This is a genomic window from Geminisphaera colitermitum TAV2, from assembly GCF_000171235.2.
GTDB lineage: Bacteria > Verrucomicrobiota > Verrucomicrobiia > Opitutales > Opitutaceae > Geminisphaera > Geminisphaera colitermitum.
Window position 1 is genome coordinate 1 of the sequence record NZ_ABEA03000120.1, and the last position, 54,308, is coordinate 54,308.

Consider the following 54,308-nt stretch of genomic DNA (forward strand, 5'->3'; position numbering starts at 1 on the left):
CATTGTCGCTGTGTGGTTGGGGGGGGGGGGAGGACGTGTGCGAAATTATGGTGTTGGTGTGTTCGCTGGAGCAGTTGTGTCGGCAAATGTTGGTTTGGCTCCGGTCCAGACGACGGTTTTGGCAATGACGGACGTTGTCGGTGTGGTGCGGTTTTTCATCTCCATGTAACTCAGCCAAGGACGGGTCGTGTGTGACTGGCGATGGATGACAGTGTTTTCAAAGGCGGCGTTGACGGTGCCGTTGAGCAGGAGTTGCACGGCGCCGTTGCCCCAGACGCGGACCTTGCGGGCTTCAATGGTGGCGGTGCCGTTGAAGGCGAGTCCGAGGCCGAGGTTGTTGTAAAGGTCGGCGTCGGTCAGGCGCAGTTTGCTTTGTTGTACGTTGAAGAGGCCGTTGTCGTTTTCGTAAAAGCGTCCGCCTCGGATTTCGGCGTCGATGGTTTCGTGCGCGGAAAATCCTTCGTCGAGGTTTTGGGCACCGGTGATGTTTTCAAAGAGGAGGTTCGAGCCGGTGCCGTGGAGGTTGAAGCCGTCGTTGCGCGAGCCGGTGGCGATGAGGTTTTTGTAGGTGTGATGCGAGGCGTTGTTGATGCGCACAGCGAAGGGGCGGGTGGAGATTTCCCAGCCTTCCGGTGAGGTGTCGGGGGCGAAGGTGAGTGTTTTCGCATCAGGGTTCCATGTGATGCCTGCGGTGAATTTGCCTGTGGCGGCGTCTTCGGGGATGCGTTTGCCGTGGTGGCGGAGAACAAAGGGGTATTCTGTAGTTACGGTGGCACTACCTTGTTCGGAGAAGGCAAGGGTATCGAAACCAGTGATTTCGTTGCCGTTGCCTTCGATGGTGACGGGTGCGTCGGGATTTCCATTGGTTTTGATGTAGAGGATTTCCCGATACGGTCCGCTGTCGGGCGCAATCCAGAGTGTGTCGCCGGGACGGAGTTTTGCGGTTGCAGCGGCAAGTGTGCGATAGGTGCCAGGGGGGGGGAGAGGGGAGCTGCGTTGGTCCACAACGACTCGATTGCCGGGTGTTTGCGCAGCGAGGTTTCCGGGTGCGAAGGCAATGGCAGCAAGGAGCGTTAGCAGGGTTGCTGGCAGTGTGGACCGGGTTGATTGGACACAGGATGGCGACATAAGGCGGCGAGTGGTGGTTCGCGTGTTTAGCTGCGTTGACGGCGGCGGATGAGCAGGCTTGTGGCAAGCACGATGGCTCCAAGGAACGCGGCCACGGTGGCGGGTTCGGGAACGGCAGCAGTGCCTTGGATGCTGTAATCAAGGGCGGTGTTGGTGACCACTATCGTAGTGCCATTTGCACTCTCGATGCGTTTTCCGGATTCAGTGGTGTTGACGGCAGAATAGAAGGAGATAGCTCGACTGCCAGCACCTGAATCAAAGCTGAGCAGGAATCCGTAGGTCACGGTGGTGGAGCCGGAGAGAACGATGTTGGCGCTTGAAATATCAAAGGTCAGATAAGTGTTGGCCGTATAGGTGGTGTTGGGGAAAACATCGTGGAAGGTTTTGATGACAGTCGCTGGTTTTTCCGCGGTAGGTGGCAGCGCTTCAAATGCGAAAAGTGTAAGCGTAAAATTTGCGTTTTTGGCACCGACGCCGGTTCCCGATTGGAGTTTGAGTGTGATGGATTCGAGGAGCGTGTCTGTGGAAAGAGCGAAGGTCTGGCCAAGATCTCGTCGGGGGCCCGTCTCTGCGTCAGTCCACTTCCACTGGTAGCCTCCTGTCGTTGTGGGGTGATATGAGGCAACGACGGAACCGGTTGATTGGGCATTGGTCACGGTGACACTGTTGGCAGCAGAGGAGATTGCCACGGAGGTCGCGAATGCGAAAAACGCGATCATGAGGCGGGTAATGGATTGGGTTTGGGTTGTTTTCATAATCTAATGGATGGGCTTGGATTTGGGTTGGATTTGGTGGATTGGAAAAAATGGGAGCGTTTTAGGCGGCGCAGATTTCGGGTTGTGGTTGAGCTTTTTCACTGAGGGTGAACGGAAGGTTTTCGCATACGCCGCCAAGTGCGGCGCGGATTTCAGGGGCGGTGACTTGGTGGAGTTTGCGGTCGGTTTGATGAGCGAGGGCAACGGCAGTGCCAGCGGCTTCGCCGAGGTTCATGCAGGTGGGCATGACACGGAAGCTGCCAGCGGCTTCGTGCGTGGCACTGATGCAGCGTCCGGCAGCAGCAAGGTTGTCGAGTGCGTGTTGGGTGTCGTTGTTGGCGTCGGTGGCTTGTGGCGCGGGGAGGAGGCAGGGCCAGGGGATGCCGTAAACGTGCGGGCCGTCGGTGTTGTTGTGTTGCTCGAATTGGGTGCCGTTGCCGTCGGGCGCATGGACGTCGATGGGATAGGCGCAGAGGACAATGGTGTCGGAGGGAATGTGACGGGCGCGAACGGCATCGGCGGTGAGCGTGGCGCGGCCTACGATGCGGCGGCTTTCGCGCACGCCGATTTGCGGGCCTGTTTGCAGGAGGTGGGCGTTGGCGAAGCCGGGGATGTAGTTGCGAAAGAATGACAGGATTTCGCCCGCTTGACGGCGGCCTTCGATTTCGGCGCGGGTGGTTTCGAGTGGGTTGCAGGCGCTGAGGCCGTTGATGCGGGTGCCGTTGATGGTGACGCGGGTGGGGTCGGAGGGCATCGACCAGAACATGGCGATTTCGGTGCGGGGAATTGTCCATTCGCCAGCGGCGCGGGCGCGGGCGATTTCGGCGGCGAAGTGGTCGCCTTCGACGGCGTAGCGTCCGGCAACGAGGCGGTGTCCGGCGGCGTGCCAGGCGGCGGGGTCAAAGCCGCCGAGTTGCACGACCATGGACATGGGTTGGGTTTTGCCGTCGGTGTGGCGTCCGTGCGTCATGCGTGCTCCGGCAAGGGCGCAGGCGTCGGCGTCGCCGGTGGTGTCGATGAGATAGCGGGCGCGGACGCGAATGGTGGCGCTTTTGCATACAAAGGTTGCTTCCCAGTTGTCCTGCGTGCGTTGGACGGTTGTCAGGAGTGCATGATAGAGGAGCGTTCCGCCTGCGTCGTGTAGTTGGGTTTCCATGACGCGTTTGCAGTTCTCCGGTTCAAAGAAATCGGCTTGCGCATGTGCGTCGTAATAGTGCGCGCCGAGGCGGGACTGGAGTTGCACGAATTCGAGATAGGTGGGGCCCGCGAGGTTGTGGGCGGCGGCGCGGTGGTTTAGGTGGCAACTGAGGCCGGCGGCAGTGCCCATGCCGCCGAGGTAGCCGTGGCGTTCCGCAAGTAGTGTCGGGCAGCCGCCGCGCAGGGCAGCCAGTGCCGCGCCGTATCCAGCGGGGCCTCCGCCGATGACGAGGCAGCTTGTTTCCAATTCGTGGTGTTGCAGGGGCGAACTCACGGTAGGCAACAAGTGGCACAGGGGGCAGGCAGACGAGTCGAAGCAGAGGTTTCGGATGGGTGACGTTCCGCTAATGGAACAGGTGCTCCCTGTGGAACGAGGGAGAGGGAGGGAAAATCTCACGCGGAGGCGCGGGGGCGCGGAGAGGGGGGGGGGGGGGGAGGGGGGGAGGCGCGGTAGCGCCCGTAGCGCAGGCATCTTGCCTGCAAACTAAATTGATTGCGCGAAGCGCGGGGACTTTTGCTGCGTTTGTTTTTGGGAAGCAGCGCTTCGCGCAGTAGATTGGATGGCAGGCAAGATGCCTGCGCTACGGGCGCTTCCGCGCCTCAGGCCTATCGTCCCTTCGTGACCATTCGTACGCACAGCGGAGGCCTCGGACGAAGCGCAGCAGCGCGGAGATGGCATCGCCGGAGGCGATGGCCCGAAGGGCTGCCCTCGGCAGAGGGCACAAAGGCCTCCCTACCGGTTAAGACGACGGATTTATGCGGTGCTAGTAGAGCTGCGGCGCATTGCCGGTGGGGGCTTTGGTCGGAGCGAGGGGGGCGACGGGGGCCGTCTGATCGGACCAGCCGGGGAGCACGTCTTTTTGCGCTTCGAAGAGTTCGTCAATCACGGCTTTGGCCGTGGCGATTGAGTTGATCAGTGGGTCCATCGCCAGCGCGCGCACCAGCAGGTTGCGGTCGCGTTTCACAATCGCCTCAACCGTCAACTCGTGCACGTCGAGGATTTGCATTTGGAGCGCCCGCAGGCCAAGGGGGAAATCTCCCACCGGCAGGGGACGCGGACCGTTGCGATCGAGCTGGCACTCCAGTTCGAGGAAGGCGTCAGCGGGCAGGTTGCCGACGGGGCGTGTGTCGTCTTGGGTGCAGTTGGAGTTGGAGCGGTTGATGAAGTAGTTGCGTCCGTCTTCTGTGACCATCGTGTTGATGATGTCAGTGGCGTGGTCGGGGCCGTTGCCCGAATGAAACTCGTCCATCGGCTTCGCGCCGGAAAGGTAGTCGTCCACCTCGGTCCACATGGCGGCGGTTCTTTCGTCGCGTTCGTCGCAGTCGAAGACGGAGAGCGGTGGAATGGGTTCCTGGATGGCGGCGCGGCCTTGGTAGTAGGGGACGTATTCCTTGGTGTGGCCGGTGCAGGTGGGCACCGCGCCGAAGGTGTCGGCTAGTTGCGCGGTGATGAAGTTGTTGAAGCGGCCTTTGGAATAGCCGGAGTCTTTTTCGCCAACGGACTTCGCGCGGAAGGCTTCGCGGATGTCGGGGAGCACGTCGCGTCCTTTGAGTTCGGCGCGCAGCATCCAAGTGAAGTGGTTGACGCCAGCGATGCGCATGTCGAAGTCGGCGGCCTCTGCTTCGTCACGTCCGAGGAGTTTGAGGTAGCCGAGTTTTTTGTGCGGGAGGTGATGCGAATCGCAGAGGGCAAAGGTTTTTGTTTTGGAGTGGCGCATGAGTCCGATGCCCATGATGGCCGAGGGGTTGATGTAGTTGATCAACCACGCATCGGGGCAGATTTCCTCAACCGCACGGGCGATCTCGAGGATGTGGGGGAACTCGCGCATGGCGCGAAATACGCCGCCCGGTCCGATGGTGTCGCCCGAACACATGCGGATGCCGTATTTGGCGGAAATCTGGCAATCGATGCGGCGGTAGTGGGCGTTGCGCACGGCGAAACTGAGCACCACGTAGTCCGCGCCGGGCAGGGCTTGGCGGAAATCCGCGAAGCCTTCGACCGTGGTGCCGGAGCCGGAGGTGTCGGCAGCGAGGCGCGCGAGCCGCACCATGCGGTCGAGATTGGCGGGATCAGTGTCCACCAGGGAAAGCGTCCCGCCTTTGAGGCCGGGAAGGTGATTCATGGACCAGATGGCCTTGCGTCCGAAGAAGAGGCTGCCTGCTCCGATAATAACGATTTTAGGTTTTATGTTGCTCATCGTTTTCAGGTTGGTCGGGCAGATTTCCTTTTGCCAATAGCAGCGTTGTGGCATTTTTAGCACTGATGTTGCGCAATCGAAATCGCCTGATCGTCTTCCGTTCCGCAGTCCCGGCGGTGCCCAATTTGCCGTTGCGCGTGCGCTCGGCGGGGCGCAACGAGGCGCCGCGCGGTTGGGAAGAGGCGCCGCGTCAAAAGTGGTTTCTCGAATTGTTTTGGGGGCTGGAGGGGCGTGGTGAATTTCGGGTGGACGACGCTTGGACTTCCCTCGAACCGGGTCGGATTTTTATCTATCGGCCCGGCGATACGCACCATTTGCGCGCAGTGTCGGATCGCTGGCGGTATTGCTGGGTGACTTTTGACCATGCGGAATGTGTGCGCTGGTTCGATGCGTTCGGGCTTGGCGGGCGGCTTCACCAAAGCGGAGCGTGTCCCGAGAAGATTTTTTTGGAAATCACCGCGGCGTTGCGCGAATACACGGCCGAGGGCGAGCGGCGGGCCGCTCACTTGGCGCACGCGTTGTTGCTGGCCGCTTCCGCCAAAACGAGTCCACCTGCGCCTGACTCGCTTCCGGCGCGGGCGAGGACGCTCATGGACCGTCTTTTCGCCGATCCCGCCGTGGGCGTGACCGAATTGGCGGAGCGCTTGCGCGTGCATCGCAGCACTTTGTTTCGCTGCTTCGCCGCCAGCCACGGTCTGAAACCTTCGACTTACCTTCACAATCTGCGCGTGCAACGCGGTCTTGTTTTGTTGCGCGAAACGGGTGCGCCCATCCACGAGGTGGCGCTCGCTTCGGGCTTCGCCGATGCGAACTATTTTTCCCGCGCCATCCGCGAGGCCACCGGTTTGAGTCCGCGAGAGTTTCGCAACAGTTGATGGTGCCTCGTGGCTTGCGCCGGAGGCGGCGGGCTGGCTGGATGCGCGTCTGGTCGCCGCATGAAACCCGCCATGAAACAGACTCCGCTGACGCAAGGTATCGCGCTCGTTCGCATGATGGTTCACGCAGGGCATTCGCTCGGGGTGACGCGTATCGCGGAGGAGTTGGGGATGCCGAAATCGTCAGTGCATCGCTTGCTGGCGTCGTTGCAGGATCTGGGGTTTGTGCAACGGATCGAGGCGACGAAGCGTTACACGTTGAGCGCGGATATTTTTGATTTTGTGCACGAGATCGCCTGGCACTTCGGGCGCAATTTGCGGCTCGATGATCAGTTGCGCGCGGCAGCGGTGAAGTTGGGGTGCAGCGTTTACATCAGCATGTTGGGGCGGCGTGATACGTATGTGGTTTGCGCGGCGGGCGAGGAGGGCAACACGACGCGCTTGGGGTCGCATGGTCGCGCTTACGCGTCGTCGGTGGGCAAGGTGTTGGTGGCGCAGTTGCCGGAGTCGGAGTGGGCTCGTTACGCGCCGGGCAATGATGAGGCGCCGGCAACGCGTTATACGAATCGTGATCCGAAAAAATTTCTGGCGCAGCTTCGTGAGGCGCATCGGGCGGGGTTTGCGTGGAATCGGCGCGAATCAAGCAAGGATCATGTTTCGGTGGCGGCGGTGTTGCGTGAGCCGTTCATCGATCCGCCGCGTTTGGCGGTGGCCTTGTTGATGCGTCATGAGGCGTTCGCGTTGCGCGACCAAAAGGAGTTGGAGGTGGAATTGTTGAAATTGGCCGGGGAGTTGGAGCGGGAACTGGGATCGCGTTGAATAGCAGCGGCGGGGGGGGGGGGGGGGACTCAAGGTGATGTCAGATGTGGATCAGGTATGGAGTCAGGTATGGAGTGCGGCGATTCATCGCCGCCTTGACAGGCCGTTTTAACGGCCTGCCCGCCTGCCTCTCGCTGTTTTTGTTTCGCTATGGGGCGGAGGGTGGGAAGGCGGGAGGGCGGGAGGGCGGCGTGATGAATCGCGCCGTCCAAAGCGGTGATGAATCACCGCACTCCAAGCAATGCAGCAAGCAACGCAATGAGGCGACATTGTCGTTGCCGGGAGGGGGTGTTCCGATTGTGCTTTTGGTTCACCAAATATGGCCGTGCTTGCCAAAGGCGTTGATTACTTCGGTGCGGACGGGTTTCCCGTCACGGTGCGGCGTGTGGCGACGCAGGCGGATGGCGGAGAATCGCATCCGCATGATGTCACGGAGATCGAGCACTGGCACGATTTCTGCGAACTGGCGATGGTCACGGGGGGACGCGGGGTGCATGTGCTCGAAGGGGAATCGTTTCACGTTTCGACGGGCGATGTATTCGTTCTTCAAGGACGGCAGGTGCATTGTTTTCGGGAACGGCAGGGTTTGGCGCTCATCAATGTCATGTACGATCCAGAACGTCTGCCGTTGCCGCTTGGGTTGTTGAGACGGCTGCCGGGTTACAGTGCGCTGTTTATGTTGGAGCCGACGTTTCGTAGCACGCATCGTTTTTCGAGTCGCTTGCGGCTTGCGCGTCGTGAGCTTGGGAGTGCGGAGGCGATTGTGGAACGGATTGAGAATGAATCAAAAGCAGCGCAGGAAGGACATGAGGCGGTGTTGCTTTCGTTGTTGGTGGAGCTCATGGTGTTGCTGTCGCGTCACTACGCGCAGAGCGACACGCGGGAGAGTCATGCGCTGCTGCAAGTCGGGCAACTGGTGAGCATGTTGGAGCAGCGGTTTGGCGAGCCTTGGACCTTGGAACAACTGGCGGAGCAGGCGCGGGTTTCGCGGTCCAATTTATTGCGCATGTTCAGGCAGGCAACGGGGCAATCGCCTATCGATTTTCTCATCGGGTTGCGCATCGAGGCAGCGCGGCGTTTGTTGCGGCGGAGTGATCTTGGGATGACGGAGATCGCGTTGGAATGCGGGTTTTCGGACGGCAATTATTTCGCCCGTCAGTTCCGAAAAACCTGCGGTGTCACGCCTAGCATTTATCGGCGGCAGATGAGGTGATGCCGGGGGGGGGGGGGGGGAGGGGAGGGTGTTTTGCTGGTTTTCGATTGTGCTAAGTGGGCGTGGCAAATGGTCCCTTTGTGAATGCATCGAGAACGTTTTTTCTGATATAAGAAAGTGGCGCGGGCGTCTCGCCCGCAATTCCGATGTAGCAGGGGTTGCGGGCGAGACGCCCGCGCCACGCTGAATTGCACAACAGCCGTTACTCACATCTGCATCTCCCAAAAAACATCATGAACACCACCAAACTCACTATCGGCTCTCGCGCCTATTTTCCTGAAATCGGGTCCATCGCTTACGAGGGGCCGGACAGCAGCAATCCGCTCGCGTTTCGTTACTACGACGCCAAGCGCGTTGTCGCGGGGCGTCCGTTGCGCGAACTCATGCGTTTTGCGGTCGCTTACTGGCACAGCTTTTGCGCCAACGGCACCGATCCGTTTGGCGCGGCGACGCGGCCCATGCCCTGGCTTTCTGCGGCGGATCCCGTCGAGCGCGCCCGCGCCAAGATGGATGCGGCTTTTGAATTTATCACCAAACTCGGTGCGCCGTATTATTGTTTCCATGACGTCGATCTGGTGGACGAGGCTCCGACGCTGGCGGAATCCGAAAAACGGATACAGGCCATCGTTGCGTATGCGAAGGAGAAGCAGGCGGCTTCGGGTGTGAAATTGCTTTGGGGCACGGCGAATTTGTTCAGCAATCCGCGTTATATGAATGGCGCGGGCACCAATCCCGAATTTCCGATTCTGGCGCGCGCTGGCGGTCAGCTCAAATCGGCCATCGACGCGACCATCGCGCTCGGCGGTGAGAGCTATGTTTTCTGGGGCGGTCGCGAGGGTTACATGTCGCTTCTCAACACCGACATGAAACGTGAGCGGGAGAATTTTGCGCGCTTCCTCACCATTGCCCGTGACTACGCCCGGGCGCAGGGTTTTCGCGGGAAATTTTTCATCGAGCCCAAACCCTGCGAGCCGAGCAAACATCAGTATGACTACGACGCGGCCACGGTGATCGGCTTCTTGCGTGAGTTCGATCTGTTGGGCGATTTCCAACTCAACATCGAGGTCAATCACGCGACGCTCGCGGGTCACACGTTTCCGCACGAGTTGCAGGTTGCCGCCGATGCCGGGTTGCTCGGCAGCATCGACGCCAACCGGGGCGATGCGCAAAACGGTTGGGACACCGACCAGTTCCCCATCGACCCGGTCGAGCTTACCGAGGCGATGGCAATCATCCTGCAAGTCGGCGGATTCACGCATGGCGGCATCAATTTCGACGCAAAAATCCGCCGCAACTCGACCGACATTGAGGACTTGTTTATCGCGCACATCGCTGGAATGGACGCGTTTGCCCGCGCCGCCATCGCGGCGGAAAAATTGCTCAAGGAGTCGCCGCTCCCGGCGATGAAGAAACAACGTTACGCGACCTTCGACAGCGGTGCTGGGCTCGCTTTTACGCAGGGCAAACTTTCGCTCGCCGACTTGCATCAAATCGCGCACGAGCAGGGCGAAGTCACCCCGCGCAGCGGAAAACAAGAACTCTACGAAAGCATCTTGCTACGTTACATCTGATCGGAATGCAGGCGGGACGCCTGCGCCACTTCAACGTAGCTCAAGCCGTGCGGTCAACGGGACGGTGGAATCGGTGCCGATACCGATGAGGAACTGGCCGGGATCGACACGGAACGTACCGTCCGATCCGTGGTATCCGAAATGTTTCGACGTGAGCGTGAACGTCACTTCACGTGACTCTCCGGAACGCAGTTGAACGCGTTCAAACCCTTTCAACTCGCGGTCGGGCCGGGTGGTTTCAGCGGCGGTATCCTGCACGTAACATTGCACGGTTTCGACGCCTTCACACGGACCTGTGTTGTTTATTCGGATACGGATAACGACGGGTTCGCCAATGCTTGCGGAGGAGGGTATCAGCGTGATTTCGGAATACGTGAACCGCGTGTAGGAGAGGCCGTGACCAAAGGGAAAGAGAGGGTCGGCGGGGAGGTCTTGATATGCGCGATAGTGTGGCATTTGGCGGAGTTTGCCGGGGCGTTTGCGATTGTAGTAAACGGGGATTTGCCCGACGGAACGGGGCATCGTCACGGGGAGTTTTCCGGAAGGGTTGACGTGGCCGAGAAGGACGCGGGCGATGGCGTGGCCGGCTTCGGTGCCGCCGTGCCAGGCGAGAAGCCAGGCGTCGGCGTGCTGGTGCGCGGCGGGCGAGGGCAGCGGACGTCCGCTGCACTGCACGACAACAAGGGTTTTTTCGAGGCGGGCGAGGGTTTCGATGAGTTGTTCCTGACCGGGGGGGAGTTCGAGCGTGCTGATGCAGCGCGCCTCGCCGGTGCGGAGATGGCTTTCGCCGACACAGGCGACAATGACGTCAACATCGACGGCTCCGGCGGTGGCAAGCATTTCGTCGCTGAAGGCAGGGTCGGCGGTGCGAAGATCAAGCGCAATGGGCGCTCCGGAATCAGCGGCGGCGGCGAGCAAGCCTTCATGGATGTTGGTGACATCTTCGGGGCGGCCGTCGAGGCACCATGTGCCGAGGTGTTGGCGGCGGGCGGCGGTATAGGGGCCGACAAGGGCGATGCGTAGTGGTTTTCCGGATTCACCCGGTTTCAAGGGCAGGATGCCGGCGTTGTTGCGGAGGAGGACGATGCTTTGCTCGGCGAGGCGGCGGGCGGTGTCGATGTGGTCGGGACGGCGCAGGACTTTTGGCGCGAGCGCGGGGTCGATATAGGGATTTTCAAAAAGACCGGCGGCAAACTTCATGCGGAGGACGCGGCGGACGGCGTCGTCGAGGCGGGACATGGAAACGAGGCCGTTTTCGATGAGTGCGGGGAGCTGCGTTTCGCAGAGGTGTTCGGAGTCCATTTCCATGTCGATCCCGGCGTTGATGCCCTGGGCGGCAGCGGCGCGGGCGTCGAGGGCGGCTCCGTGTTCGATGAGGTCGGTGACGGCGCCCCAGTCGCTGACGATGACTCCGTTGAAGTTTTGCCCGCGTTTGAGCCAGCCGTCCATGAGCGCGGTGCTGCCGCTGACGGGGGTGCCGCCGAGGTCGTTGAAGGAGGACATGACAGTGGCGACACCGGCTTTGACGGCGGCGGCAAAGGGGGGGAGCACGAAGTTGAGGAGTGTGTTGGTGGTCCACTCGGTGGTTTCGTAATCGCGTCCGCCTTCGGAACCGCCGTATCCGCAAAAATGTTTCGCGCAGGCGAGCATGTGTTCGTTGGTGGCGGTGTCGCCTGGCTCGCGGCCTTGGTAGCCGCGGATGACGGCTTCGCCGCAGCGGGCGATGAGCAAGGGGTCTTCGCCGTAGCCTTCGACGATGCGGCCCCAGCGTGGGTCGCGGGAGAGGTCGATCATGGGGGCAAAGCTCCAGTGAACGCCTTGCGCACGGGCTTCGCGGGCGACGCAGGCGGAGGCGGTTTCGATGAGCGCGGGATCAAAGGTTGCCGCTTGCGCGAGCGGGATGGGAAGGACGGTGGCGTGGCCGTGGATGACGTCGCGCCCGTGGATGAGGGGAATGCCGAGGCGGCTTTCCTCAACAGCGATGCGCTGGAGTTCGTTGAGGATTTCGGGCGTGGCGAGCGGAGTGCCGAGTCCGTTGCCGGCCCAGGCGTTGTTGGAGAGGATGCGGGAGCCCCAGCGTCCGGCGCGAAGGCCGGCCTTGATTTCGGTCTTGCGGCGGCGGTAGTCGCGCATGGGGGTTTGCTGAAGCTGGCCGATTTTTTCGGCAAGCGTCATGCGGGAGAAAAGGTCGGCGATGCGATGTTCGTGCGGGAGGGTGGCGTCGCGATAGGGAGCGTCAGCGGGCGGTTTGGCGGTGGAGGAGGCCGGAGCGTTGTTCATTGGTGGAAGCTGGGCGGGCACGGGCGAGTTCGGTGCGGCCGAGGATGAGGTGGAGTGCTTCCTGCTGGCGGCGGGTGACGAGGGACATGGCGCAGGCGAGTTTTGCGCGGGTCGTTGTCGGGGTTTTGTGGATACGGAGGAGTTCGGCGGCGAGCGTTTCGCCGGTGGTGGAGGAGGAGTCGAGGTCGATCATCCAGTCACCAAGGCCGATGTCGGACCACATTTGCCCTTTGCTGGTTTCGGTCGGGGTGCGGAGATAGAGGGCGGGGGTGCCGGCGGCGATGGCAATGATGGGGGAGTGGCATTCCATGCTGAGGAGGGCGATGGCGTTGCGGTAAATGGCAGCGGCTTCGTCGGGGAGCCACCAGGTGTTTTTCCAAACGGCGAGGGGACGGACGTCGTCGGGGAGTTTGTTGATGATTTCGGTTTTGGAGAGTTCGACTTCAAAGAGCATTTCGGGGCAGACAATGACGGGGAGGCGGGTCTGGCGTATCCAGCGGGTAATGGTGTCGCGGAGTTTTCCGAGGTCGGTGGAGGTGTGTTCGGCATTGTAGGCTTCGCGCCGGAGGTCGTTTTCGGTGGGCGGGCGTTGTTGCATTTTGTAGTAGGGGGCGAAGCGGGTGCGGGGGATGACACAGATGTAGCGGCCGGGTTGAAGGTTTTTCTCACGAAGCCAGGCGGTGGCGCGGGTGGTGTCGTATTGGTTGACGCCAAAGACGGCGTCGGGAGTGAAGTCAAGGAGGGGGGCGCGGATGTTTTCGCGTTTCAGGTAGTCGAGCGTGGTGGTTTCCCGGCAGAGGACAAAGCTGGCGTGGTCGAGGATGTCGCGCTCGGAGGTGTCGAGCGGTTTTCGGTTGGTGATGCGGGCGAAGAGGGATTGGCGGTCAATGGTGATGCCGTAAAAGCCGTAAGGTTTTTGTGGGTTAAGAGCGCGCCAGATGGGAACGTCGCGCGCGGCGACGTGGAGTTCGGGGGCGGAGCTGTAAAGGAGAAGGTCGGCGCGGGTGAAGGCGTCGCGGAGTTCGGGGGTGTCAGGTTGTCCATCGGTGATGCGGCCTTGGACGATGGGGAGGCCGGGGAAGTAATGGCGAATCATGGCCTCGGCGCCGTGTTCGTCGATATTCATGGGCCAGAGGATCAGGTCGGCCTGCGGAGTGAATTTTTGCAGGAGGGTGAGGAGGCCGGGGGTGTGCGCGATGTCGCCGATGTTGACGGTCTGCCAGCCGGAACGAACGAGGACCACAGGGCGGGGAAGGGAGGGGGCGGTGGACGCGATGGGTGTTGGAGCGGCGCTGGCAAAATCGGCAATGGTGAGGATGAGCGGGAGTAGCAGCAGGAACAGAGGGTGAGGTTTCACGGGCGGGTCGTCTTGAAGGTGGGTTCGTCGGTGCGCGCAGCCTGGAGGTGGCGGGGGTCGGTGTCGGATTGCGTGATGGTGTCGGTCCAGCCGTCGCCGTGAAGCGTGATTTGCAGGCCGCCGGGGATTTCCTGAACGGTGATGTCACGCACGGGATTTTGTTTTCCGGAGGTTGCAGCAAAGGCGGGGAGCAGCGCGGTGACGTAACGGATGTTGTTCCCTTCGGATTTGAGAGCGTAGGTTTCCAGGCGACCGCCGGGGAGGTCGTGGTTGGGCGCAGTGGGTGCGCGGGGAGCGAAGGCAAGGCGGGCAGGGTAAAGGGCGCGGATTTCGAGCGAGCCGGTTTTGTTGCCGACATGGAGGCGGTCCGTGGTGGCGGAGGGGGGGGAGGGGGGAGTGATGCGTTTGGGGAGGAGTTGTGCGAGCCATTCAACGATGAGGGGGCGCGAAGCATGGACGTTGTCGAATACGAGGATGTAATCGCCGCGCCGATGGAGGACGCCACGCCGCGCGTAGTCGATGTCCTGATACGCCTGGGTCAGATCAACGCTTGTCCAGCACCAGGCGGGGGTGGTTATGAAGGAGTCGATGGTGCCGCGGGCGGCGGAGTCGGAGCGCTGGTTTTTGCCGTCGATGAGGAGGGTGGAGTGGGCTTCGGTGGTGGTGGAAAAATACGTCCAGCGGCGTCCGGTGGTGCGGTCCCAATAGCCGCCGGTGTTGTCGCGTTTGCCCTGGCCGTAGCGGGGGGCGGTGAGGAGCCATTCGTCACCGAAAGCGAGGGCGAGGGCGCCGGCGTCGAGATGGCCGTGGTTGCGGTTGTTGACGCCGGATTTGATGGAGAGGAGGTAATCGTTTTTCGTCCAGCCGGTGCGGGTGGTGACGATGTCGGAGACGGTGGCGTGGTAGTCGAGGATGACGGGCGGCGTGGCGGGGAGGGTGGGATCGAACCAGAGGGATTGCCAGGCGATGTTGCTGGTGATGCCGTCGTCGGTGCGGCAGGGGAATTGGCGGGCGAGGAACTGGCCTTCGGTGGAGCGGTATTGGCGGGCAAGGGCGTGGAGGATGGCAGGGGCGGGGGCGGTGCCGCCAACGGCTCCCCAGGGGAGGGGGCCGCCAAAGCCGGGGGTGGAGCCGTGGAGTCGATAGGCAATGGCGTTGCGGAGGAAGGGGTGCCGGTAAAGTGTATCAGAACCGGTGATACGGCGTGTGCCTTCGATGTATTGGGTGATGAGGTTGAGGCTGTAGGCCCAATAGGAAAAGCCTTCGGGGGTGCTGCCGTCGGCGTTGTTGGCGGGGATGACGCGATCGAAGTTGATTTGCGCGGCGGCGAGCCAGCGGGCGGCTTCGGGGATTTCGTCGAGGAAGGCGAGGCCGCAGAGGCCGAGCGCGGCGGCGCTGACGTGGTTGTGGTTGTTGTGATAAGAGAGCGCCCAGAAGACGCCGCCGTGGAGGCCGTCGGCGATATCGTTGACGTGATGGCGGATGGTTTTGCGAATAACGGCTTGTTCGGCGTCGGTCCAGATGCCGGGGTGCCAGTCGGTGGCAATGGCAATGCCACGCGAGAGGTGGGCGGCAGCGAGGTGCATGCCGCGGGAACGCAGGCCCCAGCTCGGATAGGCGCAGGCGGTGAGAACAACGTCACGGATGTTCCGGCGGATGGCGGGGTCGTCTTCCAAGGCGAGGGCAAGCGCGGAGACAACGAGGTTGTCTCCGATGGGGCGTTGCCAGAGTTCGGCTTCGGCGGATTTGAGTGCGTTTTTTGGTGTGACCCAGGCTTCGGGGGGGCGGTAGGCGACGGGGGGTTTGGCGGCGATGGCGCGGGCATGTTCGAGAACGGCGTCGAAGAGTTCTTTTTCGCGGCCTTGGGCGGCGGCTCGGCGGGCGCGGAGGTTTTTTTGCCAGGCAGTGTCGGGTGTGAAATAGATGCGGGGGTGGCTGGCGTTGGCGATGCCGGTGGCGGGCGCGGGTGTAGTGGTGGCGGAGATACGGGCGCGCCATTCGGGGAGACGTTCGACGGCGAGCGCGCCGGCTTCTTCGCGGGTAACGAGTTCGGGCTTCGCGGAGAGGACGAATGCCTGAAGGCCGAGCACCGAAAGGAGAATAAATCGAAGGTAACACACAGGTTTCATGAATGGAGATCGGGACTGGAGGGGGGGGGGAGGAGGTAGGCAGGCGGGCGGGTGGAAAAATGGAAAACGGGGACAGGAACAGTGGTCGGCAGGCAGCAGGAACACTGAACACTAAACGTCGAACACTGAACACTGAATGGCGAAATCAGCTTGCGAAGCAGTCAGCGGCAGCGCTTGCGGATGACAGCAAGGAGGAGCGCGGTAACGCCGATGAGTGCAGCCCAGGTGGCGGGTTCGGGCACGGGGGTGGCAACGTGTAGCTCCACGTTGTCAATCCAAGCCACGCGGTTTCTCGTGTTTGTTGTGTCGATCAAAAATCCGATGCCGGTGATCGTGTCGCCGAGGTTGTTCGCTACTTGAGTGGCGGTGAGGGTGATGCCTGTCGAGCCGAAGGTGATGGCCTGCCAGTTGGTGGATTGGAGACCGGTGGTGGTCGAGGTGAAGTCGAGGGTTTTGGCTTCGGCGTTTGTCACGCTGCTGTTGGAACTCGCAGTGCTCACGGTGTAAGTGTTGTGCGAGGCATACCAGTTGGTGTTGTTGACCTGAACGAGCACCCGAATGCTCATCTCGGTGCTGCTCAATGCCTGATCCCAGGTGAGTGAGAGAAGGTTGTTCGTGGTCAGCGAGAGGGATTGGAAGTCGGTGAGTGTAGCGAAGGGAGCGGCGACGACAAAGCTGCTGGTGAATGTGCCTGTAGTGCCTGATGGTCCCGAATGCGCGAAGATGGCACCGCGGTCGTTGGCGGTGTCCGTGGCGTTGGTGGCGTGATCCCAGCCGCTGACGCCATGGTGCCCGAGGCGCGGCGTGCTGGATGTGCCGGGGGATTCAGCGTAAGAGGTGCCGGCGGCATCCCAGCCCTGCCATGCACCGGACAGGGCTCTAAGGGTGTTTGCGTTTGTTTGGAAATACCAGCTTCGCACCACTTCGGAAGTAGCGGCTGCAGAGAGACCGGACGGCAGTGACAGGAGGCTGGCAAAAGCGACAGCTCCGAGTGTTGCGGGGATGATGGATGTGTAGTGGATTTTCATGACGTGGATAGGGCTCCTTGCGGATTCGGATTCCGGATATGTGAAACAGAAGAAGGTAATGCAGTGTGCGGGGGGGGAGGGGAGGGGGGGGACGACGAATTAGAAGTCGGGTGGTGCGGTATTGTGCAGGAGCCACTTGTTGCCGATGGCGGTGTCCTTGAGATTGGGCAGGGGGGGCGCGGCGAGGGCGCTCACATGGCCGTCAATGAAGAGGACGTTGGCCTTGCCGTTATGGCGGAGGGCGATTTTGCCGTCACCGCCTTTGACGAAGACGAAAAACTTGGAGGGTTCGAGGTAGGTGGTGTTCTTTTCGGAAACATCCATTTCGGTGATGTAAACCTTGCGGGCAGGTGTCTGGAAATCGGAGAGCAGACGACCTATTCCGGTGCCGGCCTCGCCCTCCGGATTGGAGGCGAGAGCCGCCGATGACATGCCGTAGTCCTTTTTGTTTTTGTCCTCGTCGAGTTTGCGTTCTGTCACGGACGGGCAGACCCAGACGGTCTGTGCGTTGCGGACGCTGGCGGTGGAGAGATAAGGGGCGAAACGGGTCTGCCACCAAGGGTTTTCACCCAGGCTGGTCTGGTAGTTGAGACGCCCCTTGTGTTCTCCAACGTAAAGGAGCGAGGCCACGCCAAACTGACGCAAGTTGGAGAGGCATTTTGTGGCGTTGGCAGCCTGGCGGACACGACCGACTGTCGGCACCAAAATGCCTGCCAAAATGCCAATGATCGCAATGACAGTGAGCAGTTCGATGAGAGTGAAACCAACCGGACGCACAAATCGGGAACGGAAAAATTGAGTGTTCATGGGGAGCGGGGGAGTTGGATGACGTTGGGGAACAGCCAATGACTTTATGCTCGACTGACAATCTTCTCGCTGCTCACACAGTAAAGCATGAATGAGAACGTCTCATTTTCCACCTCTTCGAAACCGGACAGGCGCGTGACACAGCAGGATGTGGCGGAGGCTGTCGGGGTGAGCCGTTCGGCGGTGTCGATGGCGTTCAAAAACCATCCGCGCATCTCAACGCAGATGCGGGAGCGCATTCGTGCAACTGCTGCACAGCTGGGCTACGAGCCGGACCCAATGCTCGCGGCGCTGGCAGCATATCGGAACCGGCGTCGCCCGACAGGGTTTCACGGGACGCTGGCCTGGTTGGTGAGCAGCAAGGGAGGTTACAGTTGGAACCGGATACGACAGTTCGCGGAGTTTTTCGAGGGTGCGCGGTCGGCGGCACAGCGGCATGGGTTCCAGTTGGAGGTGTTTGATCTGGCAAAGTCGGGGGGACAGTTGGGGCGGGTGGCGGCAGTGCTGCGGGCGCGCAATGTCATGGGCGTGGCGGTGGCACCACAACCGGAGGCGGGCACGGTGCTGACGGATTTCCCTTGGGAGGATTTTTCGGCGGTGGCGCTCGGTTACACGCTGGCGGAGCCGCGCCTGCATGTGGTGGCGGCGGCGCAGTTTCACGCGGCGGTCGAGTGTCTGCGGCGGTTGCGCGAAACGGGACACAAGCGCATCGGTTTTTTGTTAAGCCGGGAGCATGTGGAGCGCACGCAGCTCCAGTATCTGGGGGCCTGGATGGCGAGCCAGGAGATGGCCGGGCTGGGGGGGCAGGTGCCGGCGGCGTTGATGGACAAGGATCACAAGCCTGGTCCGTTTCGGGAATGGATGAAGCGTTACAAGCCGGACGGGATTATCAGTGGCGATTATTTGCCCGGGCATCTGCGGCGGTTGGGGTGGCGGGTGCCGGAGGATGTAAGTGTGGCGTGTCCGAATCTGGCGAGCGACGGGGGCGCAGTGTCCGGTGTATGGGAAGTGCCCTTCAATAGCGGGGCGGCAGCAGCGGATTTGCTGGTGTCGTTGATCCATCGTGGCGAGCGTGGTGTCCCGGAGACACCGCAGACGGTGCTCGTCGAGGGGCGCTGGATGGAGGGGAAAACACTGCGGGCCCGGTGAGAGAGGGGGGGGAGGGGAGTGCGACGGGCAAGTCCGTGTCTGGCGGGCGTATCATCGTATCCGTTATTCAACCACACCATCGGTTCTCGGCATGCGAAACGTGCTGGCGCCGCGGCGGGCGCGGAGGAGTTCGCGGCGCAGCCAGTCGATGGCCGCCATCACGGCGCGTTCGCGCACGACATCGGTGCCGCCCGGGTAGTGCTGTTTTTTCGACCATATGCCGTTGGGAGTGCAGAGACCGATGTAAACAGTGCCTGCGGTTTCGTCCGTCGCAGGATTGCACGGGCCGCCAAAGCCCGTGATCGCAATGCCGTAGTCAGCGCCGAGTCGCTCGGTCGCGCCCACGGCCATTGCCACGGCCCCTTCGTCGCTCGCGGCACCGTGTTGCATGAGGAGTTCCTCGGGCACGTCGAGTAGTTGCATTTTGGATTCATGGGAACAGCACAGGCAGCCGCCCGCGAAAAATTTTGCCTTGCCGCACATGTCCATGAACGACGCCGACAAGTGTCCGCCTGTCACCGTCTCGGCCACGGCCAGCAACTGTTCCTGTTCGCGCAAGAGGTCGGCAACGACCTTGGCGGGCGTCTCGTGTCCGAAGCACAAAAAGTCTTCGCCGAGCAGCGTGGCGCATTCCTGCGCGATGGCGTCGAGTTGGTCGAGATTGAATGCGCCCGAGGGTGAGCTGAGGCGAAAATCCACCTGCCCGAAATGCGCGCAGTAAGCCACGCTCAGGGCTCCACTGGCGACGCCGTGGCGGTCGAGAATGGGTTGCAGGCGCATCTCCAACGCGGATTCACCGATGCCCGCGGTGCGCACTTGCACGTAGGCTTCGCGTTGCGCCACGAGTCCGCGTGCGGCGAGGCGCGGCAGGACTTGTTCGATGAACATTGGCTGCAATTCGTTGGGCGGACCGGGCAGCATGATGAGCACGCGGTGGCGATTGTCGTTCGCGGCGGCGGTAGCAACAGCAGCAGCGGGGGGGGGGGGGGGGGAGGGGAGGAGTTCGAACCAGAGGCCGGGGGCGGTGCCGTTGGGATTGGGCAGGACTTCGCCGTCGGCGAAACGCCACGCCTGCTTCAAGTTGTTTTCGGTCATCTTGCGACCAAGGCGCGCAAACCGGGCCTCGATCGCCTCCACGATGGCGGGCTCGAACACGAGTTTTTGGCCCAACACCTCGGCGATGGCCTCGCGCGTGCGGTCATCGCACGTGGGGCCGAGTCCGCCGGTTGTGATGACCACGTCGGCGCGCGCCCAGCTTTCGCGAAATTGCGCGGCGATGGTGGCGGCCTCGTCGGTGATCGTGACGTTGCGTTGCAGGAGCACGCCCCGGCGTCCGAGTTGAGTTCCGATGAAGGTCAGGTGGCCGTTGGCAGTGAGTCCGAGCAGAAGTTCGTCCCCCAGGGTGAGCAGTTCGTAGCGCGGCGACGCGACGAAGCGGGAGGCGCTGGTGGCATCGGTGGCGGCTGTGGTGGACTGGCCCGGAGGAGGATTCATGCGTTAAGGCAGGCGGAAAAGGGCAACGAATTCGCAAAAACATCCCGCTGGCGTCAAGCGCGGCCATCGGGGGCTCTTGCGACGTTGCTCAGAGCTTGCTGCTGCCTAAATGTGGTTAAGCTGGTCAAAAATGCCAGCCACCGAGCCAGTAAACCTCAAAGAGAAGGTCCGCCACCTGCCCGACAAGCCGGGAGTCTATCTGATGCGCGACCGCCTCGGACGCATCATCTACGTAGGCAAGGCCAAGAGTTTGAAGAAGCGCGTATCATCCTACTTCATGCCCTCGCGCGCGGCCCGCGAACTGCACCCAAAGATCCGCGCGTTGATCCAGTTGATCGCGGATTTCGACACGATTGAGGTCAAGTCCGAGCCCGAAGCGCTGTTGCTCGAAGGCCGGCTCATCAAGGAATGGCGTCCCAAATACAACACGGACTTCACGGACGACAAACGCTTCCTGCTTGTGCGCGTCGATCCCATGGAACCCTTGCCCAAGTTTCGCCTCACGCGTATCCGAAAAGACACTCGCTCGCGTTACTTTGGTCCCTTCGCGCACAGCGGCTTGTTGCGCAAAACTCTCGCGCAAATGCGCCGCCAATTCGGCATCCTTCTGGGCGACGCCACGCCGCGCCGTCTCGACGACGGACGTTGGCAGCTCTACGACGACGTGCGTCAGGACCTCTACAGCAAGGTCGGGGGGGGGGGGGGGGGCGAGGCGGGAGCGGTGGAAAGAACAGCAGGCGAAGTGGGAACCGCGGGCGGTGCGGGAATGGCGGGAGGAGCGGGAGCGGCGGGAGGCAACGAAATCACCGAGGCCGACTACCGCGCGCGCGTCGAGGCGGCCTGCGAATTCCTCGACGGCAAATCCCGCGAATGGCTCGCCCAGTTGCGCGAGCAGATGAGCGCAGCCGCCGCGAAACATGAATTCGAAAAAGCCGCGGAGCTGCGCGACATCGTTTTCGCGCTCGAAGGCACCTTGCAGAAAACGCGCAAATTCGAACGCAACCACCCCGTCATTGCCACCGACACCGCCGCCATGCGCGCCCTCGGCGAAGCGCTCGGCCTGCCCGCCCCACCGCGCACCTTGGAGTGCTTCGACATCTCGCACATCAGCGGCACCTTTGTAGTGGCTTCCATGGTACACTTTGCCGACGGACGACCCGACAAAAACAATTACCGTCGATTCCAGATCAAAAGTTTCATCGGCAATGACGACTTTCGCGCCATGGAGGAAGTCGTGGGACGCCGTTACCGCCGCCTGCGCGAAGAAGGAAAACCATTTCCCGACCTCATCGTGATCGATGGCGGACGCGGCCAGATCGCCGCCGCGCTCAAGGCCTTTGCCATCATCGATGCCCCCCCCCCCCCCTCATCGGATTGGCCAAAAAACACGAGACGATCATTTTCCCCGACGAACGCGCCCCGCTCAATCTCCCCCTTACGCATCCCGCACTCAGCCTCCTGCAACGCTTGCGCGACGAAGCGCATCGTTTTGCCAACACCTACAACGCCGACCTGCGTTCCCGCAAAATCCGCGAGAGCGTGCTCGACGATTTTGACGGCTTGGGCGAAGTGCGCCGCGCCGCGCTCCTTGCGCACTTTGGCGACATCGACCGCCTCCGCGCCGCCACCGAAGCACAGATCCGCGAGGTCTCCGGTTTTGGTCCCAAACTCGCCGCCGAACTCCACGCCTGGCTCCACCACGCAGATGAATCCCGGCGTCTACAGTTCGAAGGCGACGGTCGTGATGCGTGAGATATCATGTTTCATGAGACCTTCTTGAGCGTGTGGTAATGGGGTGCAGAGATGATAGAAAAACGGGCATGCACGTGGAGTCGAGAAGTCGGACATCGGTGAAAATAATGATTTGTGCTCCGATGATGTTTGGGCAGCATCCTGATAAACCTCCCATACAATGAGAAAACCCCTCGTATTCATCCTCCTGTGTTTGGCCCCACTCAACATACCGGCAACTGATCCGGTTTCTACATCCGTTTCCAGCGCGGAAAACCCAGCCGCCGTGCCGGTCGCTCAAGCCAAAACCAATATTGAGGGAGCATTTGGACTAAAGCTTGGAGATGTGTTCGATGAAAAAATGGTGAAGGAAATAGCAATTTTGCAGGTTAAAGGACGCGATGGGAATACCGCAACACTGGCACGTTCAGGTAAGAAAATGGATACAGGAGGATTATCGTATTATGTGGTGCCTCCTTATCCCAATTCTTTATTTGGGGGTTATTGCGTGATCGTCACCCCGACGACCAAACGCATTTTCAGGATTTATGCGACTATGGTTGAACAAGCCGGACAATGGAATGGTGGAGCGCGGACGGAAGCAGAGGAACGGGCTGCAAAAGAAAGCATCGCTGAGAAAAACCTAAGCGAGTTAAGGGAAATTCTGATACAAAAATATTGGAGTAACCCGGATGCTCCAGAACCTACTTTGCAAGGAATCGACGCTCGATACGCTGAGAAAATACGCATGTGGAGGAGACGTGCCCCATTGATAAATCAGGGCGACAGACAGATCATCTTTTCGGATACTATTATTCAGTATGTTGACTACGCATTGGAAGCGGAGGCTGCCAAGGAGAGCCAAACAGAGTTGGAAACCAAATTGATTCGTCCGCCGATCGATACCACCGGGCTTTGATTGGGTGAACTCTTCACGCTGAGGTTACAGGAACTGCATTTACTTGATGTTGAAATTAGCGTGCGTCCGCCCGCGCCGTCTCCCCCTCGCGCCATGACGCGCTGATCAACGTTGCTCGCGGGAATGCCGGCACGCCCGACTCGCGCCCATGCATCATGCCCACGAGCATATCTACTGCCGCCGCGCCGGTGAGATCGTTGTGCTGATCCATGCCCGCCCAATCCAACGTGCCGCGCCGCCGCTCCAACTGCACGAGACCGATGTCGCCCGGCGCACTTACACCGAGATCCGTGAGCCACTCGCGCACACGCCGATTGAGCGTGAGAATCGCGTCGGGACGCGCCCGGCGAAACCAGTTCACAAACAAACTCCGCTCCGACCGCGTCGCCTGCACCTCATAAAAACCCTCCACCCGACGCGCCGCTGGCAACGCCTGTTGCCCCACCCACATCCCCGCGCTGAAACGCCGCTCCACCATCCGGTCGATATGACCATCCACGACCAGCGCCGGACGTCGGTAGCCGAGACGCAACACCTGCTCCATCGCCTCCACCACCAACGCGTGGTGATCCACGCAACAAAACGACAACGTTGGCCCGCGAGTCCGCACACCCGTCACCACGCACGGATACCGCGCCCACAAACCTGCGAAACGCTCAGGCAACACATTCCCGTGCATCAACCCCGTGACGACTGCGCCACGAATCCCCCGCGCCTGAAAAATGCGATGCAAGCGCTCCCCATTCAACTCCGGATCGTGCAACCAGAACTCATCGAACTTGTATCCAAGAAAAGACGACCGCTCACGACACCCCGCAACATAAACCGGAATGGTCGGATGACGCTCAAACGCCCGCGCATCCTCGTTGGCATTGATGAGCGCGAGCGTCCGCCGAAACGCCGGAGCGCGCTCCTTGCGCAACTCGCTCATCAACTCCGCCAGCACCGGATTGCGCGCGTAACCAAGCTGCGTCGCCACATTTTCGATACGCCTGCGCGTCGCCGCCGGGATCTGTGGATCACCGCGCAACGCCAGCGACACGGCGTTTTTTGAAACACCCGCCGCCGTCGCCACCGCAGCCATTGTTACACGTTTCGCAACCATTTCGGAGCAGATTGGCGACCGATTACTTGACGGTCAAGAAACGCCATCATTTACCCCGCCGCCCCATCCTCCAAGACAGGTCACACAGAGGACACAGAGAAGGAACAGAGGACAGCGAGGTCATAACGACCTCCACGCCTCGCCCGCCTGATTTTGTATCCAAATAAAAACTATAAAACCACACCTTGCGATGAACCCTTCATCCAGCCGGACGGTCCTCCTCCAACTCTGTGCCTTCTCTGTGTGCTCCGTGTAACCCAAATAACATCATGTTCACCATCGGCATTGATTACGGCACCAACTCAGTCCGCGCGATTGTTGTGCGTTGCTCCGACGGAGCAGAACTCGGCTCCAGCGTCTTCAATTATCCTTCTGGCACCCAAGGCGTGCTCCTCGACCCGCGTAACCACAACCTCGCCCGCCAACATCCCGGCGACTACCTCCTTGGCCTCCAAAAAACCGTTCGCAGCGCACTCGCCGCCGCCGCTGCGTTCTCACGAAGCACCGGCTTCGACGCCCGCAAAATCATCGGCATCGGCGTGGACGCCACCGGCTCCAGCCCGCTCCCCGTTGACAACAAAAACGTTGCCCTCGGAATGTATCCAAAACACCGCGACAACCTGGCCGCCCAATGCTGGCTCTGGAAAGACCACACCGCCCACCGCGAAGCCGCCCTCATCACGACCACCGCCGCTGAACACCGACCGCACTATATCGCCAAATGCGGCAACACTTACTCCTCCGAATGGTTTTGGGCCAAAATCTGGCATTGCCTCAACACCGCCCCCAAAATCTTTTCCGCTGCCCATTCCTGGGTCGAACTCACCGACTGGATACCCTCCGTCCTCGCTGGCGTGCGCGACCCTGCCGCTATCAAACGCGGCATCTGCTGCGCCGGACACAAAGCCCTTTACGCCGTCGACTGGGGCGGCCTCCCCGACAAGGAATTTCTGCGCCTCCTCGACCCGCGCCTCGCCGACCTGCGCGACCGCCTCTACACCACCGCGCACGGCGCCACCACCGCAGCCGGAGCGCTTTGCCCCGAATGGGCAAAAAAACTCGGACTTCCCGCAGGCATTCCCATCGCCATCGGCGAAATGGACGTCCACTACGGCGCCATTGGCAGCGGCATCGCCGAGGGCGCGCTAGTCAAAGTCATCGGCACCTCCACCTGCGACTGTGCTGTAATTTCCACTACAAAAAAAGTCGCCGACATTCCCGGCATTTGCGGCATCGTCAACGGCGCCATTCTCCCCGGCTATTACGGCATCGAGGCAGGTCAGTCCGCCGTCGGTGACATCTTTAAGTGGTGGGTCGAAACCGTCTGTCAGGGCGATTCCAAACTCCACCGCGCCCTCGCCGCCGAAGTCGCCGCTCAAGGCCCCGGCCAGAGCGGACTCCTCGCCCTCGATTGGAACAACGGCAACCGCACCATCCTCGTTGACCAACGCCTCACCGGACTACTCCTCGGCCAGACGCTTCACACCACTCGCGCCGAGATTTACCGCGCGCTCATCGAAGCGACCGCCTTTGGCGCACGCGCCATCATCGAACGCATCCGCGAACACGGCGTGCCCACCACCCGTTGCATCTGCGCCGGAGGCATCGCCGAAAAAGACCCGATGCTCATGCAAATTTATGCCGACGTTCTCGGCCTGCCGATGCACATCGCCGGTTCCGCGCAAGCCTGCGCCCTTGGCGGTGCCGTCAGTGCCGCCGTCCTCGCCGGGGCGCACAAGGACTTCGCCACCGCGCAACGCAAAATGACGCGCCTCAAAAAAACCGTTTACCGCCCGCGCGCCACCACCCGCCACACCTACGACAAACTCTATTCACTGTATCGGAAACTCCACGACGCCTTTGGCGGACTCAACAAATCCGCCGACCTCTCAACCATCATGAAAGACCTCCTCGCCATCAAAGAGTGGCGCGGGCGTCCCGCCCGCTCCGAACGCTACTCACTACCCGCTACTTCTCTCCCATGAAACACCTCGCCACGCCTGAAATCTGGTTCATCTGCGGATCGCAGCACCTCTACGGACCCGGCCCGCTCAAACAAGTTGCCGCCAACGCCGCCGAAGTTGCCGGAGCGCTTGGCTCCTCCCCGCGCATCAACGGCGCGCGCATCATTTACAAAGCGCTCCTCACCACGCCCGACGAAATCACCCGACTCATGCTCGAAGCCAGTGCAGCCGAAAACTGCGCCGGCCTCATCCTCTGGATGCACACCTTCTCGCCATCCAAAATGTGGATACGCGGACTCACCGCGCTTTCGTCAACAAAACCCATTCTCCACCTGCACACCCAATTCAACCGCGACCTGCCCTGGGCCACGATTGACATGGACTTCATGAACCTCAACCAAGCCGCGCACGGCGACCGCGAAGCCGGGTTCATTCACACGCGCCTCCGCCTTGGCCGCAAAGTTGTCGTCGGACACTGGAGCGACCCCGAAGTGCAGGACCGCATCGACGCGTGGACGCGCAGCGCCCGCGCCTGGCACGACTGGCAGGGCGCACGCTTCATCCGTTTCGACGACAACATGCGCCAAGTCGCCGTCACCGAAGGCGACAAAGTTGCTGCCGAAATACGCTTCGGTTTTGCCGTCAACAATCACGGCATCGGCGACCTCGTTGCGCACGTTGATGCTGTATCCGAAAAAGCGATCACCGCGCTCGTCGCCCGTTACGCCGACGACTACGCACTCGCTCCCACCCTGAATAAACGCGGCGCACGCCACTCCTCGCTGCGCGACGGTGCCCGCATCGAACTCGGACTACGCTCCTTCCTCGACGAAACCGGCGCCAAGGGATTCACAACCAACTTCGAAGTTCTCCACGGACTCAAACAACTCCCCGGCCTCGCCGTGCAACGCCTCATGGCCGACGGCTACGGTTTCGCAGGCGAAGGCGATTGGAAGACCGCCGCGCTCGTTCGCGCCATGAAAGTCATCGGCCACGGACTCCCCGGCGGCACGTCCTTCATGGAAGATTACACCTATCACCTCGACCCAAAGAACCCGCTCGTCCTCGGCTCCCACATGCTCGAAATCTGCCCGAGCATTGCCGCGCGCGGAGCGAAACCCGCGCTCGAAGTTCATCCCCTCGGCATCGGCGGCAAGGACGATCCTGTGCGCCTCGTGTTCAACGCCGCTGCGGGTGACGCGCTCAACGCCTCGCTCATCGACCTCGGCAACCACTTCCGCCTCATCGTCAACGAAGTCACTGCGATCAAACCGCCCAAACCCCTGCCCAAACTTCCCGTTGCCCGCGCCGTTTGGAAATGCCTCCCCGATTTCAAGACCGCCTGTGCCGCCTGGATACACGCCGGCGGCGCGCATCACACCGGCTTCAGTTACTCGGTGAAAACCGAACACCTCGAAGACCTCGCCGACCTCGCAGGCATCGAACTCGTGGTCATCGACCGCGACACGCGCCTGCGTGAATTCAAAAATCAACTACGCCAGAACGATCTCTACTACACCCTCGCCCAAGGCCTGCGAAACTAGGGCATTTTAAAAGAAACCTGTCGAAACTTGTAGGGGCTTCGCTTGCGAAGCCCGCGTTTGTCGAACGAAGCCCATTTGCCAATTCGCGGGCTTCGCAAGCGAAGCCCCTACGTCCCCCCCCCCCCCCGCTGCCATGTTTACTGAACTCAAACGCGAAGCTTACGAAGCCAATCTCGCTCTGCCGCGCCACGGACTCATCAATCTCACCTTTGGAAATGCCAGCGCCATCGACCGCGCGCGCGGCGTGTTTGCCATAAAACCCAGCGGTGTGGATTACGTGACGCTCAAACCCGACGACATGGTTCTCGTTGATATCCTCGACGGCAACCTTGTCGAACCGGCGACCCACAAACTTCGTCCCTCGTCCGATACGCCGACGCATCGCCGACTCTTCCTCGCCTTTCCCGAAATCGGCGGAGTCGTGCACACGCATTCGTCGCACGCCACGGCATTTGCACAAGCGGGACGCGAGATTCCGATTTTGGGCACCACCCATGCCGACTACTTTTGGGGCAATATCCCGGTGACGCGCAAACTGACCGAAGCCGAAATTTCCGGTGGAGCTTACGAATGGGAAACCGGCAACGTCATCGTGGAGCGTTTCGCCGGGGTGGACGCACTTTCGCCGCTCGATTACCCGGCGGTTCTGGTGAACCGCCACGCTCCCTTTACGTGGGGACCGACGGTTGCCAAGGCCATTGAAGTGGCCGTGGCGCTTGAATGCATCGCGCACATGGCGTTGATGAGCCTGCAACTCGATCCGCACGCGTCGACCCTTGAACCCGAACTCCTCAACAAACACTTCAAACGCAAACACGGCCCCGGCGCCTACTATGGCCAGTAGCATGTTAACCGTAGTTCGGAGATTTTGCGGAAAATAAAACACCCACACCGTTGAAAGTGTGGGTGTTATTGGAAAAGTGGTGGACCCTAGCGGAGACTGGTCTGTCAGTCGCGGTCGGTTCCCGCTTGCCGTTTGCTTGCTGAGAATCAGAGTTTCTTTGGAGGGTGCGCGGCCATGTGCAGCTTGATCGCAATGACCTCGGCCTCGACGGCGGTTAGTCGGGTGCGAATCTCCTCCAACTCGATGGCGTGTTGCTTGCCATAGGTTGATTCGACCGCCATGTCCCGCACGAGCCGATGGACATTGTAAACGGTCCAGCATGACAGGGGCAGGATGATGCCGTTAACGAGGAGTAGGATGGTTTCGGTCTGGCTCATTGGCGTTCGAGTTCGTATTCGAGGTCGGCGATTGTATTCAAGGCATCGAGACACCACGCAGGAGCGGCGTCACGGGCGGCAGTCCAGTCGTCGCGGGCGCGGAGGCGGGCTCCGTTGTCGCGCTCCACGACGGACACGCAGCCGGAGAGGCTAATTGCCAGAAGGAGGAGGAGGAGGCTTGTCGCCGTAAACAGCTTCATGGTTGGCGTCTTTCTTGGCGTCCCTGCGCTTTGCGGCCTGCGCGGATTTCCATGCGTCGCAAAGCTGATCGACCAGCCTTGAGAGGGCCGGGATGGCTTGCAGCAGTGCGACGATGGCGGCGAGGACTTTGAGCATGGGTCAGGAGTGTGCCAGTTCGGTCAGCAGGTCTTCTGCGCGAAGGACATGACGCCTCAGCACCGGATCGGAATCGTGCCCGGTGGTAACTCTGGACACATCGCGCACGAAGGCACGCAGCTTGCCGTTCTCGGTTTGGAGCTTGTTCACCAGTTCGCCGAGGCGCAGAGCGTTTTCGCGCAGGGAGGCGCAGTAGTTTTCGAGTTCCTTGCGCGGGAATTGTTCAAGTTGTTTCAGTTCGGTTTCGGCGCTCATGATTTTGGATTTGTTAGGATGAAGTTTGGACTCACGCAGGGCGCGGGGAGCGCGAAGGGGAATGACCCCCCCGTGTCTTTGCGCCCCGCGTGAGGTGATTACTTGGCCTTATACTTGGCGATCAGTTCGGCGACGTAATCGCCCCAAGAGAAAATCCACGCGACGGCCTTGTAGGCTTTCGATGAATACACGCGGTCGATAGCCGCATCATCCGAGGTGGAGGGCGACTGTTTCACGAACGCAGAGATGGCGGTGGCAAGCGCGTTGAACGCGACGCAGGCCGCTCCGTAGTAGCCAGCATAGGTGGCAAGTTTGGCAATGAGTTCAGGGCTCATGATGTTGTGATGTATTTGGTTTTCCGTTACGTTATGCCGCTAGGCGGCGGTAAAAGGTGATCCAGTCTGCCTCTGTCGTGAGAGGACTGGTGGAGAGTTGACGCCAGAGCACCCACGCGGGGGTGCCGTGCGCGTAGGAGGGTAACGCAGTGATGTTGGCAGCACGCGCGATGCGCAGCCATGATTCAAGCGACTTGAGCGGATCGGCCAGCACGGGCGGAGTCAGAACGACAAGCCCGAACGACGTAATCGCCTGCTCGCGACGCAGTGCGTTGGTTAACGCAATGCGCAGGGTGTCGAATTGCAACGACGTGAGGCCGGGAGGGATTGGCAAGTCTTGCAATGCCGGAGCGATTGCCGGGCCGATTGCGGGCGGCAGCACGTAGTCAGCCGGAGGCGTCCATTCTTTTTCCGCCTCCCCGATTTCCATTTGCAGAAAATCCTCCGGTTCGCCAGTCTCGTCAGCGATAACGCGGGCGACGTTGACGCCGGTGATCACGACGGCCCCGAAGCACAGTCCCCAGAGGAAAGATGTAAGTTTCTCGTTCATGATGCGTGAGTGTATTGGGTTTGTCGTTGCGGGCGGGAGAATCCTCCCGCCCGTAATCGTTGTTTGTGAGGCGTCCTTACTTGCTCCCGCCGTTGATTTGCTCGCGCCAGTAAGCGGCAATTTTGCGAAGGGCTTCGCCCCGATCTGTTACGCTCTGCGGCGTCGGCTTGTCCGCGTAAGCCGTGATGATGCCGGAGTGCTCATCCTCGGCGAGTTTGAGCGCGCTGGTGCGATTCGTGAAATACAGGGCGTTGATCTTCTTATCAAACCATGCGTTGTAACCCTTCGTGACGAGCCCTTGGCGGGCGGATTTCTCATAGAGTCCAATGAGCACGTCGTTGCCTAAGCCGAGGTCTCGAATGCGAGTGGCAACGGCGGAAACGATGGCGCTGCTGCCAGTGCCGGGCAGGTCTCGGATTTCAGCTTCGCTGGCGTATTTCCCATAGTAGAAATAGGCTTGGCTCCCTTTGCTGAGAGTGAGCAGACGGGCGGCGAGCGCCTTATCGTCGGCGTCTTGTGCGAACACCTTGGCAAGCTCGCCGTCCACGGTGTTTTTATTGAGCAAGTGTCGCTTAATCAGAGTGGCGGCGGCACCGGCATTGTTGGCGCTGATTTCGTCAATGTGGTCATTGATGAGTGCGGCAACGACGTCTGCGGTCGCGGCATTGTGTTCAGCGAGGGAAGCTTTGCGTTGAAGACTCAGTGCTTTGACGGCTGCTGTGTCCTTTGCGATTTTCGCCAAGGCTAGCTTGCCATCCCAATCCTTGGTAATGGCAGCGACGGTCTGATTGAGTGCGACCGCCTGCGCAGTCGGGCTTTGTTCAGCCGGAGCGGCGGCGAAAAGGCCCACGCCAAAGGCGAGAGCCGCGATGAGGAGGATGTATTTCTTCATGGTGTTTTGATGTTTGGTGTTTGGCCCGACGTATCGGGAAAGTGGTTACGAATCAGTAGGAGGGAATGGCCGTCACCCATGTGACGACAGGCTCGCGCCAAAGCGTGTGCCCCGCGCTGTCCTGTTCGTGCGCGGAGTAGGTCATGAGGTTATAGGTCCACGACAGGTTTGTAGCCGTGGGCTTGATCGTGGCTGTGACCGGGATGTAAAACGTAATGCTGCCCACGCGCCCGCTGGCATCGATCTGGTTGCCGATGCCGCCGCTATCGGTGAGAGGCAGGTTGCGAATCTTGCGCGTGTCCCCGCCCGCAAGCGCGCCGGTGCAAGTGTAATAAATTTTCGTGCCGGTCGGGATGATCTGCCCGGTGACGGAACTGCCTGCGAGGTCCGGCGTGTGGATGTAGATCACCAGCGTGCCGGATGCGTAGTTGTCGATGGCGAGTTTGAGTTCGGCGTCGGTCCAACTTTCGCCAAGCTGGATCGTGATCTTGGCATACGCGGCGGCGGCGGGGACGTCGATTATGCTCGCGAGCGGACCGAACTTGTTCGGGAGGGTCCACTGTCCATTATCGGAGGGTAGCGATGACGGCGCGCGCAAAAACCCCGCGTTGCTGGATGTGCTGGACGTGAGTCTGATCCCGAGCGGCAGGGACGTGCTTGCCGGAACCATCGTCACGCCCGGCAAATTCGCCCAGCCCTGCACGGCGGTGTCAGCCTTCGCGCCTTGCTCGGTGGTGGCGAGGCCGTTGACCGTCGCGCCGGGCTCCACGGTCAGCGTCGCGCCGGATTTGACAGCGAGTGTGCTGCCGCTCGGCACCTGCCCCTGACCATCGAGCCGGGCATCAGGAACCGGGAACGCGGCGTGCGCGGCAACCGCAATCAGGAAAGTAGTGAAAAACAAAATACGTTTCATGGTCATTACGAAGCGAGCAAGGCGTTGTAGTGGAGGAAATATCCCGCTGCCGGTGCGGGGCCGGTGAGCTTGACCGTGAATCCGGCATTGGTGCGCGAAACGATGTCATGCACGAGGAAGTCGCCGCCCTCCGGGCGTTCGATGTCTAGCGAGATGGCGGGCTTTTGTCCGGCTGGATAGGTCGGCTGGAAGACAATGTTGACCGTGCCAACCCCGGCCTCAATCGCCACGACGCCAGAGCGCGTCCGCCCATCAAAAACGGCGGTTGCCGCATTGGCTGCATTGCCTGCCGCGTCAACGGCATCTGCGGCGGCTTGTTCGGCGGTGTCTTTGGCTTCTTCCGCCGCCGCCTTCGCTGCCTGCGCCTGCGCAACGAGCGATTGCATGATCTCAAGGTCTTCGGCCGGCGGAGCCTCGTCGCCGCGCAAAATGTCATTCGACACGTCAGCGATAAGCGTCCCCGACTTGGCAAATGGGCCTTCGTCCTTTCGCCAGATGAATTCTCCCATCAGCGAAACGGAGGCGATTTCGTCGTCTGAAAACAGGCCATTGTTCAGGGGGTCTGTGTTGAGGCTGAGATTACCAACGAAGGCGTGGCCTCCCGCCGCCCCCTGATACTCCCATGCGTCCATCAGTGCGACAGGTCCGCCGCCAAAATGACCGTTGGCCTTGAAACCGAATTTGATTTGCGGAGCCTCCGCCGTCACGTCGTCGGGCAGGAACGGTTGCAGGCTGTCGTCTAGGAACGTCAGGCGAATCAGCGCGAGTTCACGACGTTTAAACGCGATGGCCGGGGACGCCTCGCCTCTCGGCCCGACAACCGCCCGTGTGGAGTGCTTAATGAAAATGTCCATGTGCCTTGAGTGCTTTCTGACCAAGGCGCTATTTCCACCGGACACACACGCACCTACGCTTAGGCGACGAGCGGATAACTAAGATTAAACTCAAGCGTGGTGTTCCCCCGTATCCGCGATGCGGGCCATTGGCCAATTTGGCTGTTGGTAGTAACATACTCGATAAGACCCAACAGCGTCCCAATACCTTGCCCCGCTGAGGCGCCAAAACGGATGTGCATCGGGGTATGTCCGAGGTCATCAATATCAGCGGCACGGAGGTAAGCGGTCATGTGGACTCTGTTGAGGTCCCCGTAATCTGCCGTGCTCGGGTGATACTGAGCGGGGATGAGGCTGGAAAGGTTGAGTGAGACCGTCCCATTCAAATAACTGCTATTTACGCTAGATACCTGAACCCGCACATCAATCCAGACCCAGCCTCCGCGCACGATGTAGCGTCCGCCGCCGCTGCCAGCGGCTACCCTGTTACCCGTGTAAAAAATGTCGTTATTGGCCGGGTCGAAGCTGAAAACTTCCTGCAAGATCGGGTCGGGGTCAGGCACCTCCTCTGCCGTCACCACAACCACCCCGCTCTGCATGACCGTTTCTCCGCCGCCATCAACCACGGCGCGCACTTCGACGCGGTAGCGCCCCTCAGACATCGGAACGGCTGTCGTGTTGATGGCGTAGTTGTTCTTCGTCGCGCCGGAGCACACCGCGACCGATAATGTTTGCTCGCCCTCTGGCGCGTCTCCCGCGCCAAGCGTAACCCACGCGACCGACACGCCCGCAAGGTCGCCATCCGCCGCCACTACGGAGCCGGTGACGGGAAAGGACACACCAGCGGTTGCAGTAACCGGCAGGGGATTGATCGTAATCACGGGCGGCGTATCCGGGTCGCCTGCGGGCGGATCGCCATTGGGCGCTGGATCGACCGTCGTTTCCTCGCCGTTGTTCCAGTCCCAAACGCTTGCCGCCGTCTCGCGCAATTCGAGGTCAATGCCGAGTGTTGGTCCCGACGAGCCTTCGCCGTTCTTGCCGCCACCCAAGGCGGTCAGGTCGGCATCACTCACAACGAATTTCCAACTCATCACCTCGAACAGTTTCCCGTTCCAGCCGTAGCGCGGCATGTCCAGCGCAACCACATCGCCAGCCCGCACACGCATTCCCTGCAACTTCAGAGGCAGGCGCACCGTGATGTCCTGACGGCTCCGTTCCAGTTCGATCTTCGCCAGCCGTTGAGCCGTGGCCGGTGCCGTGGTGAAGGCATACTCCACGTCCCGCCAGATGCGTTCGTTGTTGTCCTGAGCGTAATACGTCGCGTTCTTGATCGGCGGAAAGTCGGAGGGTTGCCATTTCCCCTCTGGCGAAATGTAAGTGCCTTTCACGGCGTTGCAGGTTTCGCGCAGGCTGTCCCCCGGCTGAAAATTCACCTCTCCGCGCAGATCGGAAAACCCGAACGTGGCGGAAGGCTCTTGGTGCGCCCCTGCACGCAGCCGCCAAAGCCCGCCTGAGTAAATTGCCGCCCCCGCCATGCTCTTCAGCATGGATTCGAGCACATCACCCGGAGCGTCGCTTGTGTAAATCACACCGTTGCAGGTGTAGCGCCGCTCCGTCCGCCCGTTCTTCAGTGCCACAACCTCGTCGCAGATGTTCGCTGCCCGGATGGTGGCGGCGTCGTCAAGCTCGGCAGACGAACAGCCAAGTCCATAGGCGGAATCGCTCATATAGTCGCGGATGCAGAGTGCGGCGTTGCTGCTGAAAGCCGTCGTGCTGGTGCGCGGGTCGTAAACCTTTTTCCCCTCAACCAAAACCGAAACGTTTGGCTGTGCTCGAAACTTGTCCGTGTTGTATTTGATTCTTACATACACGTAGGCGACGCCGCGCAGCCGGTGGTTCGCCGTCCATTTGCCCGGCAGTTCGTTCATCAGCGTCGCGCACGCCGTCTGATTGGGCGAACCGGTGAAAAACTCCGCGTGAACCACGCCCACATAGCTGGGCACCTTCGCGCCGCCGTCATCGTAAATCGAAGTCGGCGCGATGCCCCGACGCTCCATTTCCTTCGTGTCCATCCAGTGCAACGCCTGATTTGGAGCGCCGCCGCTGGTTGGTGCCACGGCATTTCCGTTGGCATCCAGAGGCACGCGGGTGTCGTCCAGCCAGAGGCCCTTGATCGCATTCACCTCATGCCCGGCGACGGCGACAACCATGTTCAAATAGGTGTTTTTTTTCCCGCTCCCGGACATGTAGATGATGATGCCGCCAACGCGCTGCGTGCCGTAGATCACACGCCGCGCCGCAGCTGGCTCGCGGGTTGTCAGTGTCGCGCCCTCCAACTTCCGCGCGGCCTTTTCCATCTTCCGCTGCTGAATGCGCGAATAGACCATGCTGCCGACCATGACAGCGAAAGCCACGATGTTACCTACCGTGATTGTCATTCCTGCGATAACGAAAACGGGGGCTGCTAAAAATGGCATCTCTCACACCCTCCATGCTTTTGAAATTTGCGATTCAGGCACATGCGCGATGCCCTGCCTCAGCAGGCACGCCACGCCGGAGCCATCAACGACGCCGAGCATTTGCCGTTCGTATTCACCGGCTACGACAACGCACACGTCTCCACGCTGCGCCATCAACGGCGGCACCTCCGCGCATCCCAGCGCCGTCAGGCGGTCGGATACAGCCACCTCAAAGCCGCCAAGCTCGCGAATGGTCTGCTTGGCCGTCTGGCGCGTTGTCCATCCCGGCAATCCGGCCAGCACATCCGCGTAGCCAAGGCACTCCAGCCAGCCAGCCGCGAAATGCACGCAGTCATGAATGCCCCACCGAAACCCCTTGCCGCTGGCTTCAGCCAGGTATTCGTGAAGGCGCTTGGGCCAGTCGTCAGGTCTGATGCGTTCGTTTGTCATGATGCGTTCCTCCCCCACAAAACTTCCTTGTCCTGAAGATCGGCCACATACTCGAAACCCCTGTCGTCGGGATATAGTTCCTTCTGATCTTCGTCCGTGTAGCGCCGCTCGCGCGCCCGCTCCAAGTCGATCAGCCGCGACTCGCAACTCACCGTCACCGTTGTCGTCTCTCCTGTGTCCTGAAGGCGCATAGTGTCCATGCGACCGGCAAAGACCGGGATCGGATCATTCAGCATCGCAGCCGTAGCCGTATCGAAAAGCGCCATCCAAAGACGGATCACTCGCCCGCGATAGCCTTCCCCGAGCACGCGGGAGATCATGTCGGACGGGATGCCGGAAAGCGAAAGCTCAACGCCGTTCGCCGACACCTTCTGACTTTCCTCCACCTCCGAAATGTTGCCGTGCGTCCCCGTGCCGGTGAATGAACGCCCGGCCCATTCCAGCACTCCGGTCCCCGTCCATGTGCGCAGGGAGCCGGTTGCGAAATCCATCTCGCAGAGGAAGGCCGGGGCCACCACTGGGGCGGCCACCGCATTGCCGACGTTGGTTGAAAGGTCTCTGCTCATAGCGTTTAAACGTCTTCGACAGCATCAAACTGGAAATCCCACAGAACCCGTTTTTCGGAATCCCACGGTTGCGTTGGTGCGACCATGCGAAACGTCCGCGTCCCCGGTGCCGGATTCACGCCCGGAACCCACGGTGTCAGATTGAAGGTGAACGTGCCGACGATGCCGTTGAGGTCGTGTAGCCATGCGCCGAATACAGCCGCATCCTCCGTATCCATTTTTTGCATCGTGACAGTGATCTCCCAGCGTCTGGCATTCCAGTCGAACACCTGCTGTTGTAGCGTGAACGGCGACTGCACCGACGCCTGAACCCGACGAAGAGATGCCTTCACCTTGTCGGGCGGGACATTTGGAAATGCGAGCGGATAGGCCATGTGTTACTTCCTCCGGCGTTGTTTTTCTTCCATCGCGGCGATGGTCTTGCGTTCCAAAACAGGGATGAGCGCGGCAAGTTCCTGCCGCGTCACGCCCGCCTCGAACGTGTAGTTGAATGTCGGTCCGGCCTCTCCGCCAGTGCCGCGCGCCTGCGCCGCCGCGTTCGCTTCGTTGACCATGCGCAGCGTCGTATCCACCGCGCCACCCCCGGCGAAGCCCTTGCGGGTGACGCGCATCTGTTCCAACGCCGAGATCATCGGACCAACGCGCGGACTCTTGACCATCCATTGCGGGGCAACCCACTCGCCCGCGTGAACGACGCCAGCGGGCTTGTATTTCTCGCCGGGAGGCGTGTAGCCATTGATCGGTATGGGCAAGCCACCCGACGCGTAACCGGGCAGCATGTAGCCGCCTGAAAACTTCCCTCCGCCGCCCGGAATCCAAGAACCAAGCCCTACCGCTTGAAACGCCATCATCGCCATCTTCATGGAGATAATCTGCATGATCGCCTGCGAGATTCCCTGACCGAGAGACGACAGGATCGTCTTGAACCCCTCCCCGAAGCTCTTCGCGTTCGTGAGCGCATCGTTGATGCCGCTCGACATGCTGTTGAACCCGGCGTTCACCACGTCGAACATCGGGTCAAAGTTCTCGTCCATCTGCCTTAACTGCGCACTGAACTTTTCGAGACCGCGAAGGGGCGTCTGCTCGCCGCCCGCAATGCTTCCGCTGGCCTTCTCAATCTCGCGATGGATCGCGTCAATGCGTTGCTTGATGGTCTGCTTTTCCTGATCGGTGAGCGCCATCACCCATTCCGAATTGAGAACACGTTTAAACGCTTCGTAAGCCGCCAATTCCTTCTTCAGTTGCTCAACGTTGGCCGCACGGCGCTCATTCGTAGTTAAAAGCTCATTACGTTCGATCCTGCCCTTTTCGACGACGATCTTGGTGAGAGCGCCCTGCAAGGCGCTCTCTTGGGTGTTCAGGCGGTCGCGCAGCGCCTTTTCGTGCTCCGTGGCATCCTTCTTATTCTGCTTTTCCCGCTCCTCCGTGATCTTCTTTTCCGTCTCAAGAATCTGCTTCTTGAGAGTCGCCTCCTTCGCTGTAAACGCCGCCCGCGCGGAGTCCGCCGCCTGATTGTCCTCGTCGGTCGGAGGCAAGTATTGACCGGGATTGTTCGGGTCAGGACGCCCGAGCGCATTAAGCGTCAGTGTCAGCTTCATGCGCTCTTCGAGCAGCTTCTTTTGCAGCGCCTCCAGCTTGGCCTCGGGCTCCGTGATGGCCTCAAACAGAGCCTTGGATTCCGCCTCGGTATTCTTCTTGAGGTCATCGACCAGTTGCTTGCGAAGGGTGTCGCCATCCTTGTTGATCTTCTCAATGGCCGCCAGCTTTCGGGCCTGCTCATCGAGCAGACGATTCTCTTCGATGATTTTGTCGCCGCGTTCATCGGCCATCGTTAGAAGATTCTGATACGTCTTGATGGATGCCCCTAAAAATGCGCGTTCACCCTTTTCCTCTTGTGAGAGACCTGCGCGAATCCAGTAACCGTTTGCATCCGCAACCGGCTTCCCGTCCGCGCCCAAGGCGCGTCCGCCAATATCCGCTCTGGCAGTGGCGCGAAAATCCAATGGTGCCGCCCGTTTCTGTGCCTCGGCAAGCCATGTGGCGATCTCCGCACGAATGACCGAAAGCTCTTCCGGCGTGCGTGCGCCCGTAATCAGGCTGCGGGCATCACGGAGATGCGTTTCCCTCGCCACGTTGTTCGCGTTGAGAACATCGTCAAGCCGCTGCGCGCTCCCTCTAACCCATCCAGCCCCGGCCCCCGCCGCCGCGACAATGGCGACGAGCGGCGCAATCGTGGATACGCTGGCCCCCGCAACCACCGCCTTGATGAGCTTCACCACCCAGCCGCCGCCAATGAGCGCGGAAACGGCAGCGCCGACACCAATGCCCATATCGACCGCTGCCGGGTTTTCCCTGGCTGTGTTCGCTGCCCACGTCGCAAGATTGACGCCCTTCGCCGCCGCTCCAGCCAGCGACTCCAGAAACGACTTCGTCCCCGGCGCGTTGACCAAATCCGTCAGCGCCTTCAGCAACTCCCGGTAGGATTCCGTCAGTTCCTTCGTGGCATCCGCCGCCTGATTGGTGACGGCATCCTTCAGGTTGCCTTCGAGCACGGAGATATTGCCAGCAGCAAGCTCGCTCGCCTTCGCGAACGAAGACATCTTGCTCGTGAGAAATTCGTAAAGCTGCCCCGCCTCCTTTGCCCTCGCCACGTCCTGCGCCGTGATGCCGAGCATCATCGCCGCCTGCGCGTTGCGGTTGATGTTTCCCGTCAGGATGGCCGTCGTCTCCTGCCGCAACTGGTGTTGCTGGATGCCGAGCGCGGTCAGCGTCTGCGACATCATGGAGATAAGATTGACCTGCTTTTCGAGCGGGATGCCCGCTCCGGCCATCGCGCCAGACGAACTCTGAAAGCCTTCGAGCAATTCGCCGAACGTGGCGGAAGTCTCTTTCGCCTTTTTGCGCAACTGCTCAAGAACGCCAGTGCTGGCGGTCATGGCGGAGCGAAAATCCTTGTAGCGCTCCGGGTTGAACTGCCTCAGAACCGACGCCACGCCCACCTGCGCCTGTTCAAGCTGCGCGTTGAATTTCACGCCATCGGTCAGCGTGCCTTTCATCGCCGCCTTGATGCCTGCCAGCGCCCCGGAAATCCCCTGATTCGCCACCGCGAACGCCGCGCCCATCTTCCCCGCGTTCAACTCAACGTTCTGGCGCGTGCGCAACATCTCCTCCTGCAACCGGCGAAGTTCCGCCATGTCGCTGCCGACTTTCAGAAGGATGTCTGCGCGTGCCTGTGCGCTCATTGTTTTGGTTGTGACTGCGCCTTGGCTAGAAGGCGTTTAAACGGTGTGTCATTGGACTTCCCTGACTCGTAACCGGCCTGCCTCAGCAGACCTTGGATCGTTTCCTTGGCGGCATCGCCGCCTCCCATGATTGCCCCGAACGCGCGCACCATCAGCAAACCAAGCTCGCCATCTCGCGCGGACTGCCGCTCAAGCAAAAGCTCGACCTGCGGTAGTGACATATTCGCTACGGCAGGCAGATCGCGCCCCAGCAACAAGGCGGCGTCGGCGCAAAGATCGGCCAGCGTCAGCGAGAGCCGCTCAGCGTCTTGAGAAGGTCTTTGAGCTTTGAGCCGACCGTTGCCGCCTTCTCCGAAACCCAACGGTCGAAACGAGGGTCGTTGAGTTCTCGCACCCGGCGATTGAGAGCGTAAAGACTCTCCTCGTCCATGCCGTCGAAAAACTCAGGCTCCTTGCCTGTCGCGAGCGCAACAAGCCCAACGATGTCCTCGTAGCGGAAAAGGTATTCGTCCATCTGACGAATAGGAATCAGACGAATGGTTAGCGGCTCCGTGTTGCCGCCAATCATGGTGGCAACAAACGGCTCGCCGCCGTTCACGACGGTCATCTTCGACGGGGCGGCGGGGGCGGCAGGCGTAGTGGAATTTTCGTTACTCATGCCGTGCTCCCGTCCATAGTGAAGGTGACAGCCTGCTTCGCCTCGAAGGCGAGCGTGGCTTTGGTGACTTCGTTGGCCGTGAGGCCGAGCCCGCCGTCAACGGTAACGGCGCACTGAAACTCATTGGTGACGATGGCCGCTTTGTTAGCGGCGTCATCCGGGTCCGTGATATAGAACCTGACCTTGCCGTTGCGCAGGCCGGAAAGCCGTCCGTCGCCGAACACGCTGCCCAGCAACTTCACGTCCTCCAGTTCAAGTTTGAGAATTTCGCTTTGGCGAATCGCAACGATGCGGTCGGGGCGCAGAAGATTGTCCGCTCCCGGCACCTCGCGCTTGATGGTTTCGAGCGTCTGTTCGTAGTTGGCAATCTTGCCGATCAGGTTGACGGCAGGGCCGGTGGTGGGCGTCCAGACCGCGTAGGTCTTGGTCGGGATGATCGTTTTGGTAGGATCGAAGTTTACGTTGGGAAGCGGCATGTTGGTTTTACTCCTGCCCCTGTCGCCATTTCCACCGTCACCCTCGCCGCGCACGGATCACAAGCGGAGCCTCGAAACCAACCACGACCTCCAACTCGCCCGCGTCGGCCTCGGCACGCGCGAAGACCTCCTGCCCAAGCGACACCTCGCCATCGCCGCACGGCTTGCCGATCACGCCTGCAATCGCCGCCTGCAACGCATCCTCCAGAGGCAGGCACTTCCCGCCCTCGCCCTGCATGTTGACCGGAGGATTTTCAATGATCGAAACCGGCAGGGCCACGCGCACGGACGCGGAGCCACCGCGCGCACTGTCCGCCACGGCGGTTGAGGCAGTCCAGACCACGAGGACCAGTCCCGCCGATGCCAGGGCGCGTTCAACATCGCCGTCAATGTCTGCCCCGGCGTGCTCGACCAGAACCGTCGCTCCGTTCAATTCCGGCACCGTTGCAAGCACCGCCCTCAACTCTTCACGAACCTGTTTAAACGTCTTCATTGGTTAAGATTTTCCGAGTGATTTGCGCAACGCCTCCATCTGCTTGCGCACGAGGTAAACCTGTGTATCCGCCCGCACCTGATTGATGGCTCTCGCAAAGATGCCATGCTTCGCCCCGACCGTATCCACGCCGGGCGTGTAGTTCACGATGCGGAAGAAGGCGGAGCCGCCCGCGCCTGATCCGCTTTCGACATGCGAGAGCAAGCCAAGCTGGCGCGAGGTGTTGTTAATCACGAAAGCCGCGTTGCGCCTCTGCTTGTTGATCGCCCCTCCCCGGCGAAACATGAGGAAGCTCACGCCAAGCAATCCGGCACCGCGTTGACGGCGGGAAAGCTCCTGCGCCACGGCAAGACCGCGACGACTGCGCCGACCCCTCGTAAGCTCCGCCCTGCCTCTTTCGCCGCGCTTCAGGCGCGCATTGCGCCCGCTCTCCCAAATGCTTTTGTAGGGTTCATCCGTGATGTCGTAGGGGTTTTCGTAGTGCTTCCCGTAATTCTTCCGGCTGAAGATCGTCCGCCATCCCCGCGCCTTCGCCGCTCTGAACATCGGGCCAGACCAAGGGGCCTTGCTTCGCTGCGTGCGCAACACCCAAAACCCCTGAAATAGCTTGATGCCGAGGTCGCGTCCTTTCTTTTCAACTACCTCCACGTTCGTTTTGCCGGACAACTGCTCATACATGGCAAGCTCCGCGTTGAGCGCGTCCAACGCCTCAAGCGAATCGCCAATCTCAATCGACAACAGTTGCCCTTGCTGGCTCACGGCGCGGCCTCCACGAGCTTGACGATGAACGTCACGGTCACGTCTGACGGATCGAAGTCCTCCACGTCCTTGATGCTCAATTTTGCGCCACCAGTGCCATAACTGAACACGTCGCCAGTCTTGGGTTTCGCTTGCAGCTTCGCCAGTTCGCTACGGGCGATCACGAGGCGCGAACGCTTCACGGTGCCGATCTTGGTGTCAGCCTTCAGCGGATCGTCCGTGCCCTCGTCCAGCACGCCAACGATTGGGGTGTCACGGAAGGATAGCGCGGCCTTCGTCCCGGCCTCTGCCGCCAGTTCGGCGAATCCCGCCGCAAGTTCGTCCTCAAAGCTCATGGTAAAAACAGGTGAAAGGGTGAAAGAAAAAGCCCCGCCCGCTTTGCAGGCGGCGCGGGGCTTGGGTGTGCAACGACCAATCGCACAAAAGTTATTTGGTGGGTTCTTTTTTCTTTGCTTTCTTCGCAGCGGCCTCGCGGCGAGCGGCGGAGGCTGAATTGTGTTTTCGGATACCGACCGGATTGCGGAAAATCTCAAACCGGTTGGCGTCCGACTTGTCCATTTCCGCGCGGGCCTCCTCGCCGCTCTTGCCGAGATAGACAAGGGACGGCTCGGCGGAAGCGCCCGGACGATCAAAACCAATGACGATATGCAGGCCCATTTGTCGGTCTCCGGGTTAGGCGCGCGCGGCGGAAATGATGCGGTGTCCGGCGTAATCGACCAGCGAACCGGCAGGATTGGCGGCCCCTTGGCGACCAAGCGACTTGCCCCACACGACGGTAGGGGACCAGAACACGTCGCCCGTGCCGGGCTCCTGCCACGAGACGGCGGCCATCGTAACTCCGGTGTCCGGGTCGGTGATGGCCTCACGGCCCATCACCTGCGGAATACCGAGTTGCGCGACAACGGCAGGGTCGAAGTCGTCGGGGATGCCGACGAGAAGCGCGAACGCGCGCGGATCGAAAGCGAAGCCGGTCAGGTTCTCGCCGTTGGCTGGGAGGTCGGGATACTCGAAGATTTCGGCGAAGCCCGCGACATTGGACCAGCGGCGCAGGGACGTGCCGCCGACCTGCTGACCGTGGTAGTCCTTTGAGGCGACGCGGGTGTCTGCCCCGAAAACATTGGCAACGTCGGTATTGATGATCGCGGTGCGCCCATTGGTGAGCGCCCCTCGCTTGTTCATCTTGCCGGTGACGCCGGTGAAGGCTTCGAGTTCGGAGTCCTCAACGGGGATGATGGTCTCCTCCGAGAAGTTGGCAAACTTCACCTCGGAGAGAAGGTCGTCAATGACGGCCTTGGCGAGCGCGTAGCCCGCGTTGGCGATGACCTGCTCATAACGCTGCTTGTTGTCCTTGATGCTCTCAAGGTGCGTCCACTTGAGCGGCACATGCTTGTGGCGATTGACGGTGATCGGCAGGTCGGTCAGGAGACCGCGCGCGGACTGCACGCCGTTCTTGTATCCGCCATTGGCGGCGTTGTAGTCGGCGACAACCGGGATGCCCGGCACGTGCGCGATGTAGGTTTGATCGAGCTTCAGGCGGTCAGGCCGGAAATCGGTGCCCATGCGGTTGACCGCCGGAATCTGCTTGGTGAAGCTGCGGATGACATCGAGAAGGATCTCGGAAACGGTGAGCGTGAGAGCCATGTGAGTTGTTGGTTACGGGTTCGAGTTGCGTGAGTGCGAAAAGTGGGAAATCAGCCCTCCGCGCGGAGCTTGGCGGCTTTGGCGGCGAGGCGTCCGCGTTCGGTCGGGTCTTTGGTGGCGGCGAGCTTGGCGCGCACTTGGTCGAGCGTTTCCTCGGCCTTGCCCGAATCGGATTTGCCTCCGTCAGAATGAACCGGAGGAACGCCGGCATTGGCGGCGAGTTGGGCGGCGCGCTCGCTGGCGGTCTTGGCTTCGCCTTTGAGGTTGGCGATTTCGCCATCCTTGGCCGTGACTTCCGCCTTGGCGTCGGAGACCTGTTTTTCGAGAGCGGCCTTTTCGGCGGCGTGTGCGGCCTTGGCGTCCGTGAGCGCCTTTTCGGCGGCGGTCACTTTGCCGTTGGCTTCGAGAATTTGTGTCTCCAAGTCCTTGATACGGGCTTGGGCGTCGGAGAGTTGTTCGGGAATGGTTTTGGTGGATGCGCTCATGGTGCTTACACCCCTGCGTGCATTTCCACTCAGCCCCGCATGTTGATGAGCGCGGCGAGGCTCGCGCGGGCGTGCTGGATGTCGCCGATGTCGTCAATCAGGCCGGTTTCACGTGAGCCTGCCGCAAGCAACGTCTGCCCGCGCAACGCCTCGTCTTTCACGCCCGGACGGCGGCTCTTGATGTCGCCTTTGAACATGCTGAAAATCTCGTCGGCTCGCTGCTGAAGATGTTCGCGCTGCGCCTCCGTCAGCGACGTGCCGGGAATCCCCATGCCCTTGAGCGTTCCTTCCTTGTTTTTGACCACATCAACCTTCAGCCCCATCATTTCCGCACGGCGCGAACTATCCAAAAAGGGGATATAGACGCCGACGCTGCCGACGCTGGCCGATTTGCTTGCGACGATCATGTCTGCCTGCGAGCCGAGCCAGTAAGCGGCGGATGCCATGAGGCTGTCCGTGAAGGCGACAACCGGCTTGTTTTCCGCCGCGCGCGCAATGGCGGACGCAAGCTCAGGCACTCCGGTGGTTGTTCCGCCCGGCGAGTTGATGTTGAGCAAAATGCCGCTCACGTCCCGGCGTCCCAGCGCCTCGGTAATGTCGTTTGCAACGTCTTCCGTGCTGGTCGCCCCGCAGGACTTTTCAAAACTGCCGAGTCCCTTGCCGATAGGGCCGAAAACCGGAATCTCAGCGATGCCGCCCGCAACGATCATTTGCGGCAGGGCGTCACCGAAAAATCCCTTCGCCGGACGCGCCGCCTGCCACTCTTCCGCCGTCATGGCGAGGCGGCTTTCGAGCAAGTCGGCAATGGTGGCGTGTGCCGATGGCACAATCAGCCAGGGCTCGAAATGCACCGCATGGTAAACGTGTTGGAATTTCATTTTTTGGTCTCCTGTTTTTCGCCGGTTTTCCCGGTGTTTGCGCTGGAAGGGCTGTCATTCGGCGTGCTCTGCTTGAGGAGCGACAGAGCCGTCTCCAGCGACACACCGCGCTTTTTGGAAATGCGCTGCGCCCGCTCCAAAAGGTCATCAACCTCACGCTCGATCTGGTCGCGATTTACTCGGTAGTCCTCGCCGCGCATCCCGTAGTGCTCCGCCTCGGACATGAGGCCGTATTTCACGTCTTCGCGGTCCTCTGAGGAGTTTCGCCCGGCATCAACGGAGAGCTTCGCCGGAACCTGCCACTTCACGCGGAACGCCTCGGGATTGTCCGGCAGCTTGCCGCGAGCGATGGCGTTGCCGATCACGTAACCCCAAATCCGGCGCATCACGCGGCGGATGAAATTCATCTGGCGCTCCGTGAACCGGCGTTGTGCCTTTTCCATGACAAACCGCATGGGAGCGCCGCCGATCTTTTCCGGGTTCCACAGAAACTCGTAAGGGACGCCGAGCCCGAAGGCGATTTCCCGAATCAGAAACTCAAGGAAACCGACGAAGGCAGGGGAGGGGCGGTCGTATTCGAGCACGTCAAGACTCTCGTCGGGGTGAATAACCGGAATCGTCGCCCCGTCCTCGATCTGCTCGCGCGTCAGCCGGGTTGGCTCGTGCGCCTCAATGTCTTCGTCCTCCCATTGCCCCGGATCGACGGAGCCATTGCGCGCCTTCAGGACAGCCCGCCATGACGCAAGGGCCTTGATTGTCTTCTTCTCGAAGCCGAGAGTATCCTTCTTGTCGCGCGCGTGATTGATCGCCCGGTGTAGCTTGGTGATGCTGCGCAATTCGTCGGTTTCGGTCGGCTCGTGATACAGGATGAACGAACGCGCCGGAATCTCCCGAAAGCCGCCATCGCGCGTGCTGATGCGATAGGCCACCGGACGGTCAAAAGCGTCAACGCGGACGCCATCTTGCAGACCAGCGGCATCCTTGCCGAAGTTGCCGATGCGATGCCCGCGAATCGTCTGCACGCGGGGATCGCCCGCACCGTCGTCAGTCAGGACGATGCCGATGTCGCCATCGCGCACCTCGCCGATGTTCCAGAGAAGCTGAAGATGGTCGAAGTGGTTTGTCCCGGCGAAGTCCGCGCGATTGCACCAGTCCTCCCAATAGTCCTCCGCACGGTCCGCCCATGCCGTTTCCGCCTGCGAATGCGGCTTGATTCCCGTGCCGACCGTGTAGCGCGCCATCTCGTCAATCGCGCCGCCCGTGAGGCCGTCGTTCACGTAGAGATTGCGTGCCATTGACATGAACTCCAGCCGCGTCCACGACGACATCGAATCCTTCGTATCCCCGACATGGTAGGGGATTGGCGTGCGGTCTGTCGTGCGCTGGATCGCTTCGTAAAAATGGTATGCCGCCGCCACCGCCCGGTTGTAATCGCTCGGCGTGATGCGGGCCCGTTGCGCCTGCTTTTCAGCGCGTTTAAACGCATCGGGTGAAATGGCGCGGGCAATGGTCGCGCGGGCTTTGGCGATGAATCCGGCGTCGTTTCTCATGTGATGTGAGCGCGGGAAAAGTCGGCGACGATCACCCTTGATCGCTTCCCGTAAACTTGAGGGTTAAGCCGCTGAAGGGCGGCGTTGATTTCGGTCAGGTCGTCGCGCAACTCCGCCATTGTCATGTTGTCCTTGGAGAACGCCTTTCCGCCGCCGCTCACGCTCTGGAAACGCTTGCCCTTCCTCGCCGCGTCAAGCTGCGCGAGAACGTCGCTCCTCATCGTGAGGAGCGTTGCTTCATCCAAACCGTAATAGATGCCGGAAACGCCTGCCATGCTAACCTAGGCGGCTTTTCCACCCGATGGAGCGGCTTCCTCCGGCTCGCCCCCCGCCTCCTCCTCAATGCGACCGATCTTCTTGGCGATGACTGCCGAGACCATAATCATGCACTCGCAGTCAAAGTAGTGATTGGCGCGGCGCTTCCGCACCCATACGAACTTTTCCCGACCGCGAGCATCAACCTGCTCCTCACGCTTTTCCGCCGTGATCTGCTGCAAGTATTCCCGCCCCACCTCAGAGGGGATTTGCCAATCCTGTTCAACGCCGGTCATGGCGAGCCCAAGCATGTCCTTCACGCCGGGGTTGCTCCAAAGGTAGAGCTTGATGGGCCTCACCTTGCCTTGGAGTTGCGTGCCAATGGCGGGGTCGGCATGGGAAAGCGCCCACACGCGGCGCACGGTTTTCTTCTCTCCATCGACTTCGACCACAGATGAAAACGCCTCGCGGTCGTCTCCACGGAACGCCTTCCATTTGTATTTCAGGCACGCTTTGTAAACCCGCGCGGAGTCGTGCGCTGAGTCGATGACCGTGTTCTTCGTTGGCACACCAAGCGCGACGCGCAACGCCTCTGCCTCCGCCTCTGCTCCAACCTTGCCAAACGCCACCAGCCGACTTGAGCGCCGGTCTTTGGCAAACGCCCGGCACACGAAACGGTAATGATAATGCGGTGCCTCCTGCACGTCGAGCGCGAGGAACAGGGAATCCGGGGTAAAGTCGTCCCATGTGATCTGATATGTGCCATCCTCGCCCTTCTCAGGCAGGACGTAATCAATCATCCGATCTTCAAGGAAATCGTAATCGTCAATCTCGCGCAACCGATCTTCCCACGGCTCGCCGAGCGTCTGATTGATAAACTCCATCAGTGGCTCAACGTCTCCGAGCTTCAGGGCGCGGTCCGCCATGATCTTCTCTTCCACGATTTCCCGCCACTTCACGATAGGCGGCAGCATGGCGTTCCAGTGGAACGAGACGTTTTTCTTCGATGCCTTCGGATTCATCGGAATCCAGCGCCCGACGCTCGCGATGTGCTGGCGTGTCTTCGGCTCGTCCGCCATCAGGTGGCCGCACGCGGCGCACTCGTAACGAATGGCCTCTGCCAGCGTATCGAAATTCCAGATACCACCGGAGACCGCCCCCGGCACGTCTCGCCAGTCGCAAACCTCCTCCTTTCCGCCTGCGCGACGACATGCGCGAAGCTGCGCTATCTTCAGGGGCTGTTCATGTGAGCAACAGGGGCAGGCAAAATGCCACTCGCGCTGATCGCCTTCGAGAAAGGAAACGTGCATCGCATCCTTTTCCTTTTTTGGCGTCGAAATAGTGACGCGACGTGAGTTCCAGAACGACCGGATGCGCTTCGTCACGCTTTCCAGCGCCCCCTTGGGATACTCCGTCACCTCGTCCAGAAACAGCCAGCGGATGGGCTTCGACTTCAGCTTCGATGACGAGTTGGAGCCGGTGACGTAAACCGTCATCGTCTTAAACCCGATCTGCGACAGCTTGACCTTGTGCCGCGACTTCTCGCCGCCTTCGCCGCTCAGGAGCAACCGGGCGACCGGCTCGCAGTCCTCGAACATGGGCAACAGCCGCTCGCTGACGAACGTTGCCGCCTCGTCCGCCGCCGCCTGAACCCACATCGCCGGGCCGGGGTCATTCGCAATCGCCCATTCCAGAAGGATCATGATCGTCAGCGTCTTTGACGACTGCGCCGATGTCATGGCGGCGATGTTACGAACCGAGTTGTCCGTAAAGACCTCCATCAACTCCCCGACGAACGGAGAATTTGCCAGCCGCCACGGACCCGGAAACGGCGAGTTCTTGTCCACGTTGACATGCGCCTCCGCCCACTCGTGAGGCGGTGAGCGGTCAATCGGCTTCAGGCACTCGGCGAAGACTTCAGCCAGCAGACCCATTGCGCGCCTCCGTCTCTTCGTCGCACTCTTCGATGTCCGCGAAGCGCTTCCTCTGGCGCGTAACCTTCAGCCCCTTTGACAGCCGCAACAGAATCCGGTCAACCGCCTCGTTATAGACCTTCACGGCCTTGTCCGTGTCGGTCATTTTCATGACCTCTTCGCAGATGGACGCCGCCTGCCCGTAAAGGTCGCTGCGCAGGCGCGTGGCAATCTCCGCCGCCTCGCGAACCACATCCTCGCGTGAAATCAGTTCCCCGCGCCGCTCCGCATTGTCGATCTCCAGCCGTTCGTTGATGAGCAGGATTCGCTTCGCGTTTAAACGCGGTAACTCGTCCTCCAGCGAGTCACCGTCAACGCCTCCGCCGCGCCCGGTTTCCTTCATCCAACGCTTCCAATCGGGAATGCTCCAACGGCCATTCGAGGCCGGATGCGGCGGGCCGTTGCGCTTCAGCTTTCCCCACCGGTCGATTGTCTGGCGCGTCACGCCGAGCGCGTTCGCAAGCTCGACCTTCGACTTCGCCCACGCCTTCGAGTCGGCGGCGGCAACGTCTTCGCCGTTGGCAACGGACTGGATCAGCGCACGCTCCGCCGCTGTCAGCGTCTTGCCCGACTTCAGCTTTTTGAGCACGTTGCCGACCTCGACCTGAAGCCCCTTGCGGGCGGCCTCGGCTAGTTCTTTATTCAAGCTAGCCATCGCGCATCACCTTCCCGAGCGCCGCCGTCATGGCCGCGCCCTCAAAAAACCGTTGTCCTGGCTCCATGCCGCACCACCGGAGAAAGGCGTCCCGGACGGCCTTCGACGGGAACACGAGCACGGCGTAATGGTCGCCCCCCTCCGTCGCATCGCTCTTCTCGACGTGCTCCTTTCGCGCGTCCTTCATCTTCTTGATGGCCTCGATGTCAGCCGCTCCGCCTTCGTTCTTGTCGTCAAACAGACCGCCAAGCTCGCCGTTCTCAAAAATCACGTCGAAGTCTGCTGCGTCGAAACCCAACCCATCCGGCGCGTCGCCAAATTCCTTCACGATCTCGGCAAGCCGCTCCTCGTCCCATTCGCCCATTGCCGCCGGGTTGTTGAGGAACACGTTCAGGCTCTTTTCCTTCGCCTCCGGCAACCGGACGGCGGCGACGGTCAACTCGTAATCGGACCGGCCTTCGATCTCATCCAGCACAGACAAACGCTGGTGCCCGCCGACCAGATTGCCGGTCGTTTCGTTCCAAATCAGCGGCTCCACGAGGCCGGTTTTCTTCAGCTTCTTCTTCAGCCGTTTCCGGGCGTCGTCTCCAATGATGCGCGGATTGTAGGGCGCATTCTGGATCAACGCCCGGCTGATCGTGCGCGCCGTGAAAGTCTGGTGTTTTGTCACCTTGGATTTTGCCGCCTTCGCCATGTTTAAACGCTCTCCTTTCCGCCGCCAAAGCCGCGCCGCTCGAAGTGTTTCAGGCCATCAACGTATCGGGAATCCAATGACGCGCCGACGAAACGCAAAAAGGCATCCGTCTCCCCGGCGTCGCGGAACACGACAACAACCTGCGTGCCATCCTGCGTTTCCTTTGGCGTCGGATCGCCACCTTCACCGCCGGGCTCCGGCTCACCCTCGCCACCTTTTGCATCCGTCAGGAAATCCAGTTCTCCCGCCTCGAAGCCGAACTCCGGCAACTCCTCCGGCCTGAACTCCTCCATGAGCTTGCCGAGCGCCTGCAAATCCCATTCGCCCATTGACGATGCGTTATTGAGGAAAACGTTAAGCTCTTTCTCCGTTCGCTCGTCCACGTCCACGGCGGCGACGGTAAGGCGGTAATCGCTGCGCCCCTCCAATTCATCGAGAATCGAAAGCCGCTGGTGTCCGCCGACCAGATTGCCAGTTCGCCGGTTCCAGACGAACGCATTGACCAACCCCACGTCCTCAATCTTCGCCTTCAGGCGGCGGCGGGCCTCCGCCGTGATCCGGCGCGGGTTGTAGGGTGCGTTCGTGATCTGCCCCCGCTCGATCTCTTCGGGCAGGAACTTTTGCAACGCGGTGCGCTTGGGAGTGATCTTAACCTTGCCCATAAAAATCCTGTCTGGCGATGGCCGCTTCGATTTCGGGAAACACCTTCACGATCTTCGCAAAGTCTGCCGGGAAGTGCTCCCGCACCTGCCGCAATTCCAGCGGTTCAAGCAGACCGAAACTGTGACCGAAAAGCTGGTAATCGACTGGCACCGGCAACCTGCGATGCTTCATGTAAGCGAAAATCTGGCGGTCGGAGTAGTCACCCACCGGATACAAACGGCGGCTCTTCACATCAACGCCACCACAAGCCGAAATCATCCCGCGCCGTTCAAGCGAATCGTTCTTCTTCTGACCGTAGGCAAACCACGTCGCGCCAGTCTTCGCCCGCAAATACGCCTCCACGTCAACAATCGTGAGGTCGGGCGTCTTGGCGGACAGATCGGAGCCGGGCCTGTAGTAGTTGACCTGAAACGCCGTGCTCAGGCTCCAATGCGGAAGCCGGATAATTTCGATGCCGTAGCGCCGCTCCGCCTGCCGCAGGTAGGCATCCTGGAAGGACAGCCCCGGAACGACATACATGAAGAAGGCCGTCACCTTTTTGAAGTGACGGCAACAGAGGTCGAGCGCGACGATGCTGTCTTTCCCGGTCGAGAACCCTACGGCTGCTTGGTCGGACAGCGCCGCCGCCTGCTTGACGATGCGCGTAAGCATGGCGGCGAAAGTGGGAGCAGGGGAGGGAGTCGAACCCTCATCTCCACGTTATGAGCGTGGCAAGTTACCGTTACTCTACCCGGCTGCGAAAGATCAGCCGCGAGATGCGCGGTTTGCCCGTGCGGTGTTGCGGCGCGTGCCTCGCGCGAAGGTTCGGGCCGCGCGTGCGCGACGGTCATTGCGGTTGTTTTTTGGGCGGATTGTTGCTCGTGCCATATTGGGTGATCTCCAGTTAAAGGTTCACCCGATGCGCGATTTCCACTGCTACGAGCCGCAGGGAAGTGCCAGACGGCGTGGCGGCGAGAAAAACGCCTCCGCCTCCGCGCGTGTTGCCACGCCATCGTAATGCTTCGCGAGCAGCCTCAGCGAGCAATGCCCCATTACCTTTACAGCTGGGCCGGGGTCGCCACGCAGCGCAACGAAGTATGTGGCGAAGGTGTGGCGAAGAATGTCATGACCAAGTGTTACGCTTGCCCGCATTGCCGCCTCGCGTCGCTCGTGAATCCAGCGAGGGACATTAAGCGATTCGGGAGCCTTGCCTTTGGACAAACGCGGAATGATTTCGCCGCTGTCGCGCTGATAGAGCGCCAGTTGCGCCCAAAGGATTGTCGGCACGCCTTCGATGATGCGCTTGTATCCAGTTTTCGCCACATCAGGAGGAAGCATGATGTAGCGTTCCTTCACATGGATGTAATCCCATCGCATCCGGCAAACTTCGTAGGGCCGGATGCCAGCGAAGAGGGCAAGGGCGAACGCCGGGCGGTATGCCTCCGAGGTGGCGAGATAGAAGGCGTGTGCTTCGTGAGGTTTGAAGAAGCAAACTCTATCTCCTTTGTCACGCGGCAGACGAGGCAATACGGGCTTCCCCCACTCAGCATCAACATCCAGCTTAATCAGCCTCTCTGACCTTGCCCATCGAAGCAACGTAAGCAACTCCTCTGCGAAGCGGCGGCTCTTTTTCTCGGCAATTTCGCGAACGTCATCGCGGGTAAAGCTGTCGGCTTCACGATCTGCCTCTGCCATCTCTTTCTGTATCCGCTTCGAGAAAACATCGTAATTGACGAGCGTCATCCCGCGCAAGTCCAGGTCATTGCGGCTCTTGATAAACAGGGGGAGAATTTCGCCAAGCGTCTTGCGTTTTTTTTGGAAAAACGGGAACGAAATCATTTTTCCGCCTCCACTCTGAAGATGCCCAATTTGCCTTTCAGCGGAACGAAGGGCAACGGCCTCGCATTCCGCAACACATAGCCGAACGGTCCATCAAACCACGGCGACGGGTGCGAGGTCACGCAATCGACAATTTCAGCAACGCCAACGATGCCGCCTAGCGGCGCGTGTTCTTCGCTCAAGTCTTGAGGGTATGGCCTGCCAAGGGCAGAGCCAATAAACTCCTCGTCCTCAATGTGAATCGGGTAAGGGTTCAGCCCAGAGTGAATCAGGACAGGGCCGCGGTAGTTCGTGCGCCGGGTTCGGTTTTCAACGTCCTTGAAACCATGCACAATGAGGAAAGACCACGGCTGACGGATCGAGAGAGCAACGCGCGGCAAGTCTGGATGCTGCCGGAATAGTGCTGACAGCGTGCTGACACCAGACGGGCGGAGGGTGTCCAGCCTGTCGAGCGGATGAGGGGACGGGAGGGGGGATGGTGATATGTGCATGTTTGGTCGTTTGCGGAGCGCAGCAGGCCTGCTTTTTCTGCTTCATTGAAGAAAAAACGGATGCGTTTAAACGGCTCAAGGTATCAAAATGATACTTTAAGTTATTGAGCATCAGCACCTCATTCCGAGGGAAGAAATTTTTCCTTCACAAAGTGTCAAAATGATACATTGTGAAATTCAGCAGAGGCATTCCGCCAAAGCAAAAAACCGCAAACGACCATCAGCCAATGAAACTGTCTATTACTCTGTATCAGGAGCCGCCTCGCAGCGGATTCTACAAGGCCAACATCTTTGGCCGCGTCGCAACCTTTGGCTCTCGCCAGCAAGGAATTGACGCGCTCATGGCCATGAGATTTCCGCTCTCAATCGAAGGGCGAATAGAGGAAGGAAGCTTCGGCGAAATCGTCGTCGTTGACACGCCACCATCCGGGCACGGCTTGCTGACTGGCGGCGAGCTGGCGACCGCCATGAGATTCGGGCAGGACTGCTTTGGCGGAGGACATCCGGGGCAGATCGAGCGGATCAACTGTCAGGGCGTCTGATGGTAGTTCCAGCACTGACGAGACCAATTTCACGCAAACGACCAACGATGCAATCCACCAAAAACCACCTCTCCACACCAATGAGCAAGAACCAAATCTTTGCTCTCATTGATGCCTATTTTGACGAGGGAAACGCAAACATCACTTTCACCACTGATGCTGACGACGTTCGCCGCCACGTGACGAAGGAAATCGAAGCATTGGGATTCCTCACGAAAGCAATGGAGCACGTCAGCGGGGCCATTGGCCTCATCCAAAAGTCAGCCGCCAACGCCGAAAGCCTTGCCAAAGCCGCCGCTGACCTAGCCGCTCGCAAGTCAGGCGGAACCTTCACCGTCGAGATCAAGTCCGCCGATAAGCCGACCGTGAAGGTCGAGAATCCGCACAAGCAGTTTGCCGACCTCCTCACCATCATCGCCGCTGGCTGCAACGCATACCTCGCCGGGCCTGCTGGTAGTGGCAAAACAACTGCCGCCGAACAGGTCGCGGGTGCGCTCAAGCTGCCGTTTCACTTCACCGGAGCGGTCGCGACAGAATGGCAGTTGACCGGATTCGTTGACGCGGGCGGCAAGTATCACTCCACGCCATTCCGCAAATGGACAGAAGAGGGCGGCGTTTTCCTTTGGGATGAAATCGACGCCAGCGATGCGCGCGCCCTGCTTCGCTTCAACGCTGCGCTTGCGAACGGCATCTGCGAGTTTCCAGACGGCAAAATCGTCCGCCTGCATGAGACGTGCGTTGCGATTGCCGCCGCCAACACCTACGGGCAGGGTGCGGATCGGCAATATGTTGGCCGCAATCAGTTGGACACCGCCTCGCTGGATCGCTTCGTTTTTCTCGGATGGAAATATGACGAGGAATTAGAAACGCGCATCGCCGGAAATCTCGAATGGACGCGCCGCGTGCAAGCCATCCGCCGCGCGGTCGAGTCCATGAAGGTTCGGGCCGTCGTCTCGCCTCGC

General features: G+C 60.6%; 55 protein-coding genes, 1 tRNA gene and 1 pseudogene (1 of these 57 running past the window's edge). 13 read left to right on the forward strand and 44 right to left on the reverse strand.

Going from position 1 to position 54,308, the window contains the following annotated elements; genetic code table 11:
• Window positions 1-45 precede the first annotated feature (45 nt).
• From OBACDRAFT_RS14100 to OBACDRAFT_RS14115, 4 genes are all read right to left on the reverse strand, one after another.
• Window positions 46-1,128 carry a right-handed parallel beta-helix repeat-containing protein gene (locus tag OBACDRAFT_RS14100; protein WP_081722066.1) on the reverse strand — a complete coding sequence of 361 codons (1,083 nt, stop codon included), beginning with the start codon at window positions 1,126-1,128 and terminating at the stop codon, window positions 46-48.
• A 26-nt stretch (window positions 1,129-1,154) separates the two neighbouring features.
• Window positions 1,155-1,883 (reverse strand): PEP-CTERM sorting domain-containing protein, encoded by a 729-nt coding sequence (locus tag OBACDRAFT_RS14105; RefSeq protein WP_043586630.1) that lies wholly within the window; start codon window positions 1,881-1,883, stop codon window positions 1,155-1,157.
• 61 nt (window positions 1,884-1,944) lie between these two features.
• Window positions 1,945-3,354, reverse strand: a complete 1,410-nt coding sequence (locus tag OBACDRAFT_RS14110) for an FAD-dependent oxidoreductase (RefSeq protein ID WP_052362020.1) — start codon at window positions 3,352-3,354, stop codon at window positions 1,945-1,947.
• A 490-nt stretch (window positions 3,355-3,844) separates the two neighbouring features.
• Window positions 3,845-5,278, reverse strand: a complete 1,434-nt coding sequence (locus OBACDRAFT_RS14115) for a family 4 glycosyl hydrolase (RefSeq protein ID WP_081722073.1) — start codon at window positions 5,276-5,278, stop codon at window positions 3,845-3,847.
• Between the two features lie 65 nt (window positions 5,279-5,343).
• On the opposite strand from OBACDRAFT_RS14115, the gene OBACDRAFT_RS14120 reads away from it, so the two are divergent.
• The 4 genes from OBACDRAFT_RS14120 to xylA all read left to right on the forward strand — a co-directional run bounded on the left by OBACDRAFT_RS14120 (window position 5,344) and on the right by xylA (window position 9,756).
• Window positions 5,344-6,153: a helix-turn-helix transcriptional regulator gene (locus OBACDRAFT_RS14120; protein WP_043586634.1), complete on the forward strand. Its 810-nt coding sequence runs from the start codon at window positions 5,344-5,346 to the stop codon at window positions 6,151-6,153.
• Between the two features lie 72 nt (window positions 6,154-6,225).
• Window positions 6,226-6,972: an IclR family transcriptional regulator gene (locus OBACDRAFT_RS14125; RefSeq protein ID WP_043586635.1), complete on the forward strand. Its 747-nt coding sequence runs from the start codon at window positions 6,226-6,228 to the stop codon at window positions 6,970-6,972.
• Between the two features lie 319 nt (window positions 6,973-7,291).
• A complete protein-coding gene (locus OBACDRAFT_RS14130) occupies window positions 7,292-8,185 on the forward strand; it encodes a helix-turn-helix domain-containing protein (RefSeq protein ID WP_043586638.1) in 894 nt (297 codons plus the stop codon).
• Between the two features lie 233 nt (window positions 8,186-8,418).
• The gene (xylA, locus tag OBACDRAFT_RS14135; protein WP_043586639.1) at window positions 8,419-9,756 is read left to right on the forward strand and encodes a xylose isomerase; all 1,338 of its coding nucleotides are present in this window, start codon (window positions 8,419-8,421) and stop codon (window positions 9,754-9,756) included.
• A gap of 30 nt (window positions 9,757-9,786) precedes the next feature.
• Here the strand turns inward: xylA and OBACDRAFT_RS14140 are convergent, their stop codons facing one another.
• From OBACDRAFT_RS14140 to OBACDRAFT_RS14160, 5 genes are all read right to left on the reverse strand, one after another.
• Entirely contained in the window at window positions 9,787-12,036 is a 2,250-nt protein-coding gene (locus OBACDRAFT_RS14140; RefSeq protein WP_052362022.1) for a glycoside hydrolase family 3 N-terminal domain-containing protein, read from the reverse strand.
• Window positions 11,993-13,393: a polysaccharide pyruvyl transferase family protein gene (locus tag OBACDRAFT_RS14145; protein ID WP_052362024.1), complete on the reverse strand. Its 1,401-nt coding sequence runs from the start codon at window positions 13,391-13,393 to the stop codon at window positions 11,993-11,995. Before OBACDRAFT_RS14145 ends, OBACDRAFT_RS14140 begins: the two co-directional genes overlap by 44 nt.
• Window positions 13,390-15,522, reverse strand: coding sequence for a heparinase II/III domain-containing protein (locus tag OBACDRAFT_RS30760; RefSeq protein ID WP_052362026.1), 2,133 nt, complete (start codon window positions 15,520-15,522; stop codon window positions 13,390-13,392). Before OBACDRAFT_RS30760 ends, OBACDRAFT_RS14145 begins: the two co-directional genes overlap by 4 nt.
• A gap of 161 nt (window positions 15,523-15,683) precedes the next feature.
• The gene (locus OBACDRAFT_RS14155; RefSeq protein ID WP_043586641.1) at window positions 15,684-16,550 is read right to left on the reverse strand and encodes a PEP-CTERM sorting domain-containing protein; all 867 of its coding nucleotides are present in this window, start codon (window positions 16,548-16,550) and stop codon (window positions 15,684-15,686) included.
• 99 nt (window positions 16,551-16,649) lie between these two features.
• On the reverse strand, window positions 16,650-17,357 hold the full coding sequence (locus OBACDRAFT_RS14160) for a prepilin-type N-terminal cleavage/methylation domain-containing protein (protein ID WP_052362028.1): 708 nt from the start codon (window positions 17,355-17,357) through the stop codon (window positions 16,650-16,652).
• Window positions 17,358-17,444: 87 nt separating this feature from the next.
• Between OBACDRAFT_RS14160 and OBACDRAFT_RS14165 the strand changes: the two genes are divergently transcribed.
• Window positions 17,445-18,506 (forward strand): LacI family DNA-binding transcriptional regulator, encoded by a 1,062-nt coding sequence (locus OBACDRAFT_RS14165; RefSeq protein ID WP_043586643.1) that lies wholly within the window; start codon window positions 17,445-17,447, stop codon window positions 18,504-18,506.
• A 63-nt stretch (window positions 18,507-18,569) separates the two neighbouring features.
• Here OBACDRAFT_RS14165 and OBACDRAFT_RS14170 read toward each other — a convergent pair whose 3' ends face one another.
• Entirely contained in the window at window positions 18,570-20,000 is a 1,431-nt protein-coding gene (locus tag OBACDRAFT_RS14170) for a nicotinamide-nucleotide amidohydrolase family protein (protein WP_043586644.1), read from the reverse strand.
• A gap of 130 nt (window positions 20,001-20,130) precedes the next feature.
• Between OBACDRAFT_RS14170 and OBACDRAFT_RS29880 the strand changes: the two are divergent.
• Window positions 20,131-21,752: pseudogene (locus OBACDRAFT_RS29880) on the forward strand (excinuclease ABC subunit UvrC).
• Window positions 21,753-21,912: 160 nt separating this feature from the next.
• A complete protein-coding gene (locus OBACDRAFT_RS28290; RefSeq protein ID WP_157837082.1) occupies window positions 21,913-22,650 on the forward strand; it encodes a hypothetical protein in 738 nt (245 codons plus the stop codon).
• A gap of 55 nt (window positions 22,651-22,705) precedes the next feature.
• Here OBACDRAFT_RS28290 and OBACDRAFT_RS14185 read toward each other — a convergent pair whose 3' ends face one another.
• Window positions 22,706-23,755 carry a LacI family DNA-binding transcriptional regulator gene (locus OBACDRAFT_RS14185; protein WP_232767156.1) on the reverse strand — a complete coding sequence of 350 codons (1,050 nt, stop codon included), beginning with the start codon at window positions 23,753-23,755 and terminating at the stop codon, window positions 22,706-22,708.
• A 269-nt stretch (window positions 23,756-24,024) separates the two neighbouring features.
• On the opposite strand from OBACDRAFT_RS14185, the gene OBACDRAFT_RS14190 reads away from it, so the two are divergent.
• The 3 genes from OBACDRAFT_RS14190 to araD all read left to right on the forward strand — a co-directional run bounded on the left by OBACDRAFT_RS14190 (window position 24,025) and on the right by araD (window position 28,107).
• On the forward strand, window positions 24,025-25,740 hold the full coding sequence (locus OBACDRAFT_RS14190; RefSeq protein ID WP_052362031.1) for a ribulokinase: 1,716 nt from the start codon (window positions 24,025-24,027) through the stop codon (window positions 25,738-25,740).
• Window positions 25,737-27,263: an L-arabinose isomerase gene (gene araA / locus OBACDRAFT_RS14195; protein ID WP_043586648.1), complete on the forward strand. Its 1,527-nt coding sequence runs from the start codon at window positions 25,737-25,739 to the stop codon at window positions 27,261-27,263. The genes OBACDRAFT_RS14190 and araA overlap by 4 nt, the downstream gene beginning before the upstream one ends.
• Window positions 27,264-27,396: 133 nt before the next feature.
• Window positions 27,397-28,107 carry an L-ribulose-5-phosphate 4-epimerase AraD gene (araD, locus tag OBACDRAFT_RS14200; RefSeq protein ID WP_043586649.1) on the forward strand — a complete coding sequence of 237 codons (711 nt, stop codon included), beginning with the start codon at window positions 27,397-27,399 and terminating at the stop codon, window positions 28,105-28,107.
• Window positions 28,108-28,253: 146 nt separating this feature from the next.
• Here the strand turns inward: araD and OBACDRAFT_RS14205 are convergent, their stop codons facing one another.
• The 14 genes from OBACDRAFT_RS14205 to OBACDRAFT_RS14270 form a co-directional block, all read right to left on the reverse strand.
• Window positions 28,254-28,484 carry a hypothetical protein gene (locus tag OBACDRAFT_RS14205; RefSeq protein WP_043586651.1) on the reverse strand — a complete coding sequence of 77 codons (231 nt, stop codon included), beginning with the start codon at window positions 28,482-28,484 and terminating at the stop codon, window positions 28,254-28,256.
• Window positions 28,481-28,684: a hypothetical protein gene (locus tag OBACDRAFT_RS14210; protein WP_043586653.1), complete on the reverse strand. Its 204-nt coding sequence runs from the start codon at window positions 28,682-28,684 to the stop codon at window positions 28,481-28,483. The genes OBACDRAFT_RS14205 and OBACDRAFT_RS14210 overlap by 4 nt, the downstream gene beginning before the upstream one ends.
• Window positions 28,635-28,820, reverse strand: a complete 186-nt coding sequence (locus tag OBACDRAFT_RS28295) for a hypothetical protein (RefSeq protein WP_157837083.1) — start codon at window positions 28,818-28,820, stop codon at window positions 28,635-28,637. The genes OBACDRAFT_RS14210 and OBACDRAFT_RS28295 overlap by 50 nt, the downstream gene beginning before the upstream one ends.
• A gap of 3 nt (window positions 28,821-28,823) precedes the next feature.
• The gene (locus OBACDRAFT_RS14215; protein WP_043586654.1) at window positions 28,824-29,075 is read right to left on the reverse strand and encodes a hypothetical protein; all 252 of its coding nucleotides are present in this window, start codon (window positions 29,073-29,075) and stop codon (window positions 28,824-28,826) included.
• 98 nt (window positions 29,076-29,173) lie between these two features.
• On the reverse strand, window positions 29,174-29,410 hold the full coding sequence (locus OBACDRAFT_RS14220) for a hypothetical protein (RefSeq protein ID WP_043586656.1): 237 nt from the start codon (window positions 29,408-29,410) through the stop codon (window positions 29,174-29,176).
• A 31-nt stretch (window positions 29,411-29,441) separates the two neighbouring features.
• Window positions 29,442-29,960: a hypothetical protein gene (locus tag OBACDRAFT_RS14225; protein ID WP_043586657.1), complete on the reverse strand. Its 519-nt coding sequence runs from the start codon at window positions 29,958-29,960 to the stop codon at window positions 29,442-29,444.
• Window positions 29,961-30,036: 76 nt separating this feature from the next.
• Entirely contained in the window at window positions 30,037-30,852 is an 816-nt protein-coding gene (locus OBACDRAFT_RS14230) for a hypothetical protein (protein ID WP_043586658.1), read from the reverse strand.
• A gap of 52 nt (window positions 30,853-30,904) precedes the next feature.
• Window positions 30,905-31,765, reverse strand: a complete 861-nt coding sequence (locus OBACDRAFT_RS14235; protein ID WP_157837084.1) for a hypothetical protein — start codon at window positions 31,763-31,765, stop codon at window positions 30,905-30,907.
• Between the two features lie 5 nt (window positions 31,766-31,770).
• Window positions 31,771-32,619 (reverse strand): hypothetical protein, encoded by an 849-nt coding sequence (locus OBACDRAFT_RS25450; RefSeq protein ID WP_052362033.1) that lies wholly within the window; start codon window positions 32,617-32,619, stop codon window positions 31,771-31,773.
• A gap of 59 nt (window positions 32,620-32,678) precedes the next feature.
• Window positions 32,679-35,036 (reverse strand): phage tail protein, encoded by a 2,358-nt coding sequence (locus OBACDRAFT_RS25455; protein WP_198529908.1) that lies wholly within the window; start codon window positions 35,034-35,036, stop codon window positions 32,679-32,681.
• A gap of 42 nt (window positions 35,037-35,078) precedes the next feature.
• Window positions 35,079-35,507 carry a DUF6950 family protein gene (locus tag OBACDRAFT_RS14255; RefSeq protein WP_043586663.1) on the reverse strand — a complete coding sequence of 143 codons (429 nt, stop codon included), beginning with the start codon at window positions 35,505-35,507 and terminating at the stop codon, window positions 35,079-35,081.
• On the reverse strand, window positions 35,504-36,073 hold the full coding sequence (locus OBACDRAFT_RS14260; protein WP_043586664.1) for a hypothetical protein: 570 nt from the start codon (window positions 36,071-36,073) through the stop codon (window positions 35,504-35,506). The genes OBACDRAFT_RS14255 and OBACDRAFT_RS14260 overlap by 4 nt, the downstream gene beginning before the upstream one ends.
• 5 nt (window positions 36,074-36,078) lie before the next feature.
• Entirely contained in the window at window positions 36,079-36,447 is a 369-nt protein-coding gene (locus OBACDRAFT_RS14265) for a hypothetical protein (RefSeq protein WP_043586666.1), read from the reverse strand.
• Window positions 36,448-36,450: 3 nt separating this feature from the next.
• Complete coding sequence (locus OBACDRAFT_RS14270; RefSeq protein ID WP_043586667.1) at window positions 36,451-39,315, reverse strand: coiled-coil domain-containing protein; 2,865 nt, start codon at window positions 39,313-39,315, stop codon at window positions 36,451-36,453.
• A gap of 92 nt (window positions 39,316-39,407) precedes the next feature.
• Between OBACDRAFT_RS14270 and OBACDRAFT_RS30770 the strand changes: the two genes are divergently transcribed.
• Window positions 39,408-39,530, forward strand: a complete 123-nt coding sequence (locus OBACDRAFT_RS30770; RefSeq protein WP_269799069.1) for a hypothetical protein — start codon at window positions 39,408-39,410, stop codon at window positions 39,528-39,530.
• A 71-nt stretch (window positions 39,531-39,601) separates the two neighbouring features.
• Here the strand turns inward: OBACDRAFT_RS30770 and OBACDRAFT_RS14275 are convergent, their stop codons facing one another.
• From OBACDRAFT_RS14275 to OBACDRAFT_RS14365, 19 genes are all read right to left on the reverse strand, one after another.
• Entirely contained in the window at window positions 39,602-39,973 is a 372-nt protein-coding gene (locus OBACDRAFT_RS14275) for a hypothetical protein (protein WP_043586668.1), read from the reverse strand.
• On the reverse strand, window positions 39,970-40,449 hold the full coding sequence (locus OBACDRAFT_RS14280; protein ID WP_043586669.1) for a hypothetical protein: 480 nt from the start codon (window positions 40,447-40,449) through the stop codon (window positions 39,970-39,972). Before OBACDRAFT_RS14280 ends, OBACDRAFT_RS14275 begins: the two co-directional genes overlap by 4 nt.
• Window positions 40,450-40,486: 37 nt before the next feature.
• Window positions 40,487-40,942: a hypothetical protein gene (locus tag OBACDRAFT_RS14285; RefSeq protein WP_043586670.1), complete on the reverse strand. Its 456-nt coding sequence runs from the start codon at window positions 40,940-40,942 to the stop codon at window positions 40,487-40,489.
• A 3-nt stretch (window positions 40,943-40,945) separates the two neighbouring features.
• The gene (locus OBACDRAFT_RS14290) at window positions 40,946-41,701 is read right to left on the reverse strand and encodes a hypothetical protein (protein WP_043586671.1); all 756 of its coding nucleotides are present in this window, start codon (window positions 41,699-41,701) and stop codon (window positions 40,946-40,948) included.
• Window positions 41,698-42,036, reverse strand: a complete 339-nt coding sequence (locus OBACDRAFT_RS14295; protein ID WP_043586672.1) for a hypothetical protein — start codon at window positions 42,034-42,036, stop codon at window positions 41,698-41,700. Before OBACDRAFT_RS14295 ends, OBACDRAFT_RS14290 begins: the two co-directional genes overlap by 4 nt.
• A 91-nt stretch (window positions 42,037-42,127) precedes the next feature.
• Window positions 42,128-42,358: a hypothetical protein gene (locus OBACDRAFT_RS14300; protein WP_043586675.1), complete on the reverse strand. Its 231-nt coding sequence runs from the start codon at window positions 42,356-42,358 to the stop codon at window positions 42,128-42,130.
• 15 nt (window positions 42,359-42,373) lie between these two features.
• Window positions 42,374-43,342: a major capsid protein gene (locus OBACDRAFT_RS14305; protein ID WP_043586676.1), complete on the reverse strand. Its 969-nt coding sequence runs from the start codon at window positions 43,340-43,342 to the stop codon at window positions 42,374-42,376.
• A 50-nt stretch (window positions 43,343-43,392) separates the two neighbouring features.
• A complete protein-coding gene (locus OBACDRAFT_RS14310; protein ID WP_043586677.1) occupies window positions 43,393-43,827 on the reverse strand; it encodes a hypothetical protein in 435 nt (144 codons plus the stop codon).
• A 29-nt stretch (window positions 43,828-43,856) separates the two neighbouring features.
• On the reverse strand, window positions 43,857-44,705 hold the full coding sequence (locus tag OBACDRAFT_RS25460; RefSeq protein WP_052362038.1) for a S49 family peptidase: 849 nt from the start codon (window positions 44,703-44,705) through the stop codon (window positions 43,857-43,859).
• The gene (locus tag OBACDRAFT_RS14320) at window positions 44,702-46,255 is read right to left on the reverse strand and encodes a phage portal protein (RefSeq protein ID WP_043586679.1); all 1,554 of its coding nucleotides are present in this window, start codon (window positions 46,253-46,255) and stop codon (window positions 44,702-44,704) included. Before OBACDRAFT_RS14320 ends, OBACDRAFT_RS25460 begins: the two co-directional genes overlap by 4 nt.
• Complete coding sequence (locus tag OBACDRAFT_RS14325) at window positions 46,252-46,530, reverse strand: hypothetical protein (RefSeq protein ID WP_043586681.1); 279 nt, start codon at window positions 46,528-46,530, stop codon at window positions 46,252-46,254. The genes OBACDRAFT_RS14320 and OBACDRAFT_RS14325 overlap by 4 nt, the downstream gene beginning before the upstream one ends.
• Before the next feature lie 6 nt (window positions 46,531-46,536).
• On the reverse strand, window positions 46,537-48,444 hold the full coding sequence (locus OBACDRAFT_RS14330; protein ID WP_043586682.1) for a terminase gpA endonuclease subunit: 1,908 nt from the start codon (window positions 48,442-48,444) through the stop codon (window positions 46,537-46,539).
• A complete protein-coding gene (locus OBACDRAFT_RS14335; RefSeq protein WP_157837087.1) occupies window positions 48,428-49,129 on the reverse strand; it encodes a hypothetical protein in 702 nt (233 codons plus the stop codon). Before OBACDRAFT_RS14335 ends, OBACDRAFT_RS14330 begins: the two co-directional genes overlap by 17 nt.
• Window position 49,130: 1 nt before the next feature.
• Window positions 49,131-49,832 carry a ParB N-terminal domain-containing protein gene (locus tag OBACDRAFT_RS25465; protein ID WP_052362040.1) on the reverse strand — a complete coding sequence of 234 codons (702 nt, stop codon included), beginning with the start codon at window positions 49,830-49,832 and terminating at the stop codon, window positions 49,131-49,133.
• A 2-nt stretch (window positions 49,833-49,834) separates the two neighbouring features.
• Entirely contained in the window at window positions 49,835-50,494 is a 660-nt protein-coding gene (locus OBACDRAFT_RS25470; RefSeq protein WP_052362042.1) for a ParB N-terminal domain-containing protein, read from the reverse strand.
• On the reverse strand, window positions 50,481-51,146 hold the full coding sequence (locus OBACDRAFT_RS14350; RefSeq protein ID WP_043586684.1) for a phosphoadenosine phosphosulfate reductase domain-containing protein: 666 nt from the start codon (window positions 51,144-51,146) through the stop codon (window positions 50,481-50,483). Before OBACDRAFT_RS14350 ends, OBACDRAFT_RS25470 begins: the two co-directional genes overlap by 14 nt.
• A gap of 11 nt (window positions 51,147-51,157) precedes the next feature.
• Window positions 51,158-51,231: transfer RNA gene (locus OBACDRAFT_RS14355), tRNA-Met, on the reverse strand.
• A 179-nt stretch (window positions 51,232-51,410) separates the two neighbouring features.
• Complete coding sequence (locus OBACDRAFT_RS14360; RefSeq protein ID WP_043586685.1) at window positions 51,411-52,313, reverse strand: site-specific integrase; 903 nt, start codon at window positions 52,311-52,313, stop codon at window positions 51,411-51,413.
• Window positions 52,310-52,804 (reverse strand): ASCH domain-containing protein, encoded by a 495-nt coding sequence (locus tag OBACDRAFT_RS14365; RefSeq protein WP_081722068.1) that lies wholly within the window; start codon window positions 52,802-52,804, stop codon window positions 52,310-52,312. The genes OBACDRAFT_RS14360 and OBACDRAFT_RS14365 overlap by 4 nt, the downstream gene beginning before the upstream one ends.
• A 227-nt stretch (window positions 52,805-53,031) precedes the next feature.
• On the opposite strand from OBACDRAFT_RS14365, the gene OBACDRAFT_RS14370 reads away from it, so the two are divergent.
• Entirely contained in the window at window positions 53,032-53,346 is a 315-nt protein-coding gene (locus tag OBACDRAFT_RS14370; protein ID WP_043586692.1) for a hypothetical protein, read from the forward strand.
• 80 nt (window positions 53,347-53,426) lie between these two features.
• Window positions 53,427-54,308, forward strand: partial view of an AAA family ATPase gene (locus OBACDRAFT_RS25475; protein ID WP_198529909.1) — the 5' portion only. It continues 123 nt past the right edge of the window; 882 of the gene's 1,005 nt are visible here — the first part of the coding sequence; it begins with the start codon at window positions 53,427-53,429; its stop codon lies off the right edge, out of view.

Bases quoted from the DNA above. Each gene is read 5' to 3' on its own strand.
- OBACDRAFT_RS14100 (WP_081722066.1), bottom strand. From the start codon at position 1,128: ATGTCGCCATCCTGTGTCCAATCAACCCGGTCCACACTGCCAGCAACC.
- OBACDRAFT_RS14105 (WP_043586630.1), bottom strand. From the start codon at position 1,883: ATGAAAACAACCCAAACCCAATCCATTACCCGCCTCATGATCGCGTTT.
- OBACDRAFT_RS14115 (WP_081722073.1), bottom strand. From the start codon at position 5,278: ATGAGCAACATAAAACCTAAAATCGTTATTATCGGAGCAGGCAGCCTC.
- OBACDRAFT_RS14120 (WP_043586634.1), top strand. From the start codon at position 5,344: ATGTTGCGCAATCGAAATCGCCTGATCGTCTTCCGTTCCGCAGTCCCG.
- OBACDRAFT_RS14125 (WP_043586635.1), top strand. From the start codon at position 6,226: ATGAAACAGACTCCGCTGACGCAAGGTATCGCGCTCGTTCGCATGATG.
- OBACDRAFT_RS14130 (WP_043586638.1), top strand. From the start codon at position 7,292: ATGGCCGTGCTTGCCAAAGGCGTTGATTACTTCGGTGCGGACGGGTTT.
- xylA (WP_043586639.1), top strand. From the start codon at position 8,419: ATGAACACCACCAAACTCACTATCGGCTCTCGCGCCTATTTTCCTGAA.
- OBACDRAFT_RS14140 (WP_052362022.1), bottom strand. From the start codon at position 12,036: ATGAACAACGCTCCGGCCTCCTCCACCGCCAAACCGCCCGCTGACGCT.
- OBACDRAFT_RS30760 (WP_052362026.1), bottom strand. From the start codon at position 15,522: ATGAAACCTGTGTGTTACCTTCGATTTATTCTCCTTTCGGTGCTCGGC.
- OBACDRAFT_RS14155 (WP_043586641.1), bottom strand. From the start codon at position 16,550: ATGAAAATCCACTACACATCCATCATCCCCGCAACACTCGGAGCTGTC.
- OBACDRAFT_RS14160 (WP_052362028.1), bottom strand. From the start codon at position 17,357: ATGAACACTCAATTTTTCCGTTCCCGATTTGTGCGTCCGGTTGGTTTC.
- OBACDRAFT_RS14165 (WP_043586643.1), top strand. From the start codon at position 17,445: ATGAATGAGAACGTCTCATTTTCCACCTCTTCGAAACCGGACAGGCGC.
- OBACDRAFT_RS14170 (WP_043586644.1), bottom strand. From the start codon at position 20,000: ATGAATCCTCCTCCGGGCCAGTCCACCACAGCCGCCACCGATGCCACC.
- OBACDRAFT_RS28290 (WP_157837082.1), top strand. From the start codon at position 21,913: ATGAGAAAACCCCTCGTATTCATCCTCCTGTGTTTGGCCCCACTCAAC.
- OBACDRAFT_RS14185 (WP_232767156.1), bottom strand. From the start codon at position 23,755: ATGGTTGCGAAACGTGTAACAATGGCTGCGGTGGCGACGGCGGCGGGT.
- OBACDRAFT_RS14190 (WP_052362031.1), top strand. From the start codon at position 24,025: ATGTTCACCATCGGCATTGATTACGGCACCAACTCAGTCCGCGCGATT.
- araA (WP_043586648.1), top strand. From the start codon at position 25,737: ATGAAACACCTCGCCACGCCTGAAATCTGGTTCATCTGCGGATCGCAG.
- araD (WP_043586649.1), top strand. From the start codon at position 27,397: ATGTTTACTGAACTCAAACGCGAAGCTTACGAAGCCAATCTCGCTCTG.
- OBACDRAFT_RS14205 (WP_043586651.1), bottom strand. From the start codon at position 28,484: ATGAGCCAGACCGAAACCATCCTACTCCTCGTTAACGGCATCATCCTG.
- OBACDRAFT_RS14210 (WP_043586653.1), bottom strand. From the start codon at position 28,684: ATGAAGCTGTTTACGGCGACAAGCCTCCTCCTCCTCCTTCTGGCAATT.
- OBACDRAFT_RS28295 (WP_157837083.1), bottom strand. From the start codon at position 28,820: ATGCTCAAAGTCCTCGCCGCCATCGTCGCACTGCTGCAAGCCATCCCG.
- OBACDRAFT_RS14215 (WP_043586654.1), bottom strand. From the start codon at position 29,075: ATGAGCGCCGAAACCGAACTGAAACAACTTGAACAATTCCCGCGCAAG.
- OBACDRAFT_RS14220 (WP_043586656.1), bottom strand. From the start codon at position 29,410: ATGAGCCCTGAACTCATTGCCAAACTTGCCACCTATGCTGGCTACTAC.
- OBACDRAFT_RS14225 (WP_043586657.1), bottom strand. From the start codon at position 29,960: ATGAACGAGAAACTTACATCTTTCCTCTGGGGACTGTGCTTCGGGGCC.
- OBACDRAFT_RS14230 (WP_043586658.1), bottom strand. From the start codon at position 30,852: ATGAAGAAATACATCCTCCTCATCGCGGCTCTCGCCTTTGGCGTGGGC.
- OBACDRAFT_RS14235 (WP_157837084.1), bottom strand. From the start codon at position 31,765: ATGAAACGTATTTTGTTTTTCACTACTTTCCTGATTGCGGTTGCCGCG.
- OBACDRAFT_RS25450 (WP_052362033.1), bottom strand. From the start codon at position 32,619: ATGGACATTTTCATTAAGCACTCCACACGGGCGGTTGTCGGGCCGAGA.
- OBACDRAFT_RS25455 (WP_198529908.1), bottom strand. From the start codon at position 35,036: ATGACAATCACGGTAGGTAACATCGTGGCTTTCGCTGTCATGGTCGGC.
- OBACDRAFT_RS14255 (WP_043586663.1), bottom strand. From the start codon at position 35,507: ATGACAAACGAACGCATCAGACCTGACGACTGGCCCAAGCGCCTTCAC.
- OBACDRAFT_RS14260 (WP_043586664.1), bottom strand. From the start codon at position 36,073: ATGAGCAGAGACCTTTCAACCAACGTCGGCAATGCGGTGGCCGCCCCA.
- OBACDRAFT_RS14265 (WP_043586666.1), bottom strand. From the start codon at position 36,447: ATGGCCTATCCGCTCGCATTTCCAAATGTCCCGCCCGACAAGGTGAAG.
- OBACDRAFT_RS14270 (WP_043586667.1), bottom strand. From the start codon at position 39,315: ATGAGCGCACAGGCACGCGCAGACATCCTTCTGAAAGTCGGCAGCGAC.
- OBACDRAFT_RS14275 (WP_043586668.1), bottom strand. From the start codon at position 39,973: ATGAGTAACGAAAATTCCACTACGCCTGCCGCCCCCGCCGCCCCGTCG.
- OBACDRAFT_RS14280 (WP_043586669.1), bottom strand. From the start codon at position 40,449: ATGCCGCTTCCCAACGTAAACTTCGATCCTACCAAAACGATCATCCCG.
- OBACDRAFT_RS14285 (WP_043586670.1), bottom strand. From the start codon at position 40,942: ATGAAGACGTTTAAACAGGTTCGTGAAGAGTTGAGGGCGGTGCTTGCA.
- OBACDRAFT_RS14295 (WP_043586672.1), bottom strand. From the start codon at position 42,036: ATGAGCTTTGAGGACGAACTTGCGGCGGGATTCGCCGAACTGGCGGCA.
- OBACDRAFT_RS14300 (WP_043586675.1), bottom strand. From the start codon at position 42,358: ATGGGCCTGCATATCGTCATTGGTTTTGATCGTCCGGGCGCTTCCGCC.
- OBACDRAFT_RS14305 (WP_043586676.1), bottom strand. From the start codon at position 43,342: ATGGCTCTCACGCTCACCGTTTCCGAGATCCTTCTCGATGTCATCCGC.
- OBACDRAFT_RS14310 (WP_043586677.1), bottom strand. From the start codon at position 43,827: ATGAGCGCATCCACCAAAACCATTCCCGAACAACTCTCCGACGCCCAA.
- OBACDRAFT_RS25460 (WP_052362038.1), bottom strand. From the start codon at position 44,705: ATGAAATTCCAACACGTTTACCATGCGGTGCATTTCGAGCCCTGGCTG.
- OBACDRAFT_RS14320 (WP_043586679.1), bottom strand. From the start codon at position 46,255: ATGAGAAACGACGCCGGATTCATCGCCAAAGCCCGCGCGACCATTGCC.
- OBACDRAFT_RS14325 (WP_043586681.1), bottom strand. From the start codon at position 46,530: ATGGCAGGCGTTTCCGGCATCTATTACGGTTTGGATGAAGCAACGCTC.
- OBACDRAFT_RS14330 (WP_043586682.1), bottom strand. From the start codon at position 48,444: ATGGGTCTGCTGGCTGAAGTCTTCGCCGAGTGCCTGAAGCCGATTGAC.
- OBACDRAFT_RS25465 (WP_052362040.1), bottom strand. From the start codon at position 49,832: ATGGCGAAGGCGGCAAAATCCAAGGTGACAAAACACCAGACTTTCACG.
- OBACDRAFT_RS25470 (WP_052362042.1), bottom strand. From the start codon at position 50,494: ATGGGCAAGGTTAAGATCACTCCCAAGCGCACCGCGTTGCAAAAGTTC.
- OBACDRAFT_RS14350 (WP_043586684.1), bottom strand. From the start codon at position 51,146: ATGCTTACGCGCATCGTCAAGCAGGCGGCGGCGCTGTCCGACCAAGCA.
- OBACDRAFT_RS14360 (WP_043586685.1), bottom strand. From the start codon at position 52,313: ATGATTTCGTTCCCGTTTTTCCAAAAAAAACGCAAGACGCTTGGCGAA.
- OBACDRAFT_RS14365 (WP_081722068.1), bottom strand. From the start codon at position 52,804: ATGCACATATCACCATCCCCCCTCCCGTCCCCTCATCCGCTCGACAGG.
- OBACDRAFT_RS14370 (WP_043586692.1), top strand. From the start codon at position 53,032: ATGAAACTGTCTATTACTCTGTATCAGGAGCCGCCTCGCAGCGGATTC.